The organism is Belliella pelovolcani, from assembly GCF_900156785.1.
Classification (GTDB): Bacteria; Bacteroidota; Bacteroidia; order Cytophagales; family Cyclobacteriaceae; genus Belliella; species Belliella pelovolcani.
Window position 1 is genome coordinate 57672 of the sequence record NZ_FTOP01000016.1, and the last position, 47243, is coordinate 104914.

The following is a 47243-nucleotide window of genomic DNA, read 5'->3' on the forward strand; positions in this document are numbered from 1 at the left end:
CAGCCCTTTTTCTAAGTAGAAAATAGCTTCCAGAACCCTATTTGCTTGATGCAGCCTAGAGCTTAAAAGCAGAATGTTGGGGACATTTGGTGCATAATCAAAACTCTCCTCAAGTTGTCGAATAGCTGCACTTGGTTGTTTGTCTAGCAAATACAAGTGCGCAGCAGTATTTTTTGCCCGATCATTTTTGAGGTATTGAGCCCAGCTGTTTTCATATAGTATCCTGGCGTGTTGAGGTCTTCCTGTTTGGAAATAGTAGTCTGCACTCAAGTTGAGCGAAGTACTATTGAGTTGCGTAGCTATGATAGCATCTGCAAAAATCACTAGAATGACCAATGACATGATCGCGCCGATCCTCATATGGAAGTAAGCAAAAAAACGTGGCTTGAAAATGACTTGGTCTAAAGCTGTTCCATTATTGATGATACTTGAGAAATTTGTCATCAGGTAAGCGAAAAATAACAAGGAAAGTGCTATTTGCCCATATAAGAAAATATGATTAAAGAATTCGATTAATGGTTGATTATAAGTATAAACTGCCTTTCCCCAAGTCAAAGTTGTCAATGCAAACCCGATTAGGTACAAAGATTTCCCTACGGTAGGGGAGTCAAATGCTTGTTCTGTTTGGTTGATTTTATGAGCTAAGACAAAGTAACCAGCAGTACCTGCTGCGAACATCAAAATCAAAGGCGGAAGGGTAGGGAAGGGTAAATTTACTTCACCCATCAAGTCCAGCAACGTAAAGAGTACTAGTGCAAAATATAAGATCGAAATAACTGTAATATGCCAGCTGATTTTTAAGCCTGCCCCCTGATTGATTTTAAGTAGAAATATACTACTTCCGGACACGATCGAATGCCCGATATGAAGTAAAAATAAACTACAAACACCAGCTATTGGTAGTGTGATCTGCTCAGAAATATAGAGTAATGGAGCCTCTACACTTGTGAGCATCATCAGGATTCCAAATCCTATGATTTGACATATAAAAATCAAGGTAAACCTTGTGACAAGCCCCCAATCTGGTTTGAAAAAAGAAATATAACTCATAGGGATCAACAGCGCTACTATCATTCCAATCAGAGGGTAATTTGTAGATACACCTCCTATGTTTAATCCATTTAGTCCTGTGAAAGTCAAAAAGAAAATAACAAAGGCAGCGCCACCGATAAAGTACATTTTCTTGAAACTGCTGATTAAGCTTATCCCAAGAGCAATCAGTATGAAATAGACTGAGCCAAGAAAAATACTGTAGCTACTATTCAGCTCTTGTATAATTGATTCAAACGTCTGGAAAACCAGGAAATTCTCTACCTCAATGCTAATGATATCTGTTCCCAGTCTGAAGAAATCTAATGGAACTGATATTTGTTCTGTGAAAAAACCAGCAAGGATGGGCATGCTTGGACTATCAAGCACGAAGTGATACAACAATAGGAAAAGGCCTCCAAGAACAGCAATTGCTCCAGGTAGGCCTTTAAAGATTATATTTTCAAGTTTACGGCTATGCGCGACAGACATTATTCAAGTACCTTTGGAACTCTGAAATAATCCGAATCACGTTGAGGCGCATTTTTCAAACCACTTTCATGAGGTAAATGCTCTCCAACCTTGTCTTCTCTGAGCACATTGACTTCTGATGACATGGTAGTGATGGGTTCTACTCCTTCAGTATCTACTTCGTTGAGTTGCTCTACCCAATCTAGGATTTGAGTCATGTCTTGGGTCATTTTTTCGGCACTAGTTTCGTCAAATTCTAAGCGTGCCAAATGCGCAATTTTTTTAAGTGTATTGGTATCTACTTTCATAATTCTAATTTTATTTAGCTGAAATCGTATTATCTAACAGAAGCTGTTTTTGTATGGTATTGAAGCAATTTGATTTCAGATCTCCTAAATTATCCTTTGTCATTTGAGTGGTGTCTACAGGAGGGTGAAATACCATCTTAGCAGTTTTGAAACTCAATAACAAGAATTTTTGATCAGGTAAAATTAAATGATTAAATGATAAAGTGACAGGAATTATTGGGATTTGTTTTTCAATGGCCAAAGTAAAAGCTCCATCCTTGAACCTTTGAAGAAATGGAGGTTCATTCGTGATAATCCCACCCTCTGGGAATATGACCAAGCTACTTCCTTCATCTAATGCTTTTTTGGATCTTGCCAGTACTTCCGCTCTACTTCTTGCGCTGGATCGATTCACTGCGATATGTAATTTTTTGAAATAGTAGCCAAAAAGTGGGATTTTCCCCAATGAACTTTTACCTACAAAGACTACATCTCCGGGCACAAATCCCATCATTGCGATATCTATGTAAGAGAAATGATTGGCAATGAAGATATAGCTTTTGCCTTTTTGGATATTTTGCTTTCCTTCAAATTTGATTGGTTTGAAGATGATCAAAAAGTAAATATTTGCCCATATCCTATTGATCTTTCTTCCGTATTTTTTCAATCCCGGAACCCAGATGGCTACGAGGAGAAAAGGGAAGAGTAATAGAAAACTTAAGCAAAATGCAAAAAATGCATAAGTGGTGTATAGTGCTTTGAGGAATGTCATTGATTGACCATATGGTTTGCTACTTGTACAAAATACTTCATCATGGCTTCTTTGGTATTTTGATCCATTTCGACCTTATCCATCGCAGCAAACATACAATTGAGCCAGCTATTTCTCAAATTTCCATCTATCTTCCACTGAAAATGCCTCTTTTTTAGCATAGGGTGACCTCTTTGTTCTGAGTATGTCTGAGGCCCTCCAAATACTTGTTGAAGAAACAAAAATAATCGCTCTTCAGCTGGTTCGAGTTCTTCTGGATAAAGTGCCAAAAGTTCAGGTGATTTAGCCACTTTTAGATAGAAGTGATGCACAAGGGCTTTGATTTTAGCTTCTCCGAGTGATTCATAGATGGTCTGAAACTCGTACATAGGTGAATTCTGGGATATAATTTAGGTTAAGTCAAAAAAAAGACTGCACGAGCAGCCTTTTTTATGTAGATATCAAACGATCTTATTTTTTGATCACAGAGAAATCGAAAGTTTCTAAGAATTTGGTTGTGAAATCGCCTTTTTTGAATTGTTCGTTTTCGAGTAATGCGATATGGAAAGGAATGGTAGTTTTGATACCATCGATTACAAACTCTTCCAAGGCTCTCTTCATTCTTACAATGACTTCTTCTCTTGACTGACCACTTACGATGAGTTTGGCAATCATGGAGTCATAGTTTGGTGGAATCACATAGCCTGCGTACACATGACTATCTATTCTCACGCCACGTCCACCTGGAAGGTGTAGGTTTACAATTTTCCCTGGACTTGGTCTAAAACCATTTGCAGGATCTTCCGCATTGATTCTACACTCCATTGCATATAATTTCGGGAAGTAGTTTTTACCAGAGATTTTCTCACCTGCTGCTACTTTGATCTGTTCTTTGATCAAGTCAAAGTCAGTCACTTCTTCTGTAATTGGGTGCTCTACTTGTATTCTGGTATTCATTTCCATGAAGTAGAAATTTCGATGCTTATCTACCAAAAATTCAATAGTACCGGCACCTTCATAGCCGATGGCTTCTGCACCCTTGATGGCTGCTTTACCCATAGCTTCTCGAAGCTCATCAGTAATAAAAGGAGAAGGCGTCTCTTCTACCAATTTCTGATGCCTTCTTTGGATCGAACAGTCTCTTTCAGATAAGTGACATGCTTTGCCATTACTGTCACCAACAATCTGAATTTCTATGTGTCTAGGTTCTTCTACAAACTTCTCTAGGTATAGCCCATCATTTCCAAAAGCAGCTCCGGATTCTTGCCTAGCATCATCCCAAGCTTTTTTAAACTCGCTTTCTTCTTTGACAATACGCATACCTCTACCACCACCACCTGCTGTAGCCTTCAAGATTACAGGATAACCCATTTCTTTGGCAATCAGCATACCCTGTTCCATTGATTCTAATAGACCTTCTGATCCTGGAATTGTTGGTACTCCAGCAGTTTTCATGGTTGCTTTGGCAGTAGCCTTGTCGCCCATTCTATTGATCATGTCAGGGCTAGCACCGATAAACTTGATGTTATATTCTTCACATATCCTTGAAAATTCAGCATTTTCAGATAGAAAACCGTATCCAGGATGAATGGCGTCTGCATTGGTAATCTCAGCAGCAGCTATAATTCTAGGAATATTGAGATAGGAATCTCTGCTTGGAGCTGGGCCTATACACACTGCTTCATCTGCAAAACGCACATGCAAACTGTCCTTGTCGGCTGTGGAATAAACTGCAACAGTTTTGATTCCCATCTCTTTACAAGTACGGATTACTCTGAGTGCAATTTCACCTCTGTTTGCTATTAATATTTTTTTAAACACAATGATTGAGTTTTGTGAAACAAAAGAAATTATCCTGCTGGATCTACTAAGAATAGTGGTTGGTCATACTCTACTGGAGTTGCGTTGTCAACCAAAACTTTCACAATCTTTCCAGAAACTTCAGATTCAATTTCGTTGAAAAGTTTCATTGCTTCTATGATACAAACTGTTTGACCTGCTTTTATTGAATCACCAACATTGACAAAAGCATCCGCATCTGGATTCGGAGTTCTGTAAAATGTACCGATCATAGGGGATTTGATCTCAATGTATTTTGAAGTATCGTCTTTGGCAGAAGCGGCAGGTGGTGCAGGAGCAGCAGCAGGTGCAGCTACAGGAGCTGGTGCCTGTGGTGCCACAGGGGCAGGAGCAGGAGCGGCCACGAATTGCATTTCAGAATTCTTTTTGATAGACAATTTGAATTCTTCTGTTTCAATTTTCACCTCTGCTAATCCAGAGTTTGAAATAAAATCTATAAGGTCTTGAATTTCTTTTGCTTTCATAATTTAGTCTAGTTTGTGGAAACCGGGATGACCGATTTCAGTTTTGGTTTGGGTTTGAAACAATAAAGCCATGTAATTTAATAAAATCACATAGCTTTTTGAATTTATTTTACTCTTTCCGAGTAAGAACCATCGCGTGTATCTACTTTGATCATTGTATCTTGCTCTACAAAAAGCGGAACCATCACAGTAGCTCCAGTTTCTACAGTCGCAGGCTTGAGTGCATTGGTGGCTGTGTCACCTTTGATACCTGGTTCAGTATAAGTAATCATCAATTCTACAAAAGGAGGAAGTTCTACTGTAAGAGGAGTCTCTGTTTCGGCATGAACCAAAACATCCACAATTTGACCTTCCTTCATCAAGTTTGCTCTTTCGATCAACTTTTCTTCGATTCTTATTTGTTCAAAAGTATCAGTATCCATGAAGTGTAGGCCCATTTCATCAGAGTAAAGATACTGATGTGGTCTTTTTTCTACCCTTGCAGTAGTTACTTTTTCTCCTGCATTGAATGTCTTGTCCAATACTTTACCATTGGTAAGGCTTTTCAATTTGGTCCTTACAAATGCAGCACCTTTGCCAGGCTTTACGTGCTGAAATTCTGTAATGGTATAGATGTCATGGTTAAACTCAAGACACAAGCCATTTTTAAAGTCCGCGGTACTTGCCATTATTTATTTACTTAAGTTAGATTTAGGTTTAGTTAGGGTCATAACCCCATTTTAGATAAATAGCTCCCCAAGTGAATCCTCCACCGAATGCCGCTAAGATAATATTGTCACCCTTTTTCAATTGTGATTCGTAATCCCATAGACAAAGTGGTAATGTACCAGCTGTAGTGTTGCCATACTTTTCTATATTCATCATGACCTTTTCTGGTCCTACGCCCATTCGATTAGCAGTAGCATCTATGATTCTTTTATTCGCTTGATGCGGAACCAACCATGCTACATCTTCGGCTGTTAGTCCATTTTTCTCCATGATTTTAGCACTTACATCAGCCATATTGGTGACCGCAAACTTGAAAACAGTAGAGCCTTCTTGGAATGCAAAATGTTCTCTAGCTTGTACAGTTTCAATAGAAGCAGGTTTTCTACTTCCCCCAGCTTTCATGTGTAGGTATGGTGCACCTGAGCCGTCTGCATGTAGGATGCTATCCATAATGCCCACTTCTTCTTCCGTAGGTTCTAATAAAACAGCACCACCCCCGTCTCCAAAAATGATACATGTAGCCCTATCTTGATAATCAATAATAGAAGACATCTTGTCTGCTCCTACGATGATTACTTTCTTGTGCATACCCGTTTCAATGAATTGGCTTCCCATGGTCAACGCATATAGAAAGCCAGAACAGGCTGCTGATATATCAAAACTAAAACTGTTTTTTGCCCCTACATTATCGGCTATAATATTAGCCGTAGCTGGGAAAGGCATATCTGGGGTCACTGTAGCACATATGATTAAATCAATGTCTTCAGGATTGGTGTTTGTTTTTTTAAGTAATCCTTTTACCGCTTCTGTTCCGATGACTGAGGTTCCTTGATTGTCACCTTTGAGGATTCTTCTTTCTTTGATACCTGTGCGGGAGACGATCCACTCGTCGTTGGTATCCACCATGGTTTCAAGTTCTTGGTTGGTCAATACATAGTCTGGGACCCAACCTTGAACCCCTGTAATTACTGCTCTGGTTTTTTTCATCAAATGGTTTTTGTTTAGGCAGAAGCTCAAACTATGAAAGTTAAAGGCTCTGACTTACAGTTGTTTACTTCATGAAATGTTAATTGAAGTATTCTCCTGCTTTTGATTGAGGCTTCAAAAATATTTAAAATGTACTGTTCCACCAAAGTTTTTTCTTTTTTGGGGTGTTTTAATAATAATCTGCAAGTGATTTTTAGAGGTGCAAATCGAGTTATTAAACAAAAAAATCCATTCTGAATATCAGAATGGATTCTTATTAAAAGGCCTTTTTTTGATTTTTTTTAAGCAAGAACTTCTTTCTCCATGATCACCTGTCCTTTGTAGTACAGTTTACCATCGAGCCAGAAAGCTCTGTGTGGCATGTGAAATTCACCCGTAGTAGGGCACTGTGCCAAAGAAGGAGCTGTCAACTTATAGTGAGTTCTTCTTTTGTCTCTTCTGGTTTTCGAAATTTTTCGTTTAGGATGCGCCATCTCTATACAATTTTAGATTAATCTTATTTCTTTAACTTTTTTAATATATCCCATCTAGGATCGTTGCTTTCTGATTTGCTTTCAGACGAACCTTCCTGAACGTCGTCTTCATCTTCATTTTCCTCAGAAAAATATACTAACTCCCCCTCACCCTCGAAATCTTCATCGTCCATATCTTCTAAATAATCAGGATGAATTTTTTTTGCGGGTATGGCAAGTAAGATAAATTCATATATCAATTGTGCTACATTGATACTAGGAGTATCTCTAGTAATCATAAAGACATCTTCCGTGATCTCAGTTTCTTCAAGCCCGTACTTATAAATCACTTTTTCTTCTGTGATTAATTCTTGATCAAATTCCTCGAGGCTTCTGTCACAAATCAACCTTACTGTTCCGTTGATATGAAATTCAACTTCCATCAAGGAAGTAAGCTTATTCAAATGTATTGTAGCACTTAGATTTCCATCTTTTAGGAAATCCTGAACATCGAAATGACTGAAAAACTCTCCGTCTACGGCGAAAGTAAACTCGTGCCTACCTTCTTTGAGTTTGATGACATCTATGTTGTAATTTTTCAAGAATTTCATCCAGCCCTCCTTATTTCAAGACCGCAAATTTAGATATATCTATTAGAAAAATAAAATTTGGTGAAGAATTATTTCTCAGTATTTTTCTAATGCGGCCGTTTAGCTTCTGAATCAGCATGTTTGATAGAATTGCATGTTTAAGCTTTCAATCAATTATCCTCTTCTTCTTCCCAGTTTCCTCGATTTCGGATAACATCATATGCTTGTAGTATAGCTGCCCGCATAGATCCTTCGTCTGCAACATTTTTACCAGCTATATTGTATGCAGTTCCGTGGTCAGGGGAGGTTCTGACTATTGGTAACCCTGCAGTGAAGTTGACGCCTGTTTCAAATGCAATAGATTTGAATGGAATGAGGCCTTGATCGTGGTACATGGCTAAGACACCATCAAATTTCTTTTGATGCATCATGCCAAAAAAACCATCTGCTGGATAGGGACCAAATACCAAATGACCCTTGTCTTTGAATTCTCGAATAACAAGTTGTATGATGTTAATTTCTTCATCACCCAATAGCCCATCTTCTCCAGCATGTGGATTTAGCCCTAATACCGCAATTCTTGGCTTAGCAATTCCAAAATCATCAGTGAGTGATTTGAGCATCAAGTTGAGTTTGGATTTGATATTGTTGGGTGTGACGTTTTGAGCGATATCCTTGAGGGGAATATGTCCCGTCACTATGCCAACTCGGATATCTTCAGCGACCAAAAACATCAAACTCTCCTTCGTATCAAATGCTGCTGTCAAATACTCCGTATGTCCAACAAACTTCAAGTCTCCTGAATTGATGTTGTTTTTGTTCAAAGGAGCCGTTACTAATGCTTCAATCTTCCCGGCTTTTAAATCTTCGATCGCATGATTCAAAGCAGCAAGTGCCATTTTGCCAGCTTCTTGAGTTTCTACCCCAGGAATTACCTCAGGACTATCTTCCACTACATTGATAAGGTTGATTTTCTTATGATGAATTTCATCTACAGAGCGGATTTGCATGAAGTTAAATTCATCCATCTCGAGTTGTTTTCTGTAAAAAGTGATTGCTTTGCCGTGAGCATAAATGACAGGAGTGACTAGTTTTTGAATTCTATTATCCATCAATGCCTTCATGGTAACTTCAGCTCCAATGCCATTGATATCTCCTATGCTGATTCCTACGACTGGTTTGTTCTTTCTCTGATTCATCAGTTTATGTCAATACTTAGAGATCTTAAGATTAATTCACATTCAGGCTGACTACCAGCAGAATGGGAAATAATTTAGACCTTAATGATTATTGTCTTATTTTTGGAACTGCAATTTATATAAAATAATCCGAGTAAGCGCATGGAAAAAGTCAAACCTAAAAAACACCTTGGACAGCATTTTCTGACTGACCTGAGTATTGCAGAGAAGATTGCCAAGGCTGTCACAGGACATGGAGGAGTAAAAAAAGTCCTCGAAATTGGTCCTGGAATGGGGGTTTTGACAGACTTTCTTTTACTAGAAGATTGGGACCTTTATTTGGTTGATATCGATAAAGAATCTATTGCATACCTTCATCAAAAATACCCATCACTCGGAAGTAAAATCATAGATGGAGATTACTTGAAAGAAGATTTCAAGAACATCATGAACGGCCCTTATGTAGTCGCAGGAAACTTTCCTTACAATATTTCTTCCCAAATTTTCTTTAAGGTCTTAGAGGAAAGAGACCAAGTCACTGAGGTGGTTTGCATGTTGCAAAAAGAAGTAGCCCAAAGGATCGCTTCGCCTAAAGGGAATAAGGATTATGGAATTCTTTCCGTATTGCTTCAGGCATTCTATGATATAGAGTACTTATTTACGGTACCTCCAGGTGTATTCAACCCACCTCCCAAAGTAAATTCTGGAGTGATCCGTCTGAAAAGAAATCAAGTTGAAAAATTAGACTGTAATGAAAAATTATTCTTTCGTGTGGTCAAACAAGGATTTAGTACAAGGAGGAAGACCTTGAGGAATGCAGTGAAAAGTATGGGTATTTCTGAAGAGCTCAAGGCTGATACCTTACTAGATAAGCGCGCAGAACAATTGGGTGTTGAAGAATTTATTTATTTAACCAACAAAATCGAAGAGTCTTGGAACCAATAAAAGTTTTTGAATTATCAAAAGAGTACCTAGAAAGTCTTAGAGAGGCAATTGAGTTAACTGACATTGACTTCATCAAACAGTCATTTGATGGAGTCAATGAAGCTGATATAGCTGCGCTTTTGGACGAGCTAAATATGCAAGAAGCGCTGTATGTACTTCGTTTATTGGAGGCTGAGGTAGCGGCAGATATTTTGATAGAACTTGATGAGGATTCATTGACTCGAGTGATTTATGAAATGGAGCCGTCAGAGTTGGCTGCTTATATAGATCAAATGGATTCTGATGATGCGGTAGATATATTGAACCTGCTCACAGTCAGGGAGCGGGAAGATGTCATCAGTCATCTACAAGAAAAAGAGAAGTCAGCCCACATCCTTGATCTATTGAGATATGATGAGGATAGTGCTGGTGGTTTGATGGCCAAAGAATTTATCAAAGCCAATAAAAATTGGAATGTCATTCAAACCATTGAGGAGATCAGAAGACAGGCAGAGAAAGTAGAAAAAATATATTCAATATATGTCGTAGATAACAAGCAACACTTACTTGGTCGTGTTTCCTTGAAAAAAATCATCTTAGCATCTTCGGATACTAAAATTGCTGATATTTATGAACCTGAATTGATATCTGTTCCTACGCATTTGGACGAAGAGGAGGTAGCTGAGATCATGAGAAGGTATGACTTGGAATCTATTCCAGTAGTCAATGCAAAAAACAAGCTTGTTGGAAGGATTACCGTCGATGATATATTAGATGTCATTAGAGAGCAATCGGAAGAGGATATGCAAGCCATGACTGGTATCTCTGCCGATGTGGAGGAGTCGGATTCTATATTTAGAATTTCCAAAGCGAGGTTACCTTGGCTTTTGATTGGCGTAATTGGAGGCTTGATGGGTGCCAAAATCATTGGTTTTTTTGAGGATGGTTTGAGTAAATACATTGCTCTTGCTTCATTTATACCGCTTGTTGCTGCAACTGGTGGAAATGTTGGTATTCAATCCTCTTCCTTAGTGGTTCAGACTTTAGCTTCCAAATCAGTGTTTGATGATACACCTTGGCAAAGGTTTATCAAAGGACTTTTGATTGCTTTGCTTAATGGAGTTGTATTGGGTTTGTTTGTCTTTGCAGTTGTAAAATTTATATATGGCTTTGAAGCAATTTTTGGTTTTACGATTGGTTTGGCGATGTTTTGTGTTGTATTGCTTGCTTCTTTCATGGGGACAGTTACTCCTTTAGTGCTCAATCGTTTTGGTGTGAACCCAGCCATTGCTTCAGGTCCGTTTATCACAACTGCAAATGACCTTATTGGTCTAGCAGTTTACTTTGGGGTTGCAATGTTGCTTCTCAATCTATAAAATTTTCTCAAAAGCAGCGGTTTATATATTAAGCAATATCCTAAACTTACCTTTAATCAAATAGATAATCTTAACCTATTAAATCAATATCTTAAATGAACAACATCAATCCAACTTCAACTCAAGCTTGGAAAAAGTTAATTCAGTTGGCCGAAATTAAAAAAGGGGAAAATATCCGATCACTATTTTCTAATCCAAATCGCTTTTCAGAAAATTCAATTCAAATAGAGGATATCCTTTTAGATTATTCCAAAAACAGAATTGACGGAGAGACTAAGCAAGTTTTATTAGATTTAGTCAGAGAAATAGATCTCAGATCCGCGATTGAATCTATGTTTACTGGACAGAAGATTAATCTTACTGAAAATAGAGCGGTCTTGCATACTGCACTGAGAAATAGGAGTAACGATCCAGTATTTTTTGAAGGTAAGGATGTCATGCCTGACATCAATACTGTATTGGCACAGATGAAAAATTTTGCGGAACAGGTTTATGGAGGGAAATGGCTGGGGTACACAGGTAAGCCAATCAAATCCTTAGTAAATATTGGTATTGGAGGTTCTGATTTGGGTCCTGTTATGGTGACTGAAGCATTGAAGCCATACCAAAATCCTGATTTGGAAATTCATTTTGTTTCCAATGTAGATGGGACACATATTGCAGAGACTCTTAAAAAAGTAGATCCTGAGACTACCTTATTTTTTATAGCGTCCAAGACATTTACTACACAAGAGACTATGACCAACGCGCACACTGCAAGGGCTTGGTTTATGGAGCATGCAAAAAAAGATGAGGCTGTTGCAAAACATTTTGCGGCGCTTTCTACCAATGCCAAAGCAGTGGCGGAATTTGGAATAGATACTGCAAATATGTTTGCTTTTTGGGATTGGGTAGGAGGTAGATACTCACTTTGGTCAGCTATTGGATTACCCATAGCTTGTGTGATAGGTTTCGATAACTTTGAACAATTATTGGCTGGAGCGCATAGTATGGATCAACATTTCAGAAAGGCTGAATTTGACAAAAATATTCCTGTTTTATTGGCCTTGATTGGTATTTGGAATACCAATTTCCTAGGAGCGACCTCAGAAGCGATCTTGCCTTATGATCAATACATGCATAGGTTTGCAGCTTATTTCCAACAAGGGAATATGGAATCTAATGGGAAATATGTAAGCAGAAATAATGAAAAAGTAAATTACCCAACTGGTCCTATTATCTGGGGTGAACCGGGTACTAATGGCCAACATGCATTTTATCAATTGATTCATCAAGGAACACATTTGATTCCTTGTGATTTCATTGCATCTGCCAAGTCTCATAATCCAATCGGCGATCATCATAATAAGCTTTTGTCGAACTTTTTTGCACAGACAGAGGCCTTGATGAATGGAAAAGGCTTAGAAGAAGTTCAAGCAGAAATGAAAGCCGCAGGAAAAAGCACTGAAGAAATTGAGAAAATAGCACCTCATAGAGTGTTTGAAGGCAACAGGCCTACTAATTCCATATTAGTAAAAGAAATCAATCCATATACTCTAGGACAATTGATAGCTATGTACGAGCATAAGATTTTTGTCCAAGGTGTAATTTGGAATATTCTTAGCTTTGATCAATGGGGGGTAGAGCTTGGAAAAGTTCTTGCAAATGCTATTTTTCCCGAGTTAGAGCATGATGATGAGATTAGCAGTCATGACGCCTCGACCAACGGATTGATCAATGCTTACAAGGCAATGAGGAAGTGAAAATAATTATTAATAGGGAGTTCACGAATTGAGCTTCCTATTTGTTTTTTGAACCTTAGTATTATACCCTTGTTCAAAAACTGAAAAAGAAGTAAGATCTGACAATAGACACATGAAAGCAATAGTACTTAATAGATCTTTAGATCAGAAAATTGAAATAGCTGAAATCGAAAAACCACATCTTGGACCTTCAGAGGTGCTGGTGAAAGTTAAGGCTGCGGCCTTGAATCATAGAGATGAATGGTGTCGTCAAGGTTTATATCCAGGATTACAAGATGGAATCACCTTGGGTAGTGATGGTGCAGGAACTGTAGAGAAGACAGGTGAGATGGTCGATGCTTCGGTGGTGGGAAGAGAAGTGTTGATCAATCCAGCCATGAATTGGGGGGGTGATCCTAAGGCTCAATCCAAAGAATTCAAAATTTTAGGAATGCCCGATCATGGTACCCTAGCGGCTTTTGTAAAGGTCAATACAGATAGGCTTCATGATAAGCCTAAAGGTTTCACATGGGAAGAAGCTGCTGCATTGCCTTTGGGGGGATTGACTGCTTATCGAGCACTGATGACGCAAGGTAAGGTCCAATCAGGTGAAAAAGTTTTAGTCACAGGCTTTGGAGGAGGAGTAGCACAGTTTGCAGCTCAGTTTGCAATTGCGGCGGGTGCATCTGTATATGTGAGTAGTAGCTCTGCTGAGAAATTGGAAGTTGCAAAGGGAATAGGAGCCCTAGGTGTTTACAATTATACTGATGATACTTGGGTCAAAAAATCTTTGGAGGAAACTGGAGGTTTTGATTTGATTATAGATAGTGCCATGGGTGATACGCTGAATAATCTAATCAAAGTGGTCAAACCAGGTGGTAGAATTGTGTTTTATGGTGCTACAAAGGGCAATCCTGCTATGCTAGATGCTAGAAAGATTTTCTGGAATCAAATCCAATTGATAGGAAGTACTATGGGAACTGATAGAGATTTTGAGCAAATGCTTGACTTTGTCCAGAAACAAAACATCAAACCAATCGTAGATCAAATATACCAACCAGAGCAGGCTGTAGCAGCTTTTGACAGAATGAAAGCAGGAAAGCAGCTTGGGAAAATAGTTATTAGCTTTGAAGGATCAGATTAAATCATACTCTATCAAGAAATTTTGGTAGCTGTTTTGAAGTTCACTCAAGGCGTGTTGATCTCCTAATTCCTTGGCTAGAGCAATACCATTTTCGTAGATGTTTTTTGCTTGTTCCAAATGATCCATCTCTGCATAAAGTAAAGCTGCGTGATAGTATGTAGGGAGATAAACCTTGTGTTCTGTAAGGAGTTTATTAAAATAGTCTAGGGCTTTTTCAGGGTTTACATTTCGGTATTCTAAAGCCAAAGCATACCAATTGAAAGGATTACTTGGTTCTTGTTCTGCATAGGTTTGAAGTATCTCAATGCGGGACAAATTGCTCATGATTTCTTTTTTTAATTAAAGGCTTAATGACTAAATTCACGCAATTTAAAATAAATAAATAACCTAAATATACATAATGAAAATTCTTGTCTGTATTACACACGTACCGGATACCACATCCAAAATTCAGTTTACTGACAACAACACCAAATTTGATAAAAATGGGGTGCAGTTTATCATCGGTCCATACGACGACTATGCGCTTGCAAGAGCTGTGGAGCTCAAAGAACAGCTGGGTGCGAGCTTGACTGTATTGAATGTTGGAGAAGCAGAGACTGAACCTACCTTGAGAAAAGCTTTGGCTATAGGTGCAGATGATGCTATCAGAGTCAATGCTTTCCCTAAGGATTCACTTTTTGTTGCCAATCAGATAGCAGCCATTGCCAAAGAGCATAATTATGATTTGATCCTAATGGGTAGAGAATCGATTGATTTCAACGGAGGTATGGTCCATGGTATGGTCGGTGAATTGTTGAATATGCCATCAATTTCTCCAGTTATGAAACTGGATATCGAAGGCGATACTGTGAAAATGGCTAGAGAAATAGAAGGTGGCAAGGAATATTTAGAAGCAAAGTTGCCATTAATCGCGGGTTGTCAGGAGCCAATCGCAGAATGGAAAATTCCAAACATGAGAGGAATTATGTCAGCTAGAACCAAGCCTCTGAATGTAGTAGAACCAAAAGATGATACAACAGCAACCTCGGTAGTAGAATTTAAACTTCCTCCTGCAAAAGGAGCCGTTAAGTTAGTTGATAAAGACAATGTAGAGGAATTGGTAAGACTTTTGAAAAATGACGCCAAAGTCCTTTAATTCCATTTCAATCATTTAAAATAAGATCATATGTCAATTTTAGTATATATAGAGCACGCAGATGGTGCTGTCAAAAAATCAAGTTTAGAGGCTGTATCCTACGCGAAGGCACTTTCGGACAAACTAGGTGGAGGGGATGTAATAGCCGTGGCTCTTGGGGCAATTGCCGAAGGTGAGCTTTCCAAAGCAGGTACAGCAGGAGCATCCAAAGTGCTACATGTAAATGACGATAAACTGACCGCAGGAATTATTCAGGCACATGCTGAAGCAGTAGCTCAAGTTTACACGCAAGTAGGTGCCAATACACTCGTATTGGCAAAGTCTTCGCTAGGGGATGCTGTAGCAGCTAGATTAGCAGTGAAGCTCAATGCAGGGTTAGTTTCTAATGTTGTGGATTTGCCAGATACATCTTCAGGCTATCAAGTAAAAAGAAGCATCTACACAGGTAAAGCTTTTGCAGAGACTACTGTAAGTACAGACCATAAGATTTTGGCAGTAAAGAAAAATGCTGTAGACCTGAAAACAGATGGTGCTGATGCTCCAGTAGAGGCAGTTAATTTATCTATTTCAGATGCAAGTTTTGCAACCAATATTACTTCAACAGATAAAGCTACAGGAGAAATTCTTCTACCAGAGGCTGATATTGTAGTATCAGGGGGAAGAGGCATGAAAGGACCTGAGAATTGGGGAATGATCGAAGGCTTAGCCAAGGAGTTGGGCGCTGCTACTGGTTGTTCTAAGCCTGTTTCTGATATTGGATGGAGACCACATCACGAGCACGTAGGGCAGACTGGAGTAAAAGTTGCGCCAACTTTGTACGTAGCAGTTGGAATTTCGGGTGCTATTCAACATCTTGCGGGAGTAAATTCTTCAAAGTACATCGTAGTTATCAATAAGGATCCAGAAGCTCCATTCTTTAAGGCTGCGGATTATGGAATTGTTGGCGATGCATTTGAAGTACTACCCAAACTAACGGAGGCTATTAAAGCGATCAAATAAAGTGGACAATACTATTGAATTAGAAATTCTTGGGCTTACATCTAATCATACCCAATCAGGTTCTTTTACGCTGGTGCTAGGAGAGCTTGAAGGAGGAAGGAGACTTCCCATTGTTATTGGAATGTTTGAAGCTCAAGCAATTGCTATAGAAATAGAAAAGATTATCCCAAACAGACCCATGACTCATGACTTGTTTAAGTCATTTGCGACGGGGTTTGGTTTTTCTATTGAAAGAATTCTAATTTCTGATATGCAAGAGGGTGTATTCTTTGCAAAAATAATTTGTAAGAATGCTTCCAAAATGGTGGAAATAGATGCCCGGCCTTCGGATGCTATTGCTATAGCTGTAAGGTTTGATGCTCCTATATTCTGCACTTCTAAAGTAATGTCAGAAGCAGCAATAGAAGTCAACGAGGATGAAGAGAAATCAAGCTCTCCAAAAGCCGCTAAATCAAATAGACCAGTTCCAAGTCCTAAAAAATCTTCAGATTCACTTAAAGATTTTAGTCTTGAGAAACTAAATCAGCTATTAGACAAAGCAATTCATAATGAAGATTATGAAAAGGCTGCTCGGATAAGAGATGAAATCAACAAAAGAAACTAAAACTGAAAAGCCTGGCCAAAAGCCAGGCTTTTCTTTTATTATTAATCGAAGCAAAACCTTTATCTTTAACGGTTATTTCAATCATAATTAGTTAACCTAGCCCAAAGCTTGTTTGAATGGATTATTTCAGAGGACTTATTGGAATTATAGTTTTATTGCTTGTAGCATTTATTTTTTCAGCAAATAAAAAGAAAATTGACTGGAGATTAGTTGGTATAGGAGTCGTGCTTCAAGCTGTTTTTGGTTACTTAATTACAAAAGTTGATTTTGTAGCCAATATCTTTGCAACAGTCAGTAGGGGGTTTGTAAAGTTTTTGTCTTTCTCTGAAGCTGGGGCCACATTTATATTTGGAGATTTAGCTACAAATTCATTTGGTTTTATTTTTGCCTTTCAAGTACTCCCAACTATCATATTTTTCTCGACAGTTTCAGCTGGCCTATACTACCTTGGAATTTTGCAAAAAGTGGTATTTGTCATCGCTTGGGTCATGTCAAGAACCATGCGATTGTCAGGAGCTGAATCTTTATCGGCTGCTGGTAATATTTTCTTAGGGCAGACGGAAGCACCGCTTTTGGTTAGACCATTTATCCCAACCATGTCGAAGTCCGAATTGATGTGTCTGATGACAGGTGGTATGGCAACTATAGCAGGAGGTGTATTGGCAGGTTATGTGGCCTTTTTGGGAGGAGATAGTTTGGAAGAGCAAAGCCGATTCGCTGCATATCTATTGGGCGCAAGCATCATGAATGCCCCCGCTGCAATCGTCATGTCCAAAATCATGATCCCTGAGGTACAAAAAGAAAATATCAATGATAAGCTAGAAGTCAATCAGGAGAACATGGGGGTCAACTTGATTGACGCCATGTCTATTGGGGCCTCAGAGGGATTGAAGCTGGCATTGAATGTAGGTGGCATGTTACTAGCTTTTATCGCGGTGATAGCAGCCTTGAATTTTATATTGTCAGGATTAATAGGAGAGTGGACTGGTTTAAATGCATTTGTGCTTTCTTCTACTGATGGTCAATTTTCAGGTTTTTCTTTAGAGTATATTCTTGGTCAAGTCTTTCGTATTTTTGCCTGGGTGATAGGAGTGGAGTGGAGCGAAACATTGGCGGTGGGCTCACTTTTAGGCCAAAAGACTGTAATTAATGAATTTGTTGCTTACTTGAGTCTAGCAGATTTGAAAGCGGCAGATAACCTTTCTCCCAAATCTATTGTAATAGCTACTTATGCTTTGTGTGGTTTCTCAAACTTCAGCTCCATAGCTATTCAAGTGGGAGGTATAGGAAGTATTGCTCCCAATCAGCAAGGTAATCTCTCTAAATTGGGCATGCAGGCACTCTTTGCTGCTACTTTGGCATGTATGATGACCGCTACAATTGCAGGAGCTTTGTTTGGCTAATTTATTTCAGAAATCAATATCATTCAAAACAAAAAAGACCTTTTAAAAGGTCTTTTTTGTTTTTTACAGTGTCTTAAGCTTAGGCTTCGTTAATTACAATTTTTTCGATTTTGTCGCCAGCTCTGATATCATCAATCACATCTAAACCTTCAACTACTTTCCCAAAACATGTATGATTTCTATCTAGATGGCTGGTGTTGTTTCTACTGTGACAGATAAAAAACTGCGATCCTCCAGTATTTCTTCCGGCGTGAGCCATAGACAATACCCCTCTATCATGGTATTGATTATCTCCATTAAGTTCACAATCGATTTTGTAGCCAGGGCCTCCTGTACCTGTCCCGTTAGGACATCCTCCTTGAATGACAAAATCAGGAATTACCCTGTGGAAGGTTAATCCATCATAGAAACCTTTTTTAGATAAAGTGATGAAGTTCTCGACTGTTTTTGGTGCATCATTTTCGTAGAATTCTACTTTCATGATGCCTTTTTCGGTATGTATCTCTGCTGTTTTCATTTTAATGATTTGTTTCGACAAAAATAGTAAAACTTTGAATCTATGGTTGAAGATTTAGACTTAATCAAACAAAAAGGAGTGCCGAAGCACTCCTTTATTTGGGCTTATATTTAAAAGGGCCAATTGATTATAGGTTTGGAGATCCTGCTAGGATATCTTCAGTAGCAAAATCTTTGTACTTCTCAAAGTTAGCAATAAAAGCTGCTCCGAGTTCTCTTGCTTTTTTATCATACGCTTCTTTATCATCCCAAGTTGCTCTAGGGCTCAATACTTCGTCTGGAACGTTTGGACAAGACTCTGGAATACCTACGCCAAATACACTATGCTTTCTAAACCCAACATTGTCGAGCCTTCCTTCCAAAGCAGCAGTTATCATCGCTCTTGTATATTTAAGCTTCATTCTAGAGCCAATACCATAAGGCCCTCCTGTCCAGCCAGTATTGATCAACCATACATTGACTTGGTGCTTTTCCATTTTTTCACCAAACAATTCTGCATACTTGGTAGGGTGAAGCGGCAAGAAAGCAGCTCCAAAACAAGCAGAGAAGGTAGTCTTTGGCTCAGTAACGCCGACTTCAGTACCAGCTACTTTGGCCGTGTAGCCAGAGATGAAGTGATACATTGCTTGGCTTTTGTTTAATTTAGATATAGGAGGTATTACACCAAACGCATCCGCTGTTAAGAAGAATATGTTTTTAGGAATTCCAGCCAATGATGGTTCAATGGCATTTTTGATATGGTGAATAGGGTAGGCTGTTCTGGTGTTCTCAGTAACCGTATTATTGGTATAGTCAACAGTTCTACTGCCTTCGTAGAACCTGGTATTTTCTACGATGGCTCCAAATTTAATAGCATCCCAAATTTCAGGTTCTTTTTCTCTAGTCAGATCAATTACCTTGGCATAACAACCACCTTCAAAGTTGAAAATGGATGTTTCATTCCAACCATGTTCGTCATCTCCGATTAAGCCTCTATTAGGGTCTGCAGATAAAGTGGTCTTGCCTGTTCCAGATAAGCCGAAGAAAATAGCGGTATCTCCATCTTGCCCAACATTAGCAGAGCAATGCATAGAAAGCACACCTTTTTCGTGAGGAAGGATAAAGTTGAGTACTGAGAAAATTCCTTTTTTCATTTCACCTGCATAGGCTGTCCCACCTATCAAAATCATCCTCTTGCTGAGATTAATGATAGCAAAGTTCTTTTGTCTAGTACCATCTACCTCTGGATCAGCTTCAAATTCTGGAGCACAAATGATCGTAAAGTCTGACTCAAAGTTTTTTAGCTCTTCACTAGTTGGTCGCAAGAACATGTTGTAGCAAAATAGGTTTTGCCATGCTAGCGTATTCACAACTTTGAGGTTTAACCTATAATTGGGATCTGCTCCAGCATAAGCTTCTCTGACATATAGTTTCTTGTCAGTCAAAAATTTCACCATTTTTTGATGAAGCGCATCAAATTTTTCTTCTTCAAAAGGAATGTTGATGTCTCCCCACCAAACGCTATCGGCTGTTTTAGCATCTTTTACTACAAACCGATCTTTTGGTGATCTACCAGTGAATGCACCAGTATCAGCCATCAGAGCCCCAGTGTCTGTGAGCACAGCTTCATTGTTGAAAAGTGCATGTTCTACCAATTCAGCAGGAGTCAGGTTCCACATAACTTCTGCGGTGTTGTTGATGCCTAGTTCAGACAAGCTTTTATTAGCTGACTTGAGCTCTAGATCTTGCATATTCATGATGTTTTATTTGGGTTATTTTCGAAGCCCAAAGATATGGAATAAAGAATTGTCATTTTACTAAAAAGTGCCTTTTTTTTGCCATTCAATCGATTTCGGAACATAAAAGGAGGTAATTATATATAGCTGGTTTAGCAAGTGTTTATTTGGTGTGATTTTCAACTTTCTTGATTAAAAATCCTTAAATAGCTCAAGTATAAAACAATAGTGAAGGGCTATCAGAATTTAAAAAAATCTCTTATCATTGTAGCTCTTATGTTTTAATTCACCTTAAAAATTCTGATAAATTGGAAAAACTTCCTAACGATGCATTGAAGTCCGTCGGTGAGGACATCTTAGATGGACCTACCATATTTGGACATCCTAAAGGTTTGATGACTTTATTTTTCACTGAAATGTGGGAAAGATTCAGTTATTATGGAATGCGAGCTTTGTTAATTCTATTTATGACCACTCCGGTTATAAGTGGTGGATTAGGATTTGATGACCGGACAAGTGGCGCCATTTATGGCCTCTATACCATGGGTGTATATCTATTGGCACTACCAGGGGGGTGGTTTGCAGACCGGCTGTTTGGTTTGAAGCAATCTGTATGGTATGGTGGAATCATTATTACGATTGGACACTTTACCATGGCACTCCCAGGACTGTTGGAGTTGTTTTCTGAATCTTCTGTAGCTACCACTGAGCTATCTGCTTGGGATATCAATTCATTTTTTTTAGGATTAGTATTGATCGTTATTGGGACTGGTTTATTGAAACCCAATATCAGCTCTATTGTAGGTCAACTTTATCCTGCTGGAAGTAGTAAGCGAGATGCTGGTTTTTCTATATTTTATATGGGAATCAATATTGGGGCATTTATAGCACCGATTGCATGCTCGACTTTAGCGGTATACAATTGGCATTTAGGCTTTGGATTAGCAGGGCTAGGGATGTTGATTGGATTAGTGCAATATAAGTTGACTGGTCATTATTTAGATGGAAAAGGAGAAGCAATTGCTGTCAATACACCCGACGAAGAAAAGTCAAGAACTTCGCTGATTAAATATTCGGGTGTTGCCGTTACTTTAGCTGCAATTGTGGTTTTGTTGATGTTTATGGGTGTGATTAGCATCAATGCATTTGAAATCGCAAATTTGGCCTATAAAATTATTGGAGTAATTACGCTTTTGTATTTTGGATATGTTTTTCTTTTTGGTGGATTGAATGCAGATGAAAAAAAGAAAACCTTAGCCATAGTAATTATAATATTGTTCTCAGCTTTGTTTTGGTCGGGATTTGAACAAGCAGGTTCTACGCTGAATTTATTTGCTGAAAGGTTTACCGATAGAACATTTTTGAATTGGGAGATCCCTACAGGTTATTTCCAATCTATCAATTCCATGTTTATCATTTTATTTGCACCCTTCTTTGGTGCGATGTGGGTATGGTTGGGAAGAAGGAATTTGGAGCCTAGTTCGCCATTGAAGTTTACATTTGGGTTATTGCTTCTTGGTTTAGGCTTTTTGGTCATGTTTTTTGCAGCAAAAATTGCTGCTTCAGGTGAACTTGCCGCCCCAACTTGGTTGGTTTTCACATATTTACTACACACCTTTGGTGAATTGAGTTTGAGTCCTGTTGGATTGAGTTTGACTACCAAGTTAGCCCCAGAAAAATATCAAGGACAGATGATGGGGATGTGGTTTATCTCTGTTGCGCTAGGTAATTTGATTGCAGGATTGATCGCAGGTGAAGTGAGTGGTGGAAGTGAAGATGCACTGCAAGCCATGCCTGGACAATATATGATGATCGTGTCTATTGCTCTTGGTGCTGGATTATTATTATTTGCCATTAGTAAACCTATTAGGAAGCTGATGGGTGATGTGCATTAAATAAAAGAGGCTCCGATGTAGGAGCCTTTTTTATGTAATATCTTTTTGAAGGATTAATGTTCTTCTTTTTCTTCAGAATCTTTTTTGAACAAAGTGCTTCTTACATCCATTGCAGAAAGGCCTGCTCCCAAACCAATCAAAATACAAACGATTAACAAGAACAGTTGCGCACCTGAGGCTATAGGGGAGTTGAAAATTTGTAGTAGCATATTATATAAGATTATAGATTAGATCTGTTGAATTCTTGCGCAAGATAATACACAGAAGCAACTCGTCAAAGAAGTAAATAAAAAAAGCAGAACCTGAGGAGGCTCTGCTTTAATGTTTTAAGATTAATCAATTTCATCATCGAAATCTTCGTCGAAATCATCGTCGTCGAAGTCGTCGTCATCGTCGAAATCCAAAATGCCGTCGTCTATCAATTCACTGTCTTCATCTAGGTCATAAACCTCGTCCTGAAACTCCTCAGCAAACTCGTCATCATCATCTTCGAAATCTTCGAAATCATCAAATTCATCTTCAAAATCGTCCATAGTCTGATATTGATTAGTGACTCAAATATATTAATTGGATTGGTAATCACTAAATACAGCAAAATTTTTATTTATGCCAATACCCTTACTTTATTATTTTTTTTATCAGAATAATTATCCTTGATTTCCAGACTTATATTTTCTTGTTCCAGCCATTGATTTTCAAGAATCTTAGTCCAAACTTCCAAATAATAGACCACATCTTCTTTGTTGTTTTTAACAAGTTTATGACGGCGTTCGATTGGGATTTCTTTAAGCACAATAGGAGAAGAGAGTTTTTCCAAATGAGCCAAATCATCAATTGTCAGGCCCGCTTGTACCAATTTGTCAATCACTAGGTCCATGGGTACTCCACTGCTAGGGCAATAATCTATCAATTGCTCGTTCCAATCACCATGTCTCTGCATGGCATATTGGTGAATTTCTGCTTTTGTGAATTGTGTTATTTCTTGTGCAAGGTTGCCACAATTGCAAGCCCCCATGTGACCCCATTGATAAGGAGCCCCGTTTTTCAGTTTCTCTATCGTTCTTCTAAAAGCCTGAATCAATTTTAAACTCGGTCTAGCCATAAATCTTATCTAGTATTTTAATCTTAATTACATAACAAACAATTTACAAGTAGGTTTGGACAAAATCCAAAAAGATAGAGCACTGTAATAAAATTGATTATGAATGCGCGAGAAATAAAAAAACGGGCTCGAGGCCCGTTAATTAAAAATAGTTTTAATATACTTTTTTATCAAAGGTTTTGATAAGTATTGTTTGACCAGTTGATAGTTATTTGCTTTGTTGATATCTCTTTCATCCACTGAGCTACTTAAGATATAGACTTCTGGCTGATAGTCAGAGGGCTCAAATTCTTCTAGAAAGTCCCAACCTGTCATTTCTGGCATGTTGAGATCTAGAAACAAGTAATTAGGATGGATATTTGAAATATCCTTTAGGGCATCAGTTGCACTTTGGAATTTGAAAATTCTGCAAGGAACTTTGATGTTTTTTGAAATCAACTTTTCCGTAACGAAAGTGCTGATTGGGTCGTCGTCTATAAGTACTATCTTAAGCATTGAAGTGCAGAATAGTTGTGTTGAAATACATAAATATTGATACAAAAATACATCAATACTTTTGATATTCAATACACTTCTTAAGAATTTTTTTTAAAATCAAGTTAATTAGGGATTAATTTTCTGTTTTTTGGTCAAAATCTCGTAAAAAAGGATAAAATCTGAGGCTAAACTGTAAAAAGGATACTTAAAAGTAGCTGGTTTATTTTTTTCAAAGAAATAGTGACCCACCCAAGCAAATCCGTATCCAACCAAGGGGATGGTAGCCAAATACCAAAACCTACTGAGAAAAATGCTCACAATAAAAATGATTAGTACAAGCCCTGTTCCAATGAAATGTAACAGCCTACTTGTTGGGTTTTGATGCTCTTGAAGGTAGTATGGATAAAATTCTTTGAGGGAGTTGATTCGCTTTTCCATTTAAAGGGTCATTTAGACAGGTTGATTTTAATTTTGATTCATATGCTGATCATAAGCTTTGACAATTTTATCTACTGATTTTATAAGCTTTTTATTTTTGGTTTTGATAGTAGATGCTTCCGAAACCGCAGTTAAACGCATCAACATTTTATCTTGCTTCGGATCAATAAAATCAATTATGAGTTGAATCAATTCATAATTTCTAGTTGATACCATGTTCTGTCTACCCATAAATCTAGGATCATACATCCAAGGATCCCATACACGCATCCCCCACATTGGAAACTGATTTTGAAAAACTTCTTTTTGTCGGGGATCTTCATTCGAACTGAATTTGATAACCACATCAGGCGTATCTCGGTCATAATATAGACCTAGATCCTTCATTTTAATTTCTATTTCATTGATAATTTTTTCATTGATCAATTCATCTTCGACTCCTTTTAGGTTGATTTCTTTGTTAACTATCACGAAGGACCTATTTTCTTTGTAGGGCCTCAATTCGACATTTTCCTTAAAAAGCTCAATAGAACTACAAGAGATACTTATAATTAGGATGGATAGAATTAGAGCAGTTTGATGAAATTTCATGCTTATGCGTTTTAATCGAAACGTATTTTTTTGATTAAGTATATAAATTTTACAATTTTGAAATTGTTTGATATTAATGTTTACTTTAAATATAACCAAATGAAAAATCTATTTACATTTTGCTTCTTCTTATTTATTATTTCTCAAACATTTGGTCAGGATATAGATTCTCTGAACATTGATTCCAAGAAAGATACGACCTATTGGGACTCTGAGTTCAGTGCAGGTTTGAATTTTAATCAAGCTGCCTTTAGTGGCAATTGGAAGGCGGGTGGTGTTAATTCAGTCGCTTTTGGGTCAATTGTCTCAGGAAAAGCAAATTATGCCAAAGGTAAGTTGAGTTGGGATAATCAGTTAGAGTTAATTTATGGTATTGTAAAAAATGAAGGCCAACAATTAAGAAAATCAAACGATAGAATTTTCTTTGATTCCAAAGTTGGTTATAAAGCAGGAAAAAATTGGTCGTATTTTGGATCAATAAATTTCTTGACGCAGTTTACTGATGGTTTTGAGTTCGGCCCAGATGATCAGCGCACCTTGATTTCGGGGTTTTTATCACCAGCTTTTTTGACTTCTGGTATTGGTATGGAGTACAAGCCTAACAAGGACTTTGCATTGCGTATAGCGCCTTTTTCACCTAGGTTTACTTTCGTGACTGACCCTACAATCATCCAGAATGTACCTAGTAACTATGGTGTGCCTGAGGGTCAAACCGTACGAACAGAATGGTTAGCCTTGCAGCTTTTTGCTACTTACAATAAAGATATCACAGATAATCTTTCCATCAGATCTAGATATCAGATGTTTGCTAATTATGAAACATTGGCATTTAGAACCATTGACCATAGATTAGATGTGACCTTGATTGCAAAAATTACCCGATTTGTTGATGTGACTTTTACAAGTATCAATGTCTATGATCTTGACATGGATCCTGGAATTCAATACTCTCAGGCACTTGCACTAGGTATTTTGTATAAGGTGAATAACAAAAAGTAGGTATTTGTACACCTTTTTTGTAAATAATTTTGAATATTATTTTTATATAGTATTTTTGTTTCAATTGTGGTAGTTAAATAATAGTTGGTTTAGTTTTCATATAAAGAGCAGGAGAATTTCTCCTGCTTTTTTACTTTTAACAAAACCTATTTTAATCATTATTTTTTAAAAAGTATTTTTTCTCAAACTGATCACAGGAATATCGATCATAGCGATCAAATTTTCCGTGACACTTGGTGAGAAATATTGGAGTAAATCTGATTTACCAAATGTAATTACGGCAACGGCATCGGCTTGGGTCTTTTTGGCGAATTGTATAATTCCTCGTTCTTCTCGAAAAGCATCTACAATATTAATTTCATGATTGTAAGCTGCAAATTCATCTAAAAATGACTGTCCGATTTTTAAGATGTCGTTTGTCTCTACAAAATGATCTGGCGTATTGACGTATAGTACCTTTAATTCTGCCTTTAGCAATTCAGCAAAGTTTTCAATTTGTGCAAAGGATTTACCTGTCTCTTCTCTGAAATTAGTAGCGATTACCAAAGTATCTATACGGCTATGCTCAAACCCTTCTTTAATGACTATGACAGGTACATTGGTTCTTCTAAGCATGGAGTAAGTATTAGAGCCTAGCATGTGCTCTTTGAAGCCATAAGTTCCGTGAGAACCCATCACTACCATATCAACTTTTTCTGATGCTACATACTTATTGATTCTTTCAGCTCCATTGGAGTAGACAAGTAGTTTGTTGGCCGATATACCCATTGCTTGAGCTCTTTCCACAAGGTCTTTAAGATTTGCCTTGGCAGCGTTGATTTCACTTTTTTTATCCGGGAATAAGTTTTCTTGTTCAGGTGTGAGTTTGGCCCATACAATGGGAGTGATGATGATGTGCATGAATAGAACCTCTGCATCTATTTTCTTTGCAAGGGCAATACCATATTTTTCAGCTGCTTTGGCACAGCTTGAGAAGTCAGTTGGAATCAGGATCTTTTTCATATGTTTGAGGGTTTTATAATGGTTAATGCTCAAATATAAATGGTATTTATTTGTATATCAGTGAGATAGGTTAGTTCAAAAAATGATAAAAGTCAGTTAGGGACGGCTGGGAATGGAAAAAAATAATCCCACTAGTATCAGATACTAGTGGGATTATGTACACCCGGAAGGATTCGAACCCTTCTTGTAAATCTTTGATTATCAATATATTGTTTTTGCTATTTCAATATACTCCACGAATGACGCGTTGTTTGTTGAACGTCTGAGATAAAGTTAATTATTATACAAAATAAAAGCAAAGAAAATCAATATAATTTAGTGATCTAGGTAGTAAGATGGCTTACCCGTGAAAACTACTTTAGTTCGTTCTTAAAGTCCTCACCTATATTACATTAGAGCAATTTAAAATTATATTGATACCTATTAATCAAACAAAACTAACTTCACTACCAAGTTTAGGATGATATGAAGGGTTATAAGTGATTAATTTCTTTCTTACCAATTCTTTCATGCATTTGTAATAAGTACCAAGAGACTTTACCTGTGAATGCTTCATGATTTTCCTTCGTGAAATTCTGAAGCATTCACTTCCTCCCCTGCGAAAATGGTGTTTAAATCTATTAAAAGTAGCAAGTAATAGATTTAGAAAAAAATTGACTAACCGCTTTCTTCAAAATAGTATTTGTTAAGTTAAAGGAAAAAGAAATCATAGAAGTGAAAAAGGTTATTAGGCGTACTTTTACCTAGCTATAAGTTTTTGCGTCTGAATCTGTTCAATGATTGATGTTGCTATTTTTATCATTGGGGGTGTAATTCCTTTTGATGAAGTTAATGCAGTATTTAGATTTTTAATTAGAAAAAAAACATTGATTGCCCAATGAAAAAAACGCTTCCATTTACTATTTCAGGCTATTGTAACATTTTTACCTAGTATTTGAAACAATCTCACAAGAATAAGGAGTAAAGTATTTTCCAACTTTGATGCAGTAAATAAATCAATAGAAGTTGAAGTTTAAGAAAATTTCAAAATCAAAAAAGCTCAAGATCTACCAGGTGAGAGAAGTTGTTTTCGGACTTCTCTTTCTGGTATTCTTGTTGATGCTAACAATTATTTTCTAAAGTCCATGAAGCCCAAAATTCTACCTTTTCTCTTTTGCCTTTTCTTATATGGAGGAATTGCTGCACAAAACTTTACTATCAAAGGTAAAGTAGTAGACAGTGAAACAAATGAGCCTCTTTTTGGTGCAAGTATCATTTTTGAAGGAGGGTTTTCAGGCGTTGCTACTTCTTTGTCAGGTGATTTTACTATGGTAACTAGTGCCGGTGGAGAACAGGTTCTACTAATTAGCTACTTAGGTTATGAAACCAAAAGGCTAACAATAAATATTGAAAATCAAGAAAACAATATAGGAACAATAAAATTGGGAGCAGATGCGCAAAATCTTGATGTTTTTGAAGTAAGGGCTAGTTTAGAGGGACAGCAGAGAGCATTTAATCAACAAAGAACAGCAGATAATATCAAAAATGTGATTTCAGCAGACCTAATAGGTAGGTTCCCTGATTTAAATGTGGCAGAAGCCATGCAAAGAGTGCCTGGTGTAAATATTCAACGGGATAAAGGAGAGGGGTCAACAGTCAGTATAAGAGGAACACCACAACATTTTACAGCCATTCAAATTAATGGAGAACAAATTCCTTCAGTCCAACAAGATGGTTCTAGAAATGAGGCGCTCGATTTGATTCCTGCCGATCAGCTTTCAAGTATGGAAATTACCAAAGCACCTACATCGGATATGGATGGAGATGCTATAGGTGGGGTGATCAATTTAAGAACTCCAGTTGCAAGAAAGTTAGATTTGGCTGTAAGGGCAGAGTCGGCACTTGGCTACAATGATCTCTCTGGAGGATTAAATGGGATAGGTAAAATCAGATTAGACAAACGATTTTTCTCTTCTAATAAAGTTCCTGAAGGTAAACTAGGTGTAATTTTGGGAGCAAGTTATTATAGTACAAATAATTCTGAGGATAGAATTGATGCAACATGGCAAGGAATTCCAAGACCTGTAGGGAACATGGAAGAGCCTCAAATAGTGATGTCAAATTATCAGTTTAGAAGTACTATCAATGAAAGAGAAAGGATAGGTGCTACAGCAACTTTTGATTATAAATTCAACTCAAACCATGAAGTTGTATTCAACTACATGTACAACAGGAGAGAGGATAATGATTTGCGAAATAGATTACGCTTTGATATGGATAGAAGTGGTTCTACATTTCAAAGGCTAGATTCGATAACAAATGGTAGAATAAGACGAGATATCAATATTTTTGATGAACTAAAAACAAACCAAAGTTTTAATTTACAAGGGTTCCATACCTTAGGCTTATGGAAAATTGATTGGTCTGCCTATTATACGATTTCCAATAGAACTTTTAGCTCTGATAGAGGGGATTTCGCCCAAGATAATGTGGGGATTGTAACAGATAATCTAAGTGGTATTTATGCAGATGTGCCACAATTTAGATCTGCTAGCAATGAACAAAGTTTTTATGACCCTTTTTTTTACAGTGATTTTAGAAGGTATGAAGAGGATTTCGAAACTACTGATGCGACAAATTTAGTGACAAGGGTAGATTTAATTAGAAATTTTACTTTTGGATCGGGAAATCAAGGGTATTTTAAATTCGGTGGCAAAATCAGGTCTCAGACTAATTCAAAGTTCAGAGACAATAGAGTGCTTAGATTTAATGATCCAAATGGACTAATTAATACCACTGAGGCATTTTTAAGGGTACTGAGTGGCAGTCAACCCATTAGCTTCATGAATGATAGTTATAGATTTGGGCCTTTGATTGGTCGTAATAATTTTCAGTCGTATATCAATGCTAATAGGCTATTTCTGACCGAGGGTGATGATGCTTGGGATTCTAGAAGATTGTCTTTGAGTGATACTTATGATGCTTTTGAAGATATCTACGCAGGTTATGCAATGACTAGACTTCAATTAAATAATTGGATGTTTTTGGCGGGATTGAGATATGAATTTAATCAAGTTGTATACGACGCTTTTGAAGTTTTTAGGGTAGGTACTGATGTACAAGGTACACCGCTAAGGGGAGGAACAGATTATGGATTTCTATTACCAAATCTTCATGTCAAGTATAATTTAGATAAATTTCGTGCATTGAGATTTTCTGCTGTTGTTAATTATGCTAGACCAAATTTTGTAGATATAGTCCCTTTTGTCAATTATGATGCTGATGCCATCACTTTAAGGCTAGGAAATCCAGACCTACAACCTGCAAGAGCTATTAATTTTGATTTGATGTACGAGCATTATTTTGCAAATGTTGGAATATTCTCTGTTGGAGCATTCTTTAAAGATATAGATCAATTCCAATTCTCTAGAATAGATCCTTCTTTATTAGAAGACTTCCCTGGTTATCCAGGGACTCAAGGCTTTATTTTTAGGCAGGAACAAAATGGAGAAAATGCAAAAGTTGGTGGAATAGAAGTGAATTTTGTTAGAGCTTTAGACTTTTTGCCTGGCGTGCTCAGCAATCTTAACATAGATGCCAATTATACATATGCTTATTCTGATGCCTTTACTCAGGATCGTAGAAATATTTCCTTGCCAGGACAAGCTCAACATACTTTCAATACGGCCTTATCTGGAGATTTTGGAAAGTTTACAGGTAGGATAATGGCAAATTATAATGGTGATTTTGTAAGCTCTTTGGCATCTCAAAGACAGGATGATATTATTCAAGAACAAAGACTTCAACTTGATGCAAGTGCGAATTATAATTTAAATAGTCGTTGGAGACTATTTGGAGAATGGGTGAATATCACAAATTCTCCAAGTATTAGATATCAGGGCGATCGAAGTAGAATTTCGAGAATTGCATATTTCGGTTGGTGGACCAGAGTAGGAGTAGGATTTAGATTTTAAATAAGATGAAAAAGTTAATTAATATATTCATTCTATTAATAGGCCTAACTTGTTTATTCTCTTGTGAAAGAGAAGAGCCATTCGAATTACCAGCTCCTTCACTTGTTTTGAGAACACCTACAGCAACTCAAATAATACAAGAACCTGGAAATGATATTTATTTGGAATTTAATGTCCAAGCCTCTAGTGGTCTCAATAACTTCTTGGTTTTAAGAGATGGAGAAATTATAGATGAAGTAAATTATACTTCTGAAATCTCTTCAATTTATGTTTTTGACTACACTGTGCCTCAAAACCAAGAAATTGGATCAACTAATGAATTTGAGTTTATAGTAACCGATAGACAAGAAAGATCTGCAAGATTTGATTTGTCTGTATTGATCAGAGCTACTTTTTCTGAGGTCCAGGAATTAATTAATGGTGTAGATGTTACAGTTATCAAAGGTAAACTCAATAACGATTACAAGTTTGAAAAGGAAAGGACTTATTTGATCGATAGTATATTGTCTGTTGAGAACGGTTCAACTTTAACTATTGATGCTGGTTCAACTGTCTACTTTAGAACTTATAGTAATCCGAATGAATTTTCTCAGTTAGCCATTTTTAGAGATTCTAGGATCATTGCAGAAGGTACTAAAGATGAACCGATCGTATTTACTAGTGATAAAGTTTTGCTCAATCAAACACCTGAACCAGACGATTGGGGAGGGATTTATTTATTGGGCAACGCACCGAGTAATGCGGGTGGCACAGTTATAGTCGATGGCTATCGATATGGAGGTAATCGGCCTAATGATAATTCAGGTGTTTTAAAGTATGTAAGAGTTGAATTTGCTGGTAAATTAGGCTTTCATGGTGTTCATTTTTTTGGTGTCGGTTCGCAGACTATAGTACAAAACCTTCAAGTGTTTAGGAATGAAAATATAGCTGTACGAGTCCGTGGCGGTCGTGTCAGCTTCAAATATCTTGCAGGAATTGGTCACGGAGGTTATGGAATTTGGTGTGATGAAGGTTGGCAAGGTAATGGACAATTTTGGGTGTTTCAAACTGATAGACAAGCAACTTTAGTACCTGTTAATTTTTGGAATATTGCAAGATCACTTGAAATGAGAAATAATGATGGTTTTTTTGAAACACAGCCAAGAACCACATTTCGAATTTCAAATGTCACATTGATTGGAAATGGATTTCAAGATGGTGTATCAAATGGAACTAGGAGGGGAGTTAGGATTAGAACTGGAGCAAGAGGCATTTTACAAAATTTGATAGTGACAGAATTCCCAGATGATGGGGTTAGAATTGAAGATTTACCACTAGCTGATTTGGGTCAAAATATGATCCTTGGAAACACCTTTTCTTTCAGTAATAGAAGAAATTTTGAGCAAGATGCTCCAGTCTTTGCTCAGGATCCTTCATTTAATGTGACTGAAAATGAAGTGGAAGGGATTTCACTTAGCAATTTTGTTGGAATAGAACCTACAAGTTTCAATCCTACAGGTTTAGGTAGCTTCTTTGATGCAGCTCCTTTTGCAGGCGCAGTCTCCCCAGAAAATGATTGGACTGCCGATGGTGAATGGTTCAAAAATCTAGATGGATCAATCAGATAATAATATTATAAACCAAAAATGATAATGCTATGAAACATTTTAAACTGCAGTTAATGACCAAACTTGTAATGGTCTTTGTGATGCTTTCATTCGTCTTTACTTCTTGTAGTGATGATGAAGAGCCTCAACTACCAACACCTACAATATCCATTGAAGGAGGAAATTCAATTGAGGTAAGAAGAGGTCAAACGATCAACGTGACGTTGAATTTGAATACGGATGGGAACAATAGAGAACTAGTAGTTTACAGGGATGGAGGTGTATTAGAGGTAGTACCCTTGCAAGCAACAGCAACTACTTTCACTTACTCCAACCAATCAATTCCTAATACAGCGACGGAAGGTGAAGAGTTTGAATTTGAATTTGCCGTTTTTAATACTCAAGGAACAGGATCTGAAAGAGTTGGCTTGACAGTAGTGACTCTTGCTTATAATACGATAACAGTAGGTGGAGAAACACTTTTTGAAGTAGATATTCCATCTGATGGAATATTTGAGGAGGATGTTAGATTCGTATCTGGGAGAAATTATTATGTAGGGGCAACTATGAGTTTTTCTGCAGGTACAACTCTTACAGTTCAAGAAGGTGTAAATGTTTACATCGCTAGTCCAAATGGGACTTTAACTGATATAGTTATCAACGATGGAGCATCAGCAGAAATCATAGGGACTGCACAAAATCCAGTAGTTTTTACTTCAGCTAATACGTTAACAGATACCGAAGATTCTGGTGATTGGGGTGTTTTTAATATTAGAGGCAGTGGAGGTACCTCTGATAGCGGTACCTACCAATTTATCAGGTTTGAATATGGAAATGCAAGGAATTTCAGATTACAGAATGTAGGTAGTGGTACAACAATTGATCATATCCAAGTATTTAGAGCTGCCGGAGAGGGAATTATGCCAACTGATGGAACAGTAAATATGAGTTATTTGGTAACTACCGATTGTGAAGGTGGAGGATTTAGAATTGGAGATGCTTATGCAGGTAATATGCAGTTTGGTATTGCAATGATTAGCAGAACTTGGGGGGATAATTCAGAAATTGATATTAGAGAAACATCCTCACCTGTCTTAGCTAATTTCACAGTTATTGGCCCAGGATCCGATGCTTCTAACACATCAGGTATAAGGTTGAGAGCGAATAGCAGCGGGAAAGTCTATAATTCCATTATCGCAGACTTCCCAAGAAGAGGACTAAGATTAAACGATAATGTGAACATAACAGACCTTGAAGGTGAGACAGTATTTGCATATAGCTTTATTTTCAATGTACCAACAGACCCTTATAGAGATGATACTTCTAATGGTAACCCTTTTAGAGGTTTTGTTGATGGGGATGGAGTTTTTCAAAACCCATTCTTTAATAATGTCACTGGCTTAGAAGGGGGTCAACCTATTTTGACTTCAATTGCTGGGATTGGAACAAATAGTTTTATACCTACATCAGCTCAAACTTCTCAATTTAACCCAAGCAGCATATCTGGATTTTCTTCTGCTGCATTTGTTGGAGCAGTTCAGAATAGCTCAAATGATTGGACTTCTGGGTGGGTTAAAAACCCTGATGGGTCTATTAGATAATTCAATACTAATAACAATGGCAAGCCACACTTTTTTATAGTGTTGCTTGCCTTTTTGTGTTTAAAATTAACCTATTTCACTTATTGTCTTTTAATAAAATATGCGAGTATCATTGATTGTTTTTTTCATGATTAATCTATGCTTTGCTTACGGACAAAGTATTGAAAAAAACACACCTCCAGAGAATTTATTGATACCTTACAAGGCAGGTGTAGTGCCAGATAGAATAATTTTGTCTTTAGGAAGCAATACAGAAAGTGAAAGATTAATCAATTGGCGTACTGATACAACTGCTAAAGAACAATATATCGAGATTTCTGAACAGGATGGATCAGTTGACTTTTATAAAAAAAAGTTAAATTTTAAAGCTGAATCCAAACTTTTTGTAAACCTACAAAACGATAGTGCCTATTATCATCAAATCAAATTGCATGATTTAGAAAAAGGAAAAAAATATAGTTATAGAGTAGGATATGAAGGTTTTTGGTCGCCTTGGTTTGATTTTGAAGTTGAATCACAAAATGGAGACTTTCAATTTATTTATCTTGGAGATGCACAAAATGACCTACTACCTTTATGGTCTAGAGTTATTCATAATGCATATAAACAAGCGTCGAATTCGACGATGATACTGCATGTTGGAGATTTGATTAATCATTCTCAAAATGATTATGAATGGGCAGAATGGTTTCATGCAGCCAGTCCGATAATCCAAAAAATACCACAAGTTATAGTCCCAGGAAACCATGAATATATTAAAGATGATGATGGGAATAAGCTAGGCTTGAGCCCATTTTGGGATGCACATTTTAATTTTCCTAAAAATGGTCCTTCCGAACTTCGTAATCAAGCTTACTATTTTGATTACGGAAACTGTAAATTCATTTTTCTAAATTCTAATGAAAAACTGGAAATTCAAGCCTCTTGGTTAGAAAAGATACTTGAGAATAATGAAAAAAATTGGACAATAATCATGTTTCACCATCCTGTAGTTTCAGGGGCGAGTGGAAGGATAAATGAAGGAGTTTTGAAAAACTGGAAACCTATTTTAGATCGATATCAAGTAGATCTTGTTTTGCAAGGACATGACCATGTATATGGAAGAGGGAATGAAGTCATTTCTGGATTGGATCAATGGAATGAATATACAGGAACAGTATATGTAGTATCTGTTGCAGGTAGAAAAATGTATCCATTGGGTAATCATCCTTGGATGCAAAAGAAAGCAGAAAACTTACAAACTTATCAAATAGTTACAGTCCAAAAAGAATCAATTCTCTTTGATACATACAAGACGAATGGAGATTTATTTGACAGCTTTGAGATCAAGAAGCTTACTAATGGCGATAAGCAACTCATAGAAAGACTTCCACAGCAATGAAACTTAGATCATTTTGTATAATCATTCTATTATTTCTTTATTATTCTAATGTTGTTGCTCAAAATAGCATTAAACCTCAGGTAATCATAAATGGAGATACCATTAAGCTTTTCAATAGTTATTCTTCTCATACTTATTTATGGGATGGTAGTCTTCAACTTATAGAGATGAGTTTGCTCGATAAAAACATTATCCATCAAATCCAACATCCTCGACCTGATTTTTTGATCAGTGAATTAAACCCAGATTTTAAAAAAATAAGTACAGAATTTTCGTATAAAAAGAATTTTGAAATTGAAAATGAATTTCTTCTTGTGGAATTGACAGCTACGTATGGAGATATGCTTTTGAAATATCATTTAAAAATGTTTGTCAATTCGGGTGCAGTTCAGCATCAAATCTTTTTAAAGGGAAATACAAGAAATCATATTTGGGAAAGAGAGGCTTCTGAAGGAAGTCCAATGATAGAAAATATATCAATAGGTACTGAATCGCTATCTAGAATTGGGATTCTGCCGGGACTCGGTCTACATGCCTCATATGAAGTTGTCAATTTTAAAGAAGCTACAGATTATCATGATCAACCGGTTAGGAAATCTTTTATCAAACCGTTTAGGCAGCCACAACGAGAGCAAGGGAATATGCTAATCGTAAGATCTGATGATCAACCTTATTCTATGTGGTTACTGAAAGAATCACCAATAAATTGGTCACAAAATAATTACCCTGGGTTTGATTTTACAATTTTTGATTGGGGGGCAGGGGTAAGTGGCTTCGGAATAACCCCAAAAGAGTTACAGTCAGATTCTTGGACTCCGGTGTATGCATACACTAGAAATATTACTCTTAGAGATCAATTTGAAGAGCAAAAGGATTGGTTGAACTATCAAATGCAAATCAGAAGGTACGTAAAAGAAAGAGATGCCATGCTTTTAGCAAATACATGGGGTGATAGAAGTAAGGATGGAAGAATGAATGAGTCATTTATTTTAAAAGAAATTGATTATGCTTCAAAAATTGGAATGACCCATCTACAACTTGATGATGGATGGCAGCAAGGATTATCTAAAAACTCTGCTTCAAAGTCTGGACTAAAATGGGACGATTGGAGTGTAGAAGATTGGCAGCCACATCGAGAAAGATTCCCTAATGGGTTTTCAAAAATCATAGAAGAGGCTAAATTAAAAGACGTGAAATTATGTCTTTGGTTTAACCCAAGTAAATCAGAAAATTATAAAAATTGGGAAAGTGATGCAGACATATTAGTTGATTATTACAATCAATATGGTATTACAGTATTCAAAATTGATGGTTTAGAGCTAGGTAATAAGCAATCAGAAAATAACGTGAGAAATTTTTTTGACAAGGTAATGCAAGCTACTGATGGTCAAGTCACATTTAATTTAGACGTGACAGCAGGTAAAAGAATAGGATACCATTTCATGCAAGAATATGGTAATATTTTTCTCGAAAATAGGTATACTGATTGGGGGAATTATTTTCCTTATAGAACATTAAGAAATCTTTGGCTGCTTGCTGCTTATGTTCCAAGTAGTAAGCTTCAAATTGAATGGTTGAATGTGTTTAGAAATCAAAATAGATATCAGAAAACTGATATCCACTCACCCAATAATGTAGGGGTTGAATATGCCTATGTAAGTACGTGGGCAGCTCAACCATTAGCTTGGATGGAATTGTCCTCTCTCAACTATGGTGTCAAAGAAGTTTCAAGGCTTACTGAACAATATAGGAAGATTTCAGAAAATTGGCATCAAAATGTGGTTTTACCCATTGGTTTAGAGCCTTCGGGATTTGCTTGGTCAGGTTTTTGGATTCAAACTCCTCAAGAAAGTCAAGATTATTTACTTGTATATAAGGAAGCTTCAGAAAGTGATGCATTTACCTATATTCTACCAAGAAAGTATGCAAAGGCTACCGCACTAAATGTCAATAGTGATCAGATAAAAATTTCTGGGGATCAATTGTCAGTTTCAATGAATGGAAAGTATCAGTTTGCAATTATCGAATTAATAAAATGAAATCCCTTGACACTTGTGTTATAATTGTCAAGGGATTTTACTAGTTGTATTTATTGTTTTTGAATACTTAAAGCACTAAGTATAGGCTTTCCTTTTTTTGACACAAAACTAATTTCAAGACCTTTGCCATCTTTCAATTGCACTTTAACTTTTTCTTTAAATGGGTAATTATACCCGTATTCTTTTAGTAAGTCCAAATTTTTAAAAATGACTTTATCATTGATTACAATATCAAAAATCCGCTGACCTCCAGGATGTTCTGGAGATTCTACCCCATCTACAAATTTCCTTGATTTTGGGAAGGGTTCTACCATCCACAACTCAATTATATAATCTCCATCGGGAAGGTCTGCTTTAAAGCCATCAATGCCTTCTTGCATAGTTTGATAAAGTGGAACAAAATCATCAGTAGTTAATATATCTTCTTTGGTGCCAATTTTATTGGCAATATAAAGGGGTGCTCCTCCAATGTGACCCCAGCTATTTTTTTCATATGGTTTACTTTGGATATAGGTCACTTTTCCCTTAGCATCAAAAAAACTATGGTTGCTTCCTAAGTTGATAAAAAGCCTGTCAAGGTTAGTTTTCGATAAATCTATCGGGACAGGTAAAAAATCAATTTCTATGTAATCCAATATTTCTTCCCCAGCTTTGTTTTTAGCGGTGAAACTATTTATTCCTTTTTTAAATTCAACCTCCCAAGTAGCTTGATTATCCTTTGGCTTTAAAGTCCCCAATGATTTGCCTTGATGGTATAGTTCCACTTCATTTAAATTGGAATAAACTTGTATAGGTAAAATAGATGTATTACCATCTTCTGACAGAACAGATCGGTTTTTCCAATTTGTTTCTGCTATTTTTAGGATTGGATTATTCGAGAGATAGGCTTGAAATAAATAGTATACATCTTTTGGAACCCGCTCACTTGTCATGATTCCTTTATTATTCAGATGTGGATTAGAATCTATTCTTCTTTCGGAGCTAAAGTCAATCAAGTTCCACACTGTAGCTCCTGAAATGTATTGCCTTGTATAGATCTGTTTCAAAAAACTTTCTAGAAATCTTTTATGTCCTTCTATTGTAAAGTCAAATTTTTCGGGTTTAAGACTATGTAATCTTGTATCGCTTCCTGCACCATATTCACTTATGAAGTGAATTCGATCTGGATACTTTTCATGTTGCTCGTCCATGAATTTCCCAAAGTCTTCAAATTCATCATAATACCAGCCATGATATAAGTTCCAGCTGACTATCTGAGGAATATTAGCAATTTCAGAACTTTCATAAAGCGGATAGTTGTGTAGCGCCATTGCTGTGTATCTATATGGATCTTCTTCTCTTGCAATTTTTTCTAGCTTTTCTGCTAACTCTACAGAATGAGTTGTCTGTGCGTCTACAATTTCAGGATCTATAAATCGATGAGCCCAATATATTTCATTCATATAACCCCAAATGATTACTGATGGATGATTATAATGCTGACGAATCATTTCTTTTAACATTATTTCTGAATTGAGATCATGTTTTTTTGACTTCGTTACCTCGTTGACTAAAGGAGTTTCTTCCCATACCATCAATCCCAATTCATCTGCGGCTCTTAGTATGGCAGGATCTTGAGGGTAATGCGCTAATCTCACAAAATTGCCTCCCATATCTTTGATCGCTTTCATATCAGACCAATGTAATTCATCACTAAGGGCATTTCCTTGACCTATATAATCTTGATGTCTATTCGCTCCCATCAGTTTGGTTTGTTTACCATTGAGAAAAAAACCTTTTTCGGGGTCGAAATGAAAAAATCTTAAGCCAAATGGAATATTAAGTTGATCTAAGACTACTTCTTTTTGGTAAATTGTTGCCTCCAATTGATATAGAGTGGGGGACTCGGGAGACCAAAGATCTGGTGTATTCAAATGTATGGTTTCCCATGAGATCTCCTTTTTACTTGATTGAAGCTCTAAATCTGTTTCATTTTGATAAATAATTCCTTTTTGAGGATGTTTGATTTTAAAGGATAGCGTAATTTTATTACTTTCTATTTGTCCAAGAGCTGCTTGAATGGCTCCCAATATTTTTATTTCGGCACTTTCAGAAGATACATTAGGCGTATGAATGAATATTCCGTCGCTTCCGTAGTTTTCCATATCAAAATGAACTTTGGCCGTCTCAATCAGCCATACATCTCTATAGATGCCTCCAAAAAACGTAAAGTCAGCTGATAGAGGTGGAATATCAGGATTATGAGTATTGTCTACTTTAACAGCTATCTGATTCTTACCTTCTTTTACATATGCTGTTATATCAAACCTGAAAGCAGAATATCCTCCTGCATGCATCCCAACCAGATGACCATTTATATAAAGGGTTGTTTCTTGATTGGCACCTTCAAAATGGATGAAGTAATTGCTTAAATCTTGATCAGCTGAAATGTTAAGCTCTTTGAAATACCAAGCCTCACCTCGATAGTAACCCCTTTCCCCATCAGGTAAAACGTCTTTGTCATTCCATGTATGAGGAAGGTGAATGATTGGCCACTTTTCCGATTCAAAGTGGATATTTGAAGGATTAAAGTTTCCTTTCTGAAACTTCCAATGAGAGTTTACAGAAATTGTAGATCTACCCTGACCAAATGATGATACATTTGGAATGAACCAAAGCAAACCCAGAAGTACAGCAAAATTAAGTTTCTTCATTATCTATTTTTGAATTTTTTAAAACAGAAGATGAAGCTCAGAATTAAGACTGAATCGAATAGAATTCGATTAAATCTGTATTTTTCAAAATCTAAAAAGCAACATAAAAGTAATATATAATTTCTTTTGATAAAATCTGTTGATGTAATTTTCCACTCAAATTGATAACTTAACTTCATGAAAGTAATTCGCCTATTTGCTATTGCACTTTTTTTTATATTTGGTGCATTTAATGGGACAGCATCAGGTCAACCTAGTGCCAATATCGAAATGAAGTTTGATAGGATAGGGGTACAACAAGGGCTTTCTCAAAGTAGTGTTTTGAGTATATTTCAGGATTCTTTCGGATTTTTATGGATTGGAACTAGAGATGGATTAAATAAATATGATGGATATGCATTTGAAACTTATAGACATCGAGCAAATGATATTACTAGTCTAGGAGGGAACACTATTACTGAAATCCAAGAAGATTCGAAGAGTAATATTTGGGTGATTACAGAAAATGGATTAAGCTTTTTTGATAGAACAAGTGATGGTTTTCTAAATTATGAACTTCCAAAAGATCAATTTGAATTCACGTTATTTAATGCACTTTTAATTGATAAAAAAGATCAAATATGGGTTGGTGGGCGCTACGGCTTATTTCTTTTTGATCCTGAAAAGGAATCTTTTCATAGAGCAGGGAATTCTGCATTTCAACTTTTAGGCATGGTTAGTTCATTGGCCTCAGACGAGATTGGTAATATCTATGTTGGAGCTTCGAGAACGACTTTGCATAAAGTGGATTCTAATTTTAAATTGAGTAAAGTTGAACTTGAAACTCCAAAAGATTTTGAATCTAGAATCGAATCTATTTTAGTTTCTCAAGATTCTTTGTGGCTTGGAACATACGGAGATGGTCTCCTACTTTTTAGCCTAGAAGGAAAACTTCTAAACCAATACAATTCGCAGTCAAATTTGGATAAAAGGATTTCGAATGATAATATCCGCGCTTTGCTTAAAGATTCAGATGGAGCAATTTGGATTGGGACATTTGATGGGCTAAACATCTTATATCCAAATCAGCAATTAATTCAGGTTTTACCTCGTGTTTCAGATCCAAAAAGTCTATCTCATAGTAGTATTCGTTCACTTTTAAAAGATAGAAAGGGCTCAATATGGATAGGGACATATCAAGGAGGCATTAGTCTCTATGATTCCAACCTTCAAAGATTCAATCATCAATATTATAAACCTGGAGTCTCTGGTTCATTGAGTTATGATGTAGTTGGTAGTTTTGCAACTTTGAATTCAGGCGAATTATTGATAGGTACCGAAAGAGGTGGATTAAATTTTTATGATGGATTGACTGATTTACATCAATCTTATAAACCCTCTGGAACCATCAAATCTATTCTAGTTGATCAGGTACAAAATATATGGTTAGGTGTTTTTAGAGAAGGCTTGCAATTGTTCAATAAAGAAACTGGAAATTTTAAAAGTTACCCATCATCTTTTCAGTCTGAATTTCAATTCTTAAAAAATGCAATCATCAATCACATGCTCCTAGATGCAGATAAGGGAATCTGGATAGGTACCGATAGTGGAGGTGGTTTATTTTATTTTGATTTGACTGATAGATTATTCAAAAACTCACTTGGTATGGAAGAGTTACAGCGGTTTTTGAGAAATTACCCTGTCAAATTTATCTCAGTTCTGGACAATAGTAAGATTTTGCTTTCAACCAAAGGAAAGGGGCTGGTTATTTTTGATCATAAGAATGGAATATTTGAAAATATAGAGCGTATTGAAATTGAGGGAGTTAATATACAAATGGATGAAATCAACCATGCTTACTTAGATCATGAAGGTAAAGTTTGGCTAGCTTCAAACGGAGAAGGAATTATCAAATATGATCCAAACTCGCAGAAATTCTCAAGGTATCACACAGGTAACGGACTTTCCAGTGATGTAGTCTTTGGAACAGTTGAAGACGATTTTAATAATCTATGGTTTATTTGTTTTAACGGGATTAGTAAGCTTGGCAAAGATCATCTAGAGACCCAATTTAAAAATTACAATTATTCATCTGGCTTTCCATTGACCGAAATGAATGAAGGAGCTTTTCTGAAAATTCAAACTGGTGAATTTCTAATTGGAGGGATTAATGGTTATGTGAGATTTAATCCCATTACTTTAAAAGACAATCAATTTGTTCCTCCTATTACCTTCACAAACCTTTTTGTATCTAACAGAAAAGTAAGCCCTGAAGATGAAACAAAAATCCTGAGTACCAATATTTACCAAACTAAGAAAATAACACTTACATATTTTCAATCAATTTTTTCAATAGATTTTGCTGCCTTGAATTTTATTAGGCCAGAAAATAACCAGTATAAATATCAACTAATAGGCTTTGATCAGGATTGGGTAAATGCTGGAGAAAGAAGGTCTGTAACATATACAAGTTTACCGGATGGAGTTTACACTTTTCAGGTCATAGGCAGTAATAATGATGGAGTATGGAATGATATCCCTGCAAGCCTGGAAATAGTCATATTACCACCACCCTGGAAGACCTGGTGGGCTATATTAATTTATGCACTTTTGATATTATCAGGATTTTGGTTAATCCGAAGGAATGCGGTCAAAAGTATCGAAATGAAAAATAATTTATTATTTGAGCAAATTGAAAAGGAAAAATGGAAAGAGGTTCATGATCTCAAGCTTAAATATTTCATCGATGTTTCTCACGAGTTTAGAACTCCACTTACATTGATTTTGAGCCCTTTGGAAGAAATACTTTCGAGAGGAACTGGTGATTCTTGGTTAAAGAGTAGGCTGAAAATAATGTTTTTTAATGCCAAAAGATTACTTCACTTAATCGATCAAATACTCGAAATTAGAGAAATTGAAACTGGTCATCACCAAGTGAATGACAAACCTATAGTTTTAAAAGCAGTTTTGACTGAAATTATAGATAGTTTCAAAGGCTTAGCAGATAAACAGAAGATCAGGATTTCAGATAATGTCCATGAACTATCGGAGAGACCTATAATATTAGATCAGGATAAAATCGAGAAAATAATCTTTAATTTACTTTCTAATGCATTTAAATTTACACCAGAAGGAGGAGAAATTGAATTGATAGTAAGAGAAAATAATGGTAGCTTCGATATTATAATTCAAGATAACGGTAGAGGGATTAGTGAGGAAGCATTGCCAAAAATATTTGATAGATTTTTTAAAGAAGGTAAAGATCAATATGGTGCTGGAATTGGATTATCACTTACTTATTCTTTGGTAAAAGTCATTGGTGGAGATATAAAGGTTAGAAGTAAGCAAGGCGAAGGAACAGCCTTTACTATAGAAATACCAAGAAAGATCTACGACCAGAAAGAATTGATTCAGGAAAACGTTATTCCTTTCGTTAAACCTATTCCATTAGAATATCAACATACTACATTAGCGGGGAGTTTAGAAGAAAGGCAAAAGCAAAAGCTAACTTTATTAATTGTAGAGGATAGTGTAGAATTAAGAAGATTTTTAAAAGATCAATTTAAATCCGAATATGATGTGATTACTGCAAAAAATGGAAGATCAGGATTCAATAAAGCACTTAAATCTGATCCTGCCGTGATTATCTCTGATGTTATGATGCCTGAAATGGATGGATTTGAACTTTGTAATCAAATTAAAAATAACGAATCATTGAATCATATTCCTGTCATCTTATTGACTGCAAAAAATGCGCAGCATCATAGGATTGAAGGGCTTGAATATGGTGCTGACGATTATATAAGCAAGCCATTTAATGTTCAAGAATTAAAAATTAAAGTTAAAAATCTGATTAATAATAGGGTTTTAATTCAGAAGAAATTTAGAGGAATTACAGAAACTTCAGATCCACATATTCAAGCTAATAGTCAAGATGAGCAATTGATGCAAAAGCTAAGTCAATTGATTGACCAGAATATTGGCCAACCAAATTTAACTGTAGATTTTCTAGGAGACAAAGTAGGCTTGAGTAGGGTTCACCTATTTAGAAAAGTCAAAGCTTTAACAGGCCTTACCCCATCAGATTTAATTAAAGAAAGTAGGATGAAAAGAGCAATGAAAATGTTAGCATCAGGTAAGTATAGGGTTGCTGATGTTGCTTTTGAGGTAGGCTTTCAAGATGTTGCCTATTTTGGTAAAGTCTTTAAAAAGCATTTTGGTCATAGTCCAACAAATATTAAAAAAGATGACTAATTCTAATCAAGAACAAATGGATAGTCAGTAAATGGCAAAAGACAGATTCCTCTGTAAGAATTCCATTACTACCTGAGGTACTCAGTATTTTAGAAAAGTATATAGATCACCCAAAAAGTGTTTCGGATAAATTGCTTTTACCTACTTTAATCAATCAAAAGATGAATACTTACTTAAAAGAAGTAGCAGACCTTTGTGGTATTCATAAGTAGCTGACCTTTCATATTGCCCAATATACATTTGCAACAACAGTAACTATAGGAAACGGAGTACCTATGGAGACTATGTCGAAAATGATTGGCCCTAGCTCACTCAAGCAAACCCAATATTATGCTAAAATACTTGATAAGAAAATAAGTGAAGAAATGATGGTGCTCAAAGCCAAACTAGAAAAATGATAACATCTTTAATAATAGAAGCTTAAGTAAGCTTATAGAAGTTAATCAAAATATAAATTGAACTTCGCTACCAAGTTTTGGGTGAAAGGAAGATCTGTATATAATGACCTTCTTATTAACCAACTCTTTGATGCATTTGTGATAGGTACTTAAAGATTTAATTTGAGAGAGTTTCATCACCCTTCTTCTTGTTATTCTAAAGCAAGGGTTTTCACCACTTTTTATGAATTCGTTGATTAAAGCCATGCAAATTGATAAGTGTGAAGGGTAAAAGGAAGGCTCTGCTATTACTTTCTGAAAAATCAAGAAAATCTCCTTAGGAAGTGGCTGTGGGGTTTTCATATAAATTCTAGTTTTTTATTCTTTGAAAAGCTTTTCTATTTCTGCTTTTCTGTAATAGTAGGTCCCTCCAATTTTCTTTGGGTTCAAAAAGCCATTAATTCGCAAGTTTTGGAGAGAACCAGCAGAAATCTGAAGGATTTTCCTTACTTCCCCACTTTTCAACCAATCTTTAACTTCTTGCTTTTTGGGTGAGAGGAGCTTTTGAAGGTCTTCAAAGATTTTCAACCTTAATTCATCTAAGTCTTTTTTTGTGATCAAATCAACCTGAATCATTTTTGTGCTATTGATATGTTTTTTTGAAATACCAAACTAATAGGATGAATTTTTCAAAGTTCACAACATGGTATATAATGGGGGCAGATGAAATGGATATGAATTATTGTTTTGCATCCAATGAAATTTAAACATTCTTAAATCTCTCAATTTTTTCTTATAAAAGGTTAAAGAAATGACTTGATACAAGAAAACAGGAACTATCAATAATTGAATATCTGCATCTTGAAGAAAAATTGATTCAAGATGCTTAAAGTTTTATGGATTAGCTTTTGGCTTTTCAGTTTGAATAATGAAGTTACATGGAAAGCTAAGGTCATGGACGCTAGTACTGGCTTACCTGTTGAAGGTGTCCATATATTTTATCAAAGAGACCAGGCTATATCTAAAAGTAATGGTGAGTTTTCACTACTACTTGAGGATGATGTGACTATAAAAATTAGTCACATTGCTTACGAGATAGTAGAGTTACGTGTGGATACTGATGATTTACCTCCAGTTATATATTTGGTTCCCAAGGAAACAGATCTGACTTTGATTGAGGTTCGTCCCTTTCCGTCAGAATCAGAGTTTAAGAGGAGAATTCTTTCTTCTCCTGTTGAAAGAAGTCAACTAGAGCAAAGTATTATAAAAAATACTTCTGTGATGAAAGCTGTGTACAAATATATCCCAACTCAGGGTAAAGGAGGCTTTGGTCAATTTTTAGAGAGAGTGATTCCAAATGGATCTGGTGGGGCGATGTTTTATAATAGTTCTGGTGGTGGATTATTACAAGTTTTTAGAGAATTGAAGCAAGATTATCAAATTCCAAAGAATGAATTTTATTATGAAAAAGACTCTGCGAAAGTGGATCAACTCTATAAACCTAAATACCCTTATCTTAAAAAATACTATTGATATGTACCTTAAATTTGAAGATTATTAGCTTTGTTTTTTCCTTACTAGGGTTCGTTCTATTTCATTGCGAATATTTGTATTCGAGACCAATTTTTTTATTTCCCGCTTTGGGTATAAATACTGATCGTTTCATTTTTTTGTTTTCAAATTTTATATCCTAACCAATAAGTAGGATATCATGAAAACATCAAAGCTTTACAAAAATCAGGATGTGGTATTGGAATCTTCTCCGAATCTTGAATTGATTAAATCGTTCTTTCTAGAGCGGGATTCTTCAGTCGAAGAAGCTGAGCTTTTCTTTTTTTATTATGAAGCATTGGGATGGAGGTCAGATATAGGTGCCCCGATTCTTGACTGGAAAGCAGCGGCTAGGCAATGGCTTTGGAACCTTGATAATTGAGATTTTCATAATTGATTTCCTAAATGTTTATACCTGTCCTCGAATTCATTTTAAGGGATTCTATCTCTAAAAATTTAATTCGTCTAAAGAGAGGCCGAAAGGCGATTAACTGTGCCATAGAGCAGTTAGCAAGATGTAGGAATGTCTACGACATTCCATCTTTCCCATCCCATTTGTTCCAAAGTCACGGGATGTTTTACTCGGAACTCGTAAGCTCACAATCATTAAATCATCAATTATGACAACAAACAAAAATACTATAAAGGGCTATCCAAGAAGAATTGAAAGCCGGATTTCAGAAACTAAGTTTCAGGAATTATTAACCCTTTTATCCAAATCTCAAAATCAAACCATGAGCAGTCTGATCAGGGATATTCTTTCAAAGAGGAAAGTCACAATAACTACCTATGATAGGAGTCTAGACTTTGTTCTTGAAGAGCTTTCTCAAATTCACCAGCAAATCAATGCAATAGGTGTCAATGTTAATGCATATAGCGATCAAATTGACCCCCTATCAGCGCTGCAAATTGACCCCCCAGAGTTAAGTAGTTTTTTGGTCAGGAATAGTAGACTTACATCGCGTTAAAGTTATTGTTTTTCTTGATTAATATTTCGTTTTCTTCTTA

The 47243-nt window shown here is 36.3% G+C and carries 43 protein-coding genes (1 of these 43 only partly in view); 20 read left to right on the forward strand and 23 right to left on the reverse strand.

Features of this window, described 5'->3' with window-relative positions; all coding sequences use genetic code 11:
- From BW935_RS15230 to pdxA, 11 genes are all read right to left on the reverse strand, one after another.
- Window positions 1-1521, reverse strand: partial view of a tetratricopeptide repeat protein gene (locus tag BW935_RS15230; protein WP_076502649.1) — the 5' portion only. 1293 nt of this gene lie to the left of the window's left edge; 1521 of the gene's 2814 nt are visible here — the first part of the coding sequence; it begins with the start codon at window positions 1519-1521; the stop codon falls past the left edge of the window.
- Window positions 1521-1808 carry an Asp-tRNA(Asn)/Glu-tRNA(Gln) amidotransferase subunit GatC gene (gene gatC / locus BW935_RS15235; protein ID WP_076502650.1) on the reverse strand — a complete coding sequence of 96 codons (288 nt, stop codon included), beginning with the start codon at window positions 1806-1808 and terminating at the stop codon, window positions 1521-1523. Before gatC ends, BW935_RS15230 begins: the two co-directional genes overlap by 1 nt.
- Before the next feature lie 10 nt (window positions 1809-1818).
- Window positions 1819-2559 carry a lysophospholipid acyltransferase family protein gene (locus BW935_RS15240; RefSeq protein ID WP_076502651.1) on the reverse strand — a complete coding sequence of 247 codons (741 nt, stop codon included), beginning with the start codon at window positions 2557-2559 and terminating at the stop codon, window positions 1819-1821.
- Window positions 2556-2927 carry a globin domain-containing protein gene (locus BW935_RS15245; RefSeq protein ID WP_076502652.1) on the reverse strand — a complete coding sequence of 124 codons (372 nt, stop codon included), beginning with the start codon at window positions 2925-2927 and terminating at the stop codon, window positions 2556-2558. Before BW935_RS15245 ends, BW935_RS15240 begins: the two co-directional genes overlap by 4 nt.
- Window positions 2928-3009: 82 nt before the next feature.
- Entirely contained in the window at window positions 3010-4359 is a 1350-nt protein-coding gene (gene accC / locus BW935_RS15250) for an acetyl-CoA carboxylase biotin carboxylase subunit (RefSeq protein WP_076502653.1), read from the reverse strand.
- Window positions 4360-4388: 29 nt separating this feature from the next.
- Entirely contained in the window at window positions 4389-4862 is a 474-nt protein-coding gene (accB, locus tag BW935_RS15255) for an acetyl-CoA carboxylase biotin carboxyl carrier protein (protein WP_076502654.1), read from the reverse strand.
- 104 nt (window positions 4863-4966) lie between these two features.
- Window positions 4967-5530: an elongation factor P gene (efp, locus tag BW935_RS15260; protein ID WP_076502655.1), complete on the reverse strand. Its 564-nt coding sequence runs from the start codon at window positions 5528-5530 to the stop codon at window positions 4967-4969.
- Between the two features lie 28 nt (window positions 5531-5558).
- Window positions 5559-6557, reverse strand: coding sequence for a beta-ketoacyl-ACP synthase III (locus tag BW935_RS15265; RefSeq protein ID WP_076502656.1), 999 nt, complete (start codon window positions 6555-6557; stop codon window positions 5559-5561).
- Between the two features lie 281 nt (window positions 6558-6838).
- The gene (gene rpmF, locus BW935_RS15270; protein WP_076502657.1) at window positions 6839-7030 is read right to left on the reverse strand and encodes a 50S ribosomal protein L32; all 192 of its coding nucleotides are present in this window, start codon (window positions 7028-7030) and stop codon (window positions 6839-6841) included.
- Window positions 7031-7053: 23 nt separating this feature from the next.
- Complete coding sequence (locus BW935_RS15275; RefSeq protein WP_076502658.1) at window positions 7054-7620, reverse strand: YceD family protein; 567 nt, start codon at window positions 7618-7620, stop codon at window positions 7054-7056.
- Between the two features lie 149 nt (window positions 7621-7769).
- On the reverse strand, window positions 7770-8798 hold the full coding sequence (gene pdxA / locus BW935_RS15280; RefSeq protein WP_076502659.1) for a 4-hydroxythreonine-4-phosphate dehydrogenase PdxA: 1029 nt from the start codon (window positions 8796-8798) through the stop codon (window positions 7770-7772).
- A 141-nt stretch (window positions 8799-8939) separates the two neighbouring features.
- Here pdxA and rsmA point away from each other — a divergent pair, with 141 nt between their 5' ends.
- From rsmA to BW935_RS15300, 4 genes are all read left to right on the forward strand, one after another.
- Window positions 8940-9722: a 16S rRNA (adenine(1518)-N(6)/adenine(1519)-N(6))-dimethyltransferase RsmA gene (gene rsmA, locus BW935_RS15285; RefSeq protein ID WP_076502660.1), complete on the forward strand. Its 783-nt coding sequence runs from the start codon at window positions 8940-8942 to the stop codon at window positions 9720-9722.
- Window positions 9710-11077 (forward strand): magnesium transporter, encoded by a 1368-nt coding sequence (mgtE, locus tag BW935_RS15290; RefSeq protein ID WP_076502661.1) that lies wholly within the window; start codon window positions 9710-9712, stop codon window positions 11075-11077. Before rsmA ends, mgtE begins: the two co-directional genes overlap by 13 nt.
- A gap of 95 nt (window positions 11078-11172) precedes the next feature.
- Window positions 11173-12819 (forward strand): glucose-6-phosphate isomerase, encoded by a 1647-nt coding sequence (pgi, locus tag BW935_RS15295; RefSeq protein ID WP_076502662.1) that lies wholly within the window; start codon window positions 11173-11175, stop codon window positions 12817-12819.
- 112 nt (window positions 12820-12931) lie between these two features.
- A complete protein-coding gene (locus BW935_RS15300; RefSeq protein ID WP_076502663.1) occupies window positions 12932-13942 on the forward strand; it encodes a zinc-binding dehydrogenase in 1011 nt (336 codons plus the stop codon).
- Here BW935_RS15300 and BW935_RS15305 read toward each other — a convergent pair.
- On the reverse strand, window positions 13934-14266 hold the full coding sequence (locus BW935_RS15305; protein WP_076502664.1) for a tetratricopeptide repeat protein: 333 nt from the start codon (window positions 14264-14266) through the stop codon (window positions 13934-13936). The genes BW935_RS15300 and BW935_RS15305 overlap by 9 nt on opposite strands.
- 76 nt (window positions 14267-14342) lie before the next feature.
- On the opposite strand from BW935_RS15305, the gene BW935_RS15310 reads away from it, so the two are divergent.
- The 4 genes from BW935_RS15310 (at window position 14343) to BW935_RS15325 (ending at window position 18086) form a co-directional block, all read left to right on the forward strand.
- The gene (locus BW935_RS15310) at window positions 14343-15080 is read left to right on the forward strand and encodes an electron transfer flavoprotein subunit beta/FixA family protein (RefSeq protein WP_076502665.1); all 738 of its coding nucleotides are present in this window, start codon (window positions 14343-14345) and stop codon (window positions 15078-15080) included.
- A gap of 30 nt (window positions 15081-15110) precedes the next feature.
- Window positions 15111-16079 carry an electron transfer flavoprotein subunit alpha/FixB family protein gene (locus BW935_RS15315; RefSeq protein ID WP_076502666.1) on the forward strand — a complete coding sequence of 323 codons (969 nt, stop codon included), beginning with the start codon at window positions 15111-15113 and terminating at the stop codon, window positions 16077-16079.
- Window position 16080: 1 nt separating this feature from the next.
- Entirely contained in the window at window positions 16081-16683 is a 603-nt protein-coding gene (locus BW935_RS15320; protein ID WP_076502667.1) for a bifunctional nuclease family protein, read from the forward strand.
- A gap of 116 nt (window positions 16684-16799) precedes the next feature.
- The gene (locus tag BW935_RS15325) at window positions 16800-18086 is read left to right on the forward strand and encodes a NupC/NupG family nucleoside CNT transporter (RefSeq protein ID WP_076502668.1); all 1287 of its coding nucleotides are present in this window, start codon (window positions 16800-16802) and stop codon (window positions 18084-18086) included.
- A gap of 79 nt (window positions 18087-18165) precedes the next feature.
- Here BW935_RS15325 and BW935_RS15330 read toward each other — a convergent pair whose 3' ends face one another.
- Together BW935_RS15330 and pckA are read right to left on the reverse strand one after the other, a co-directional pair.
- On the reverse strand, window positions 18166-18603 hold the full coding sequence (locus tag BW935_RS15330; RefSeq protein WP_076502669.1) for a peptidylprolyl isomerase: 438 nt from the start codon (window positions 18601-18603) through the stop codon (window positions 18166-18168).
- 127 nt (window positions 18604-18730) lie between these two features.
- Entirely contained in the window at window positions 18731-20332 is a 1602-nt protein-coding gene (gene pckA, locus BW935_RS15335; protein ID WP_076502691.1) for a phosphoenolpyruvate carboxykinase (ATP), read from the reverse strand.
- A gap of 380 nt (window positions 20333-20712) precedes the next feature.
- Between pckA and BW935_RS15340 the strand changes: the two genes are divergently transcribed.
- Window positions 20713-22212: a peptide MFS transporter gene (locus BW935_RS15340; protein WP_394333613.1), complete on the forward strand. Its 1500-nt coding sequence runs from the start codon at window positions 20713-20715 to the stop codon at window positions 22210-22212.
- Window positions 22213-22265: 53 nt separating this feature from the next.
- On the opposite strand, the gene BW935_RS18475 is transcribed toward BW935_RS15340, so the two are convergent.
- The 6 genes from BW935_RS18475 to BW935_RS15365 all read right to left on the reverse strand — a co-directional run bounded on the left by BW935_RS18475 (window position 22266) and on the right by BW935_RS15365 (window position 24820).
- A complete protein-coding gene (locus BW935_RS18475) occupies window positions 22266-22421 on the reverse strand; it encodes a hypothetical protein (RefSeq protein WP_175606679.1) in 156 nt (51 codons plus the stop codon).
- A gap of 123 nt (window positions 22422-22544) precedes the next feature.
- Window positions 22545-22745: a hypothetical protein gene (locus BW935_RS15345; RefSeq protein WP_076502671.1), complete on the reverse strand. Its 201-nt coding sequence runs from the start codon at window positions 22743-22745 to the stop codon at window positions 22545-22547.
- 71 nt (window positions 22746-22816) lie between these two features.
- On the reverse strand, window positions 22817-23314 hold the full coding sequence (locus BW935_RS15350; RefSeq protein WP_076502672.1) for a hypothetical protein: 498 nt from the start codon (window positions 23312-23314) through the stop codon (window positions 22817-22819).
- Window positions 23315-23452: 138 nt separating this feature from the next.
- Entirely contained in the window at window positions 23453-23809 is a 357-nt protein-coding gene (locus BW935_RS15355) for a response regulator (RefSeq protein ID WP_076502673.1), read from the reverse strand.
- Between the two features lie 108 nt (window positions 23810-23917).
- Window positions 23918-24229: an Mpo1-like protein gene (locus BW935_RS15360; protein WP_076502674.1), complete on the reverse strand. Its 312-nt coding sequence runs from the start codon at window positions 24227-24229 to the stop codon at window positions 23918-23920.
- A 27-nt stretch (window positions 24230-24256) separates the two neighbouring features.
- Window positions 24257-24820, reverse strand: a complete 564-nt coding sequence (locus BW935_RS15365; RefSeq protein ID WP_076502675.1) for a DUF4136 domain-containing protein — start codon at window positions 24818-24820, stop codon at window positions 24257-24259.
- Window positions 24821-24919: 99 nt separating this feature from the next.
- On the opposite strand from BW935_RS15365, the gene BW935_RS15370 reads away from it, so the two are divergent.
- Window positions 24920-25819: a DUF3078 domain-containing protein gene (locus BW935_RS15370; RefSeq protein WP_076502676.1), complete on the forward strand. Its 900-nt coding sequence runs from the start codon at window positions 24920-24922 to the stop codon at window positions 25817-25819.
- A 165-nt stretch (window positions 25820-25984) separates the two neighbouring features.
- Here BW935_RS15370 and BW935_RS15375 read toward each other — a convergent pair whose 3' ends face one another.
- On the reverse strand, window positions 25985-26821 hold the full coding sequence (locus BW935_RS15375; protein WP_076502677.1) for a universal stress protein: 837 nt from the start codon (window positions 26819-26821) through the stop codon (window positions 25985-25987).
- A gap of 1124 nt (window positions 26822-27945) precedes the next feature.
- Here BW935_RS15375 and BW935_RS15380 point away from each other — a divergent pair.
- The 5 genes from BW935_RS15380 to BW935_RS15400 all read left to right on the forward strand — a co-directional run bounded on the left by BW935_RS15380 (window position 27946) and on the right by BW935_RS15400 (window position 37381).
- The gene (locus tag BW935_RS15380) at window positions 27946-30774 is read left to right on the forward strand and encodes a TonB-dependent receptor (protein ID WP_076502678.1); all 2829 of its coding nucleotides are present in this window, start codon (window positions 27946-27948) and stop codon (window positions 30772-30774) included.
- Between the two features lie 5 nt (window positions 30775-30779).
- Window positions 30780-32381, forward strand: a complete 1602-nt coding sequence (locus BW935_RS15385) for a hypothetical protein (protein WP_076502679.1) — start codon at window positions 30780-30782, stop codon at window positions 32379-32381.
- A 53-nt stretch (window positions 32382-32434) separates the two neighbouring features.
- On the forward strand, window positions 32435-33961 hold the full coding sequence (locus tag BW935_RS15390) for a hypothetical protein (RefSeq protein ID WP_084565966.1): 1527 nt from the start codon (window positions 32435-32437) through the stop codon (window positions 33959-33961).
- A gap of 127 nt (window positions 33962-34088) precedes the next feature.
- Complete coding sequence (locus tag BW935_RS15395; RefSeq protein WP_175606680.1) at window positions 34089-35342, forward strand: purple acid phosphatase family protein; 1254 nt, start codon at window positions 34089-34091, stop codon at window positions 35340-35342.
- A gap of 167 nt (window positions 35343-35509) precedes the next feature.
- Window positions 35510-37381, forward strand: a complete 1872-nt coding sequence (locus BW935_RS15400; protein ID WP_175606681.1) for an alpha-galactosidase — start codon at window positions 35510-35512, stop codon at window positions 37379-37381.
- A gap of 50 nt (window positions 37382-37431) precedes the next feature.
- Here the strand turns inward: BW935_RS15400 and BW935_RS15405 are convergent, their stop codons facing one another.
- Window positions 37432-40074 (reverse strand): glycoside hydrolase family 2, encoded by a 2643-nt coding sequence (locus BW935_RS15405; protein WP_076502683.1) that lies wholly within the window; start codon window positions 40072-40074, stop codon window positions 37432-37434.
- 177 nt (window positions 40075-40251) lie between these two features.
- On the opposite strand from BW935_RS15405, the gene BW935_RS15410 reads away from it, so the two are divergent.
- Window positions 40252-44307 (forward strand): hybrid sensor histidine kinase/response regulator transcription factor, encoded by a 4056-nt coding sequence (locus BW935_RS15410; RefSeq protein ID WP_076502684.1) that lies wholly within the window; start codon window positions 40252-40254, stop codon window positions 44305-44307.
- Window positions 44308-44582: 275 nt separating this feature from the next.
- A complete protein-coding gene (locus BW935_RS18790; protein WP_262484372.1) occupies window positions 44583-44705 on the forward strand; it encodes a hypothetical protein in 123 nt (40 codons plus the stop codon).
- Between the two features lie 357 nt (window positions 44706-45062).
- On the opposite strand, the gene BW935_RS15425 is transcribed toward BW935_RS18790, so the two are convergent.
- Window positions 45063-45320 (reverse strand): helix-turn-helix domain-containing protein, encoded by a 258-nt coding sequence (locus BW935_RS15425; RefSeq protein ID WP_084565968.1) that lies wholly within the window; start codon window positions 45318-45320, stop codon window positions 45063-45065.
- Between the two features lie 246 nt (window positions 45321-45566).
- Between BW935_RS15425 and BW935_RS15430 the strand changes: the two genes are divergently transcribed.
- From BW935_RS15430 to BW935_RS15440, 3 genes are all read left to right on the forward strand, one after another.
- The gene (locus tag BW935_RS15430; protein WP_076502685.1) at window positions 45567-46217 is read left to right on the forward strand and encodes a hypothetical protein; all 651 of its coding nucleotides are present in this window, start codon (window positions 45567-45569) and stop codon (window positions 46215-46217) included.
- Between the two features lie 178 nt (window positions 46218-46395).
- The gene (locus BW935_RS15435; RefSeq protein WP_076502686.1) at window positions 46396-46617 is read left to right on the forward strand and encodes a hypothetical protein; all 222 of its coding nucleotides are present in this window, start codon (window positions 46396-46398) and stop codon (window positions 46615-46617) included.
- A gap of 238 nt (window positions 46618-46855) precedes the next feature.
- Window positions 46856-47203, forward strand: a complete 348-nt coding sequence (locus tag BW935_RS15440; protein ID WP_076502687.1) for a plasmid mobilization protein — start codon at window positions 46856-46858, stop codon at window positions 47201-47203.
- Window positions 47204-47243 lie beyond the last annotated feature (40 nt).

Excerpts from the sequence above, each read along its gene's own strand:
- gatC (WP_076502650.1), bottom strand. The coding sequence starts at position 1,808 with ATGAAAGTAGATACCAATACACTTAAAAAAATTGCGCATTTGGCACGC.
- efp (WP_076502655.1), bottom strand. The coding sequence starts at position 5,530 with ATGGCAAGTACCGCGGACTTTAAAAATGGCTTGTGTCTTGAGTTTAAC.
- BW935_RS15245 (WP_076502652.1), bottom strand. The coding sequence starts at position 2,927 with ATGTACGAGTTTCAGACCATCTATGAATCACTCGGAGAAGCTAAAATC.
- pdxA (WP_076502659.1), bottom strand. The coding sequence starts at position 8,798 with ATGAATCAGAGAAAGAACAAACCAGTCGTAGGAATCAGCATAGGAGAT.
- BW935_RS15360 (WP_076502674.1), bottom strand. The coding sequence starts at position 24,229 with ATGGAAAAGCGAATCAACTCCCTCAAAGAATTTTATCCATACTACCTT.
- BW935_RS15385 (WP_076502679.1), top strand. The coding sequence starts at position 30,780 with ATGAAAAAGTTAATTAATATATTCATTCTATTAATAGGCCTAACTTGT.
- BW935_RS15440 (WP_076502687.1), top strand. The coding sequence starts at position 46,856 with ATGACAACAAACAAAAATACTATAAAGGGCTATCCAAGAAGAATTGAA.
- BW935_RS15315 (WP_076502666.1), top strand. The coding sequence starts at position 15,111 with ATGTCAATTTTAGTATATATAGAGCACGCAGATGGTGCTGTCAAAAAA.
- BW935_RS15435 (WP_076502686.1), top strand. The coding sequence starts at position 46,396 with ATGAAAACATCAAAGCTTTACAAAAATCAGGATGTGGTATTGGAATCT.
- BW935_RS15365 (WP_076502675.1), bottom strand. The coding sequence starts at position 24,820 with ATGAAATTTCATCAAACTGCTCTAATTCTATCCATCCTAATTATAAGT.
- BW935_RS15275 (WP_076502658.1), bottom strand. The coding sequence starts at position 7,620 with ATGAAATTCTTGAAAAATTACAACATAGATGTCATCAAACTCAAAGAA.
- BW935_RS15330 (WP_076502669.1), bottom strand. The coding sequence starts at position 18,603 with ATGAAAACAGCAGAGATACATACCGAAAAAGGCATCATGAAAGTAGAA.
- rsmA (WP_076502660.1), top strand. The coding sequence starts at position 8,940 with ATGGAAAAAGTCAAACCTAAAAAACACCTTGGACAGCATTTTCTGACT.
- BW935_RS15345 (WP_076502671.1), bottom strand. The coding sequence starts at position 22,745 with ATGGACGATTTTGAAGATGAATTTGATGATTTCGAAGATTTCGAAGAT.
- BW935_RS18475 (WP_175606679.1), bottom strand. The coding sequence starts at position 22,421 with ATGCTACTACAAATTTTCAACTCCCCTATAGCCTCAGGTGCGCAACTG.
- BW935_RS15340 (WP_394333613.1), top strand. The coding sequence starts at position 20,713 with ATGACTTTATTTTTCACTGAAATGTGGGAAAGATTCAGTTATTATGGA.
- BW935_RS15375 (WP_076502677.1), bottom strand. The coding sequence starts at position 26,821 with ATGAAAAAGATCCTGATTCCAACTGACTTCTCAAGCTGTGCCAAAGCA.
- BW935_RS15395 (WP_175606680.1), top strand. The coding sequence starts at position 34,089 with ATGATTAATCTATGCTTTGCTTACGGACAAAGTATTGAAAAAAACACA.
- BW935_RS15265 (WP_076502656.1), bottom strand. The coding sequence starts at position 6,557 with ATGAAAAAAACCAGAGCAGTAATTACAGGGGTTCAAGGTTGGGTCCCA.
- BW935_RS15310 (WP_076502665.1), top strand. The coding sequence starts at position 14,343 with ATGAAAATTCTTGTCTGTATTACACACGTACCGGATACCACATCCAAA.
- BW935_RS15425 (WP_084565968.1), bottom strand. The coding sequence starts at position 45,320 with ATGATTCAGGTTGATTTGATCACAAAAAAAGACTTAGATGAATTAAGG.
- accB (WP_076502654.1), bottom strand. The coding sequence starts at position 4,862 with ATGAAAGCAAAAGAAATTCAAGACCTTATAGATTTTATTTCAAACTCT.
- BW935_RS15430 (WP_076502685.1), top strand. The coding sequence starts at position 45,567 with ATGCTTAAAGTTTTATGGATTAGCTTTTGGCTTTTCAGTTTGAATAAT.
- BW935_RS15390 (WP_084565966.1), top strand. The coding sequence starts at position 32,435 with ATGACCAAACTTGTAATGGTCTTTGTGATGCTTTCATTCGTCTTTACT.
- BW935_RS15355 (WP_076502673.1), bottom strand. The coding sequence starts at position 23,809 with ATGCTTAAGATAGTACTTATAGACGACGACCCAATCAGCACTTTCGTT.
- BW935_RS15350 (WP_076502672.1), bottom strand. The coding sequence starts at position 23,314 with ATGGCTAGACCGAGTTTAAAATTGATTCAGGCTTTTAGAAGAACGATA.
- rpmF (WP_076502657.1), bottom strand. The coding sequence starts at position 7,030 with ATGGCGCATCCTAAACGAAAAATTTCGAAAACCAGAAGAGACAAAAGA.
- BW935_RS15380 (WP_076502678.1), top strand. The coding sequence starts at position 27,946 with ATGAAGCCCAAAATTCTACCTTTTCTCTTTTGCCTTTTCTTATATGGA.
- BW935_RS15410 (WP_076502684.1), top strand. The coding sequence starts at position 40,252 with ATGAAAGTAATTCGCCTATTTGCTATTGCACTTTTTTTTATATTTGGT.
- BW935_RS15370 (WP_076502676.1), top strand. The coding sequence starts at position 24,920 with ATGAAAAATCTATTTACATTTTGCTTCTTCTTATTTATTATTTCTCAA.
- BW935_RS15405 (WP_076502683.1), bottom strand. The coding sequence starts at position 40,074 with ATGAAGAAACTTAATTTTGCTGTACTTCTGGGTTTGCTTTGGTTCATT.
- BW935_RS15305 (WP_076502664.1), bottom strand. The coding sequence starts at position 14,266 with ATGAGCAATTTGTCCCGCATTGAGATACTTCAAACCTATGCAGAACAA.
- BW935_RS15300 (WP_076502663.1), top strand. The coding sequence starts at position 12,932 with ATGAAAGCAATAGTACTTAATAGATCTTTAGATCAGAAAATTGAAATA.
- BW935_RS18790 (WP_262484372.1), top strand. The coding sequence starts at position 44,583 with ATGGAGACTATGTCGAAAATGATTGGCCCTAGCTCACTCAAGCAAACC.
- pckA (WP_076502691.1), bottom strand. The coding sequence starts at position 20,332 with ATGCAAGATCTAGAGCTCAAGTCAGCTAATAAAAGCTTGTCTGAACTA.
- BW935_RS15240 (WP_076502651.1), bottom strand. The coding sequence starts at position 2,559 with ATGACATTCCTCAAAGCACTATACACCACTTATGCATTTTTTGCATTT.
- BW935_RS15325 (WP_076502668.1), top strand. The coding sequence starts at position 16,800 with ATGGATTATTTCAGAGGACTTATTGGAATTATAGTTTTATTGCTTGTA.
- pgi (WP_076502662.1), top strand. The coding sequence starts at position 11,173 with ATGAACAACATCAATCCAACTTCAACTCAAGCTTGGAAAAAGTTAATT.
- BW935_RS15400 (WP_175606681.1), top strand. The coding sequence starts at position 35,510 with ATGAGTTTGCTCGATAAAAACATTATCCATCAAATCCAACATCCTCGA.